At 31.9% G+C, this 57,671-nt stretch carries 56 protein-coding genes (1 of these 56 running past the window's edge); 10 read left to right on the top strand and 46 right to left on the bottom strand.

Features of this window, described 5'->3' with window-relative positions; genetic code table 11:
• Positions 1–486: 486 nt before the first annotated feature.
• Positions 487–1,170: a DUF4294 domain-containing protein gene (locus GFJ94_RS01220; protein ID WP_153199602.1), complete on the bottom strand. Its 684-nt coding sequence runs from the start codon at positions 1,168–1,170 to the stop codon at positions 487–489.
• A gap of 110 nt (positions 1,171–1,280) precedes the next feature.
• On the opposite strand from GFJ94_RS01220, the gene GFJ94_RS01225 reads away from it, so the two are divergent.
• From GFJ94_RS01225 to GFJ94_RS01240, 4 genes are all read left to right on the top strand, one after another.
• Positions 1,281–2,375, top strand: coding sequence for a M42 family metallopeptidase (locus GFJ94_RS01225; protein ID WP_153199604.1), 1,095 nt, complete (start codon positions 1,281–1,283; stop codon positions 2,373–2,375).
• A gap of 9 nt (positions 2,376–2,384) precedes the next feature.
• A complete protein-coding gene (locus GFJ94_RS01230) occupies positions 2,385–4,310 on the top strand; it encodes a histidine kinase dimerization/phosphoacceptor domain -containing protein (RefSeq protein WP_153199606.1) in 1,926 nt (641 codons plus the stop codon).
• A gap of 1 nt (position 4,311) precedes the next feature.
• Positions 4,312–5,010, top strand: coding sequence for a response regulator (locus GFJ94_RS01235; protein ID WP_153199608.1), 699 nt, complete (start codon positions 4,312–4,314; stop codon positions 5,008–5,010).
• Positions 5,011–5,106: 96 nt separating this feature from the next.
• A complete protein-coding gene (locus GFJ94_RS01240; protein ID WP_153199610.1) occupies positions 5,107–6,447 on the top strand; it encodes a hypothetical protein in 1,341 nt (446 codons plus the stop codon).
• Positions 6,448–6,614: 167 nt separating this feature from the next.
• Here the strand turns inward: GFJ94_RS01240 and fabV are convergent, their stop codons facing one another.
• From fabV to GFJ94_RS01280, 8 genes are all read right to left on the bottom strand, one after another.
• On the bottom strand, positions 6,615–7,808 hold the full coding sequence (gene fabV, locus GFJ94_RS01245; protein WP_153199612.1) for an enoyl-ACP reductase FabV: 1,194 nt from the start codon (positions 7,806–7,808) through the stop codon (positions 6,615–6,617).
• A gap of 64 nt (positions 7,809–7,872) precedes the next feature.
• Complete coding sequence (gene recN / locus GFJ94_RS01250) at positions 7,873–9,525, bottom strand: DNA repair protein RecN (protein WP_153199614.1); 1,653 nt, start codon at positions 9,523–9,525, stop codon at positions 7,873–7,875.
• 28 nt (positions 9,526–9,553) lie between these two features.
• Entirely contained in the window at positions 9,554–10,447 is an 894-nt protein-coding gene (locus tag GFJ94_RS01255; protein ID WP_153199616.1) for a DUF4835 family protein, read from the bottom strand.
• Entirely contained in the window at positions 10,437–11,648 is a 1,212-nt protein-coding gene (gene coaBC / locus GFJ94_RS01260) for a bifunctional phosphopantothenoylcysteine decarboxylase/phosphopantothenate--cysteine ligase CoaBC (RefSeq protein WP_153199619.1), read from the bottom strand. Before coaBC ends, GFJ94_RS01255 begins: the two co-directional genes overlap by 11 nt.
• Positions 11,649–11,654: 6 nt before the next feature.
• The gene (locus GFJ94_RS01265; protein WP_026726592.1) at positions 11,655–11,969 is read right to left on the bottom strand and encodes a DNA-directed RNA polymerase subunit omega; all 315 of its coding nucleotides are present in this window, start codon (positions 11,967–11,969) and stop codon (positions 11,655–11,657) included.
• A gap of 9 nt (positions 11,970–11,978) precedes the next feature.
• Positions 11,979–12,785: an outer membrane protein assembly factor BamD gene (locus tag GFJ94_RS01270; protein ID WP_153199620.1), complete on the bottom strand. Its 807-nt coding sequence runs from the start codon at positions 12,783–12,785 to the stop codon at positions 11,979–11,981.
• A gap of 97 nt (positions 12,786–12,882) precedes the next feature.
• Complete coding sequence (dapA, locus tag GFJ94_RS01275) at positions 12,883–13,761, bottom strand: 4-hydroxy-tetrahydrodipicolinate synthase (protein ID WP_153199623.1); 879 nt, start codon at positions 13,759–13,761, stop codon at positions 12,883–12,885.
• A 2-nt stretch (positions 13,762–13,763) separates the two neighbouring features.
• Positions 13,764–14,282, bottom strand: coding sequence for a hypothetical protein (locus GFJ94_RS01280; protein WP_153199624.1), 519 nt, complete (start codon positions 14,280–14,282; stop codon positions 13,764–13,766).
• 46 nt (positions 14,283–14,328) lie between these two features.
• On the opposite strand from GFJ94_RS01280, the gene GFJ94_RS01285 reads away from it, so the two are divergent.
• The gene (locus GFJ94_RS01285) at positions 14,329–15,117 is read left to right on the top strand and encodes a 5'-nucleotidase C-terminal domain-containing protein (RefSeq protein WP_153199626.1); all 789 of its coding nucleotides are present in this window, start codon (positions 14,329–14,331) and stop codon (positions 15,115–15,117) included.
• 9 nt (positions 15,118–15,126) lie between these two features.
• Positions 15,127–16,041, top strand: a complete 915-nt coding sequence (locus tag GFJ94_RS01290) for a bifunctional UDP-sugar hydrolase/5'-nucleotidase (RefSeq protein WP_153199628.1) — start codon at positions 15,127–15,129, stop codon at positions 16,039–16,041.
• Here GFJ94_RS01290 and GFJ94_RS01295 read toward each other — a convergent pair whose 3' ends face one another.
• From GFJ94_RS01295 to rpsF, 6 genes are all read right to left on the bottom strand, one after another.
• Positions 16,042–16,755, bottom strand: a complete 714-nt coding sequence (locus tag GFJ94_RS01295; RefSeq protein WP_153199630.1) for a hypothetical protein — start codon at positions 16,753–16,755, stop codon at positions 16,042–16,044.
• Between the two features lie 677 nt (positions 16,756–17,432).
• Positions 17,433–19,424: an NAD-dependent DNA ligase LigA gene (gene ligA, locus GFJ94_RS01300; protein ID WP_153199632.1), complete on the bottom strand. Its 1,992-nt coding sequence runs from the start codon at positions 19,422–19,424 to the stop codon at positions 17,433–17,435.
• Positions 19,425–19,426: 2 nt separating this feature from the next.
• Positions 19,427–19,900 (bottom strand): DUF6495 family protein, encoded by a 474-nt coding sequence (locus GFJ94_RS01305; protein WP_153199634.1) that lies wholly within the window; start codon positions 19,898–19,900, stop codon positions 19,427–19,429.
• 73 nt (positions 19,901–19,973) lie between these two features.
• Positions 19,974–20,417, bottom strand: coding sequence for a 50S ribosomal protein L9 (gene rplI, locus GFJ94_RS01310; RefSeq protein ID WP_153199636.1), 444 nt, complete (start codon positions 20,415–20,417; stop codon positions 19,974–19,976).
• Positions 20,418–20,480: 63 nt separating this feature from the next.
• Entirely contained in the window at positions 20,481–20,777 is a 297-nt protein-coding gene (rpsR, locus tag GFJ94_RS01315; protein ID WP_008253655.1) for a 30S ribosomal protein S18, read from the bottom strand.
• A 2-nt stretch (positions 20,778–20,779) separates the two neighbouring features.
• Positions 20,780–21,121, bottom strand: a complete 342-nt coding sequence (rpsF, locus tag GFJ94_RS01320; RefSeq protein ID WP_008253663.1) for a 30S ribosomal protein S6 — start codon at positions 21,119–21,121, stop codon at positions 20,780–20,782.
• Positions 21,122–21,271: 150 nt separating this feature from the next.
• Here rpsF and GFJ94_RS01325 point away from each other — a divergent pair, with 150 nt between their 5' ends.
• On the top strand, positions 21,272–21,967 hold the full coding sequence (locus tag GFJ94_RS01325) for a LytTR family DNA-binding domain-containing protein (RefSeq protein ID WP_153199638.1): 696 nt from the start codon (positions 21,272–21,274) through the stop codon (positions 21,965–21,967).
• Here the strand turns inward: GFJ94_RS01325 and priA are convergent.
• The 5 genes from priA to sucC all read right to left on the bottom strand — a co-directional run bounded on the left by priA (position 21,964) and on the right by sucC (position 28,279).
• Positions 21,964–24,414 carry a primosomal protein N' gene (gene priA / locus GFJ94_RS01330; RefSeq protein WP_153199640.1) on the bottom strand — a complete coding sequence of 817 codons (2,451 nt, stop codon included), beginning with the start codon at positions 24,412–24,414 and terminating at the stop codon, positions 21,964–21,966. The genes GFJ94_RS01325 and priA overlap by 4 nt on opposite strands.
• Positions 24,415–24,545: 131 nt before the next feature.
• On the bottom strand, positions 24,546–25,157 hold the full coding sequence (locus tag GFJ94_RS01335; protein ID WP_153199642.1) for a chalcone isomerase family protein: 612 nt from the start codon (positions 25,155–25,157) through the stop codon (positions 24,546–24,548).
• A 21-nt stretch (positions 25,158–25,178) separates the two neighbouring features.
• Positions 25,179–26,102: a YihY/virulence factor BrkB family protein gene (locus GFJ94_RS01340; RefSeq protein ID WP_153199644.1), complete on the bottom strand. Its 924-nt coding sequence runs from the start codon at positions 26,100–26,102 to the stop codon at positions 25,179–25,181.
• A gap of 2 nt (positions 26,103–26,104) precedes the next feature.
• Positions 26,105–26,962 (bottom strand): carboxylating nicotinate-nucleotide diphosphorylase, encoded by an 858-nt coding sequence (nadC, locus tag GFJ94_RS01345; RefSeq protein ID WP_153199646.1) that lies wholly within the window; start codon positions 26,960–26,962, stop codon positions 26,105–26,107.
• A gap of 123 nt (positions 26,963–27,085) precedes the next feature.
• On the bottom strand, positions 27,086–28,279 hold the full coding sequence (gene sucC / locus GFJ94_RS01350) for an ADP-forming succinate--CoA ligase subunit beta (RefSeq protein WP_153199648.1): 1,194 nt from the start codon (positions 28,277–28,279) through the stop codon (positions 27,086–27,088).
• 236 nt (positions 28,280–28,515) lie between these two features.
• Between sucC and lysA the strand changes: the two genes are divergently transcribed.
• A complete protein-coding gene (lysA, locus tag GFJ94_RS01355) occupies positions 28,516–29,721 on the top strand; it encodes a diaminopimelate decarboxylase (RefSeq protein ID WP_153199651.1) in 1,206 nt (401 codons plus the stop codon).
• 50 nt (positions 29,722–29,771) lie between these two features.
• Here the strand turns inward: lysA and GFJ94_RS01360 are convergent, their stop codons facing one another.
• From GFJ94_RS01360 to GFJ94_RS01400, 9 genes are all read right to left on the bottom strand, one after another.
• Positions 29,772–30,089 carry a hypothetical protein gene (locus GFJ94_RS01360; RefSeq protein ID WP_153199653.1) on the bottom strand — a complete coding sequence of 106 codons (318 nt, stop codon included), beginning with the start codon at positions 30,087–30,089 and terminating at the stop codon, positions 29,772–29,774.
• A 6-nt stretch (positions 30,090–30,095) separates the two neighbouring features.
• The gene (locus tag GFJ94_RS01365) at positions 30,096–30,389 is read right to left on the bottom strand and encodes a hypothetical protein (protein WP_153199655.1); all 294 of its coding nucleotides are present in this window, start codon (positions 30,387–30,389) and stop codon (positions 30,096–30,098) included.
• A gap of 3 nt (positions 30,390–30,392) precedes the next feature.
• Positions 30,393–32,003, bottom strand: a complete 1,611-nt coding sequence (pafA, locus tag GFJ94_RS01370) for an alkaline phosphatase PafA (RefSeq protein WP_153199657.1) — start codon at positions 32,001–32,003, stop codon at positions 30,393–30,395.
• 111 nt (positions 32,004–32,114) lie between these two features.
• Entirely contained in the window at positions 32,115–32,543 is a 429-nt protein-coding gene (locus tag GFJ94_RS01375) for a hypothetical protein (RefSeq protein ID WP_153199658.1), read from the bottom strand.
• Between the two features lie 14 nt (positions 32,544–32,557).
• Complete coding sequence (locus GFJ94_RS01380) at positions 32,558–33,502, bottom strand: nitronate monooxygenase family protein (protein ID WP_153199660.1); 945 nt, start codon at positions 33,500–33,502, stop codon at positions 32,558–32,560.
• Positions 33,502–35,118 (bottom strand): S8 family serine peptidase, encoded by a 1,617-nt coding sequence (locus tag GFJ94_RS01385; protein WP_153199662.1) that lies wholly within the window; start codon positions 35,116–35,118, stop codon positions 33,502–33,504. The genes GFJ94_RS01380 and GFJ94_RS01385 overlap by 1 nt, the downstream gene beginning before the upstream one ends.
• Positions 35,119–35,213: 95 nt before the next feature.
• Positions 35,214–36,158: a calcium/sodium antiporter gene (locus tag GFJ94_RS01390; RefSeq protein ID WP_153199664.1), complete on the bottom strand. Its 945-nt coding sequence runs from the start codon at positions 36,156–36,158 to the stop codon at positions 35,214–35,216.
• Between the two features lie 14 nt (positions 36,159–36,172).
• On the bottom strand, positions 36,173–37,360 hold the full coding sequence (gene mnmA, locus GFJ94_RS01395) for a tRNA 2-thiouridine(34) synthase MnmA (protein ID WP_153199666.1): 1,188 nt from the start codon (positions 37,358–37,360) through the stop codon (positions 36,173–36,175).
• Positions 37,361–38,125: a toxin-antitoxin system YwqK family antitoxin gene (locus tag GFJ94_RS01400; protein WP_153199668.1), complete on the bottom strand. Its 765-nt coding sequence runs from the start codon at positions 38,123–38,125 to the stop codon at positions 37,361–37,363.
• A 175-nt stretch (positions 38,126–38,300) separates the two neighbouring features.
• Here GFJ94_RS01400 and GFJ94_RS01405 point away from each other — a divergent pair, with 175 nt between their 5' ends.
• On the top strand, positions 38,301–39,245 hold the full coding sequence (locus GFJ94_RS01405; RefSeq protein WP_153199670.1) for a fasciclin domain-containing protein: 945 nt from the start codon (positions 38,301–38,303) through the stop codon (positions 39,243–39,245).
• Between the two features lie 61 nt (positions 39,246–39,306).
• Here GFJ94_RS01405 and proC read toward each other — a convergent pair whose 3' ends face one another.
• From proC to GFJ94_RS01490, 17 genes are all read right to left on the bottom strand, one after another.
• Positions 39,307–40,107, bottom strand: coding sequence for a pyrroline-5-carboxylate reductase (proC, locus tag GFJ94_RS01410; RefSeq protein ID WP_153199672.1), 801 nt, complete (start codon positions 40,105–40,107; stop codon positions 39,307–39,309).
• A 55-nt stretch (positions 40,108–40,162) separates the two neighbouring features.
• Complete coding sequence (yidC, locus tag GFJ94_RS01415) at positions 40,163–42,049, bottom strand: membrane protein insertase YidC (RefSeq protein ID WP_153199675.1); 1,887 nt, start codon at positions 42,047–42,049, stop codon at positions 40,163–40,165.
• A 39-nt stretch (positions 42,050–42,088) separates the two neighbouring features.
• On the bottom strand, positions 42,089–43,702 hold the full coding sequence (locus GFJ94_RS01420) for a CTP synthase (protein ID WP_153199677.1): 1,614 nt from the start codon (positions 43,700–43,702) through the stop codon (positions 42,089–42,091).
• Between the two features lie 128 nt (positions 43,703–43,830).
• The gene (locus GFJ94_RS01425) at positions 43,831–44,061 is read right to left on the bottom strand and encodes a DUF3820 family protein (protein WP_133607617.1); all 231 of its coding nucleotides are present in this window, start codon (positions 44,059–44,061) and stop codon (positions 43,831–43,833) included.
• A gap of 38 nt (positions 44,062–44,099) precedes the next feature.
• Entirely contained in the window at positions 44,100–44,858 is a 759-nt protein-coding gene (locus GFJ94_RS01430) for a hypothetical protein (RefSeq protein ID WP_153199678.1), read from the bottom strand.
• Between the two features lie 50 nt (positions 44,859–44,908).
• Entirely contained in the window at positions 44,909–45,313 is a 405-nt protein-coding gene (locus tag GFJ94_RS01435; RefSeq protein WP_153199680.1) for an OsmC family protein, read from the bottom strand.
• Positions 45,313–47,199 (bottom strand): LysM peptidoglycan-binding domain-containing protein, encoded by a 1,887-nt coding sequence (locus tag GFJ94_RS01440; RefSeq protein ID WP_153199682.1) that lies wholly within the window; start codon positions 47,197–47,199, stop codon positions 45,313–45,315. Before GFJ94_RS01440 ends, GFJ94_RS01435 begins: the two co-directional genes overlap by 1 nt.
• Before the next feature lie 113 nt (positions 47,200–47,312).
• Positions 47,313–48,845 (bottom strand): glutamine-hydrolyzing GMP synthase, encoded by a 1,533-nt coding sequence (gene guaA / locus GFJ94_RS01445; protein ID WP_153199684.1) that lies wholly within the window; start codon positions 48,843–48,845, stop codon positions 47,313–47,315.
• Between the two features lie 72 nt (positions 48,846–48,917).
• On the bottom strand, positions 48,918–50,096 hold the full coding sequence (locus GFJ94_RS01450) for an AIR synthase related protein (RefSeq protein WP_153199686.1): 1,179 nt from the start codon (positions 50,094–50,096) through the stop codon (positions 48,918–48,920).
• Positions 50,097–50,171: 75 nt separating this feature from the next.
• Positions 50,172–50,618 (bottom strand): hypothetical protein, encoded by a 447-nt coding sequence (locus GFJ94_RS01455; protein WP_153199688.1) that lies wholly within the window; start codon positions 50,616–50,618, stop codon positions 50,172–50,174.
• Positions 50,615–51,439, bottom strand: coding sequence for an OmpA family protein (locus GFJ94_RS01460; protein ID WP_153199689.1), 825 nt, complete (start codon positions 51,437–51,439; stop codon positions 50,615–50,617). Before GFJ94_RS01460 ends, GFJ94_RS01455 begins: the two co-directional genes overlap by 4 nt.
• A 23-nt stretch (positions 51,440–51,462) precedes the next feature.
• On the bottom strand, positions 51,463–52,152 hold the full coding sequence (locus GFJ94_RS01465; protein ID WP_238989420.1) for an OmpA family protein: 690 nt from the start codon (positions 52,150–52,152) through the stop codon (positions 51,463–51,465).
• 173 nt (positions 52,153–52,325) lie between these two features.
• Complete coding sequence (locus tag GFJ94_RS01470) at positions 52,326–53,228, bottom strand: OmpA family protein (RefSeq protein ID WP_153199693.1); 903 nt, start codon at positions 53,226–53,228, stop codon at positions 52,326–52,328.
• A gap of 127 nt (positions 53,229–53,355) precedes the next feature.
• Complete coding sequence (locus GFJ94_RS01475) at positions 53,356–54,129, bottom strand: OmpA family protein (RefSeq protein ID WP_162523769.1); 774 nt, start codon at positions 54,127–54,129, stop codon at positions 53,356–53,358.
• Between the two features lie 99 nt (positions 54,130–54,228).
• Positions 54,229–54,669 (bottom strand): DUF5362 family protein, encoded by a 441-nt coding sequence (locus tag GFJ94_RS01480; RefSeq protein ID WP_153199696.1) that lies wholly within the window; start codon positions 54,667–54,669, stop codon positions 54,229–54,231.
• Position 54,670: 1 nt separating this feature from the next.
• Positions 54,671–55,951, bottom strand: coding sequence for an ornithine--oxo-acid transaminase (gene rocD, locus GFJ94_RS01485; protein ID WP_153199697.1), 1,281 nt, complete (start codon positions 55,949–55,951; stop codon positions 54,671–54,673).
• Positions 55,952–56,102: 151 nt separating this feature from the next.
• Positions 56,103–56,639, bottom strand: a complete 537-nt coding sequence (locus tag GFJ94_RS01490; protein WP_153199699.1) for a DUF1697 domain-containing protein — start codon at positions 56,637–56,639, stop codon at positions 56,103–56,105.
• Between the two features lie 69 nt (positions 56,640–56,708).
• Between GFJ94_RS01490 and rlmD the strand changes: the two genes are divergently transcribed.
• A protein-coding gene (gene rlmD / locus GFJ94_RS01495) for a 23S rRNA (uracil(1939)-C(5))-methyltransferase RlmD (RefSeq protein WP_153199701.1) crosses the window boundary here: on the top strand, positions 56,709–57,671 show its 5' portion. Its footprint extends 450 nt past the window's final position; 963 of the gene's 1,413 nt are visible here — the first part of the coding sequence; the start codon lies at positions 56,709–56,711; the stop codon falls past the right edge of the window.

Consider the following 57,671-nt stretch of genomic DNA (forward strand, 5'->3'; position numbering starts at 1 on the left):
TTTTTTTAAAGTTTAACCACTAAGGACACAAGGAAAGTACTAAGCACACAAAAGGGGATTGTTTGAATGGTGAATAACGATTAACGAATATTGAATAGTGAAGTTTTTAAATACTGTGGCTACATCCCCCTAACCCCTTCGAAGAGGGAATTTCTTCTACAGAAGTATTGGTTTATTTTGAATGGAGAAGATTAATACTATATATAGAATGGTTTCAGGTTTCAGGTTGTGAGCTTAACTGCGTTAAGCTACAGCCTGCTGCGCAGGAGATTTAGCTTCGCTGAACTGACGTTTCTATTCTGCGGAATGACAATTGCTCGCGGCGCGAGGAAGGATTGCTCGCTTTGCGAGCTAATGAGATAGTTATCTGGAATGCAAAACGTCTTGTATAGCCCCGATGGGAACGGCATCCCACGCCTTAGCGTGAATATAGTGGACAGCGGGACCAGGAGTTTTATGGAATGCGGAACGCGTGCTTATAAAAAATTACTTGTTAGCCTCTGCAGTGGATTTGGTTTTGATTTTGTTGATCCAGTGGTTGTTCAACTTATCGAAGTCGATAGGTTTTGCTGGTTCTTGCTTGGTTAATTGCTTTTGATTGAAGGCCGCATTTAAGATTCCTTCAATTTGGTAATCTTCTTTTACGTCGTAAGGTTTGTATTGGGTTTTTAAATTGATGTCGAATAAATAAGCGGTGGAGTTTGCCCAAAAGGCTTTCCAACTGCTTTTGTATTCTTTAATTAAATCGAAAGTGGTACTTCCGGTTTGGCGGTAAATTAGTTTGACTAGGATTTGACCGTCTTTACGAGATAGCTTTTTTAAACGTGGTTCGAATTCTTCCTCTAAATACTTTTCTACGATTTTAAAGTATTTCTTTTTTTCGCGATTGGTTTTTAGTTTTGCCATCGTAGCGTTTAGCTGCGTTAATTTATCTGCCGTAATTTTTGCATACGGATACACTTTAAAGATTCTTCTCTTTAATATTAACTTGGCTTTTTTATCTTCATCCATAGAATAGACATTGTCTGGAGTGAAAATAATTTCCTTTAATTCGATAGAATATATAATAGACGAATCCTGTTGCGTCATTTTTAACGTATCGGTTTCGGTTTGAGCAAAAGATAAAGTAGTTATGAATAGCACGAAACTAATTAAAATTAACTTATACATGGTGTTTGTTTTTATACTTTTTAACTCATAGCAAAAAGCAAACCAAATTTATTGAAATTATATGAAACTCTAATTACTTATTTATATTTTAGCAAAAAATTATAGTTACTATGAGTACAAAATCGATATTAAAGAAGTCGTCGATGACTTTTTTGGAAAATTATTTGAATAATGCTTCTCCAACAGGATACGAATCGGAAGGGCAAAAACTTTGGATGGACTATTTAAAACCATATGTTGATACCTTTATTACCGATACCTACGGAAGTGCTGTGGGCGTTATTAATCCGGATGCGCCTTATAAAGTAGTTATTGAAGGTCATGCGGATGAAATTTCGTGGTATGTGAATTACATTACCGATGACGGATTAATCTACGTAATTAGAAACGGAGGTTCGGATCATCAGATTGCGCCATCGAAGCGTGTGAACATTCATACTAAGAAAGGTATTGTTCGTGGTGTTTTTGGTTGGCCAGCGATTCACACACGTGGAAGAAACGGAAAAGCAGAAGAAACCGCAAAAATTGAAAACATCTTTATCGATTGTGGTTGCTCTACGAAAGCTGAAGTAGAAGCTTTAGGCGTTCATGTAGGCTGTGTAATTACCTACCCTGATACTTTTGAGATTTTAAACAACGATAAATTTGTGTGTAGAGCCATTGATAACCGCATGGGTGGTTTTATGATTGCCGAAGTAGCGCGTTTATTAAAGGAGAACAAAAAGAAATTGCCTTTTGGATTGTACATCGTAAACTCGGTGCAGGAGGAAATTGGTTTGCGTGGTGCCGAAATGATTACCCAAAGCATTAAACCCAACGTTGCCATCGTAACCGATGTTTGCCACGACACGACTACGCCTATGATTGATAAAAAAATTGAAGGCGATTTAAAAATGGGACGCGGACCGGTTATTGCTTACGCTCCTGCGACACAAAACGTTTTACGTGAAATGATTGTTGACACAGCTGTAGCAAACAAAATACCTTTTCAACGCCATGCAACTTCTCGCGTTACCGGAACCGACACCGATGCTTTTGCGTACAGCAATGGCGGAGTTGCCTCGGCTTTGATTTCGTTACCGTTGCGTTACATGCATACCACCGTAGAAATGGTACACCGCGACGACGTAGAAAATGTAATTAAATTGATTTACGAAACACTATTGAAAATTGAGAATAACGAAACGTTTTCTTACTTTAAATAATTTATCATTATGCATAAACTAACCTTTTCTGTTTTAGTTTCATTGTTTTTATTTGTTCAGGTTTTTGCTAGCGATACCATAACAAGAGCATTCAAAAGTAAAAACGAAACAGAAAAGGTTTCTTATTTTAGAAATCTTAATTATGAAGCTAAAAGAGAACACCTGGCTTTTTTTAAAAGTTCGTTTGAAAATCTGATTGAAGAAAACACAAAGGCAAAAGAAAGAAACAAAGGTTTTTTATTTTGTTTAGCTTTAATAGAACAATTAAAAAAAAACAACATTGGTGCTATTTTAAATTTTAAAGCCTTACTTGAAGATGAAAAATACAATTTAACCAAAAGAGAACGCATTGATATTTATGTAGCCATGCAAGAATCGTATTTAAAGTTGAATTTGTATTCAAAAGTTTTTGATTGCAACAATCAAATCAATAGTCTTATAAAACATGGCGAAGATTATCCTTTATGGAGCTACAATATTCAAAGTAGATTGTATTTACAATTGCAACAATACTACAAAGCCATTCCACAATTAAAAAAAGAAATTTCCTTTTTACTCCAAAACAAAAAACGCGACTCTTTAATTATTCCATCTGCTTATAACGATTTAGGTTATTATTATTCGTTAGTAGATAAAAATGACTCTGCAATTTATTTTTTTAATCGATCGTTACAATTAACGAAGAAAAACAAAAAACACATTGATCCTGTGAGTTATACCAACCTATTAATTAATACGCAAGAAAATATTGCAAACGCCTATTTGCATCAAAAAGAATTTGACAAAGCCATCAATAAAATTATTGCTATTGATAATTTAAACCCTATAGATTTCAAAAATTCAACCTATTTAAGCAGACAAATTATGCTTGCCAATGCTTATTTAGGTAAAAACGATTATAAAAAAACAACTGAATTAATCTCTAAAATTGATTCGTATTGTTGCATGAACAATATATCATTAAAACTACTTTTTTTAAATTTAAAACATGCCTTTTACAAAAAAACAGGTAATTCTGATTTAGCTTATGACAATCTTTACCTTATCAAAAAAACAAACGATTCCATTTCTAATGTTCAGCAACAAAAACTTTTAAAAAGCACCGAACTTAACTATGTAATTGAACAAAGTGAAAGAGAAGTTCTTGAAAAGAATAAAATTATTAAGGAAAAAGAAAATACCCTTTTTACCACAATTATTGGCGCATTATCAATTTTATTAATCCTAAGTTTTCTTTTTGTTCGCATCAACAGAAAGAAGCGTTTTAAAATTGAAAAAATGAATTTGTCTATTGCACAAAAGAATACCCAAATTGAAGCCTCTTTAAAAGAGAAAGAAATTCTACTGAAAGAAATCCATCATCGAGTTAAAAACAACTTGCAAATTATTTCGGGAATTTTAGACATTCAAAACTTTAATATTAAAGATCCCGAAATTAAAACCATTATAAACGAAGGGCAAAACCGAATACAGTCAATTGCATTGTTACACAAAACCATGTATCAAAACAAAAACTTCAATGCGGTAAATTTTGATAAATACCTTGCCGAATTAATCTCGCACAGCAAGCAAGCCAACTACTCCTTAAAAAAACAAATTGAAATTGATTTCACAACCGACGATATTCAACTTGAAATTGACACCGCTGTTCCGCTTGGATTAATTCTAAACGAACTAATCAACAACGCCTACAAACATGCGTTCAGAGAAAAACAATCGGGTAATATTACCATTTCATTAAAAGAAATAGAAAATAAAAGTTACCAACTTATATTTAATGACAACGGAAATGGTTTTGCTTCCGAATTTGATGTTACCAAAGTGAATTCAGTAGGCTACGAATTAATAAATGGTCTTACGAAACAATTAAAAGGAAAACTAACCACACATAATGAAAAAGGTGCCGTAATCGTAATTAATTTCAACACCAATTAAAATGGAAACACCAATACAAATTCTTATAGTAGAAGACGAATTTATAACCCAAAGAACCATTGCCAATCAGCTAAAAGAAATAGGTTATGAAATTGCCGGACTTGCCATGAGCAGTGAAGAAGCCATTGAAGTTTTAAATTCTAAAAAAGTAAACTTTGCCATTTTAGACATTAATATTCAAGGCGAAAACGACGGAATTTGGCTTGCCAATTTTATTAAAGAAAAACACAACATTCCTTTTATTTACCTAACCGCTTATGCAGATGATGACACGATAAAACGTGCAATCTCCACTGAACCTTTTAGCTACTTGGTAAAACCGTTTCAAAAACACGATTTATTAACCGCAATCGAAATTAGTATTTTAAATTTCAACAGGTTACATCCTAAAAAAGAAGCTTCCATTTTATTAAAACACAACGAAATCTTTAAAAAAATTAGCATTGCCAATATCATTTACATTGAAAGCGACAAAAACTATCTAAAACTGTTTTGTGAAGACGAAGTATACCGCTATCGTTCAACCATTAGCGATTTTATGAAATTGTTGCCCAATTATTTTTACCAAACGCACAAAGGCTTCATTGTGAATTCCAATTTCATTACCGGTTTCAACCATTCGTTTGTAGAAATCAACGAAATTCAAATCCCAATATCCAAAACATATAAAGACAAAATATTGCAACTATTAGAGAATTAAAATAATTTATCCCTAAAAACATGCTTTCTTCCCTATAATTTTATAAATATAACATTTTGCCCAACTTTTGTGTTACACAAACAACATTAACACAAAATGAGAAAAATAGTATTTTTGCTTTTATTCCCCTTTATGCTGCAGGCGCAAGTGGGAATTAACACTACTACTCCAGATGCTAGCTCAATGCTTGACATTACTGCAACCAACAAAGGTCTTTTAGTACCAAGAATATCCATTCCTAACCTCAACGCTGCTGCTCCAGTTACTGCTCCTGCAACAAGTTTATTTGTTTACAACACAAACGCTACAACTGGCGTAGGATTTCATTACTGGGACGGAACAAAATGGACTCCTTTTACTAGTGGAATAAGCCATTGGACAAAAGTTGGAAATGATATCTACAACAACAACTCTGAAAATGTAGGTGTAGGAACCATGACTCCAACCACTAAATTTCATATAGAAAATATTGGAACTGCTGGTGTTTTACTCAATCAAACATTTGAGAGCAACACCATAGCGCCACTTACAACCGCCGGTAATTCAAACTGGACAACACAAACTACGCAAGTACAAGCTGGCACCTATGCTGCAAAATCGGGAGCCATTGGTGATAATCAGAGCACACGTATTGAGCATTCGTTAACCGTTCCTGCAGGAGGTGCAACTTTATCTTTTTATTACCGAGTTAGTAGTGAAAGTGGTTATGATTATTTCCGTTTTTATATCGATGGTGTGCAACAAAACCAATGGTCAGGAAATGTAGGTTGGACTCAATTAACCATTCCTTTAGCCGCAGGAGCACGAACATTGCGATGGCAATACAGCAAAGACGGCTCTAGTATTAGTGGCGACGATGCCGCATATTTAGACAATATTATTATTAGCACCGCAGCTCCGGCAGCATTACGAATTGTAGATGGAAACCAAGCCGTTGGTAAAGTATTAACATCAGACGCAAACGGAAATGCCTCATGGCAACAAATAACCAACAGCAGCATTGGCGACATACCGTTAATGGCATCTATTAATGGTCTTGAAATTCCAATATGTAATGATGTAACTGTTGGGTCTACAGGAAGTTTTTCTGTTACCGTAAAAGGAGTTCCTACTACAGTTAATTGGGAAGTTCTTGCAAGACAACAAAAAAGTGGTTCGCAATTAGTAAGTGGTAATCAACTTGCCCGAGCTGAAGTTCTTGCTGAAAGATTACAAGTACGTTATGATTTTAGTCCACAACTTCCTTTTAATCCTAATGGATTTATTTTTAGTGCGAACAATAATAGTGGACATCCTGATGTATTTGCCTTGAACTATGCAAACAAATCGCAATCTTCTGTAACCATTAATATTGCCCGATTAGATCGATTTGCAGATCAATCAGGAGCGCAATGTTGGCAGGGTCAATTTTACTTTGATGCTTTTATTACTAATTAAAAAAATCTGTTTACTTAAATTAATAAAAAAATTGAATTTTATTTTAAAATAATGTAAATAACTACCATAGACATATTATTAATTTCATTAGTCTATACAACAATTTTTTTTTAAAATATCACTAGTCCTAAAAAATGTTACTCATTTTTTGGGACTAGTGATAAAAATTATTTATTAATACTTGGCACCATCAACATTTCATTTGTATCTGCTTGGTAATCTACACCATCAAATCCAAAACCAAATAAATTTAAGAAATCTTGTTTATATCCAGCTAAATCACCTAATTCTACAAGAGTTTCTGTAGTAGATTCAACCCAAAGTTTTGCAATTTTTTCTTGAACATCAGTTCTCATTTCCCAATCATCAATTCGGATTCTTCCTTTTTCGTCTGTTGGAACTGCATTATCTGTATACAATCTTTCAGCAAATAAACGTTGGATTTGCTCAATACAACCTTCATGAATTCCTTCGGCTTTCATAATTTTGTATAACAATGAAATATATAATGGAATTACTGGGATTGCCGAACTAGCTTGAGTAACTAACGCTTTATTTACAGAAACATAACCTTTTCCGTTAATGTCTTTTAACTTCTCTGTAATTTCGAAAGCTGTAGCTTCTAAATGATCTTTTGCTCTTCCGATTGTTCCTTTTCTGTAAACCGCTTCGGTAACTTCTGGCCCAATATAAGAATAGGCAATTGTAGTTGCTCCTTCTGCTAATACTCCCGCATTTTTCATTTCATCTATCCACATTGCCCAATCTTCTCCACCCATAACCACAACAGTTTTATCAATATCTTCTTGATTAGCTGGTTCAATCGAAACTTGAGTTACATTTCCAGTATGAAAATCTACTGTTTTATTGGTAAAAGTATTTCCTATTGGTTTTAAAGTAGATCGGTGTAAAACACCAGTAACTGGATGTTGACGAACAGGAGATGCCAAACTGTAAATAATTAAATCTACCTGACCTAGATCAGCTTTAATCATATCAATTGTTTGTTGCTTTACTTCATTAGAAAACGCATCGCCATTTATACTTTTTGCATATAATCCTGCTTTTTGAGCTTCAACTTCAAAAGCTGCTGAATTGTACCAACCTGGAGAAGCTGTTTTACCTTCTGAAGGTTCTTTTTCAAAAAACACACCAATAGTAGCTGCATCAGAACCAAAAGCACTTGTAATTCTTGAAGCTAAACCAAATCCAGTAGAAGCACCAATAACTAATACTCTTTTAGGTCCGTTTATTTTTCCTTTAGATTTTACATATTCGATTTGATTTTTTACATTTTGTTCGCAACCTTTTGGATGAGCAGTCAAACAAATAAATCCTCGCATTCTTGGTTCTATAATCATGATGTTCTATTTTTATAATTGGTTTGTTGTCGTTTAAAATTAGAAGCAAAAGTACTTTAAAAAATTAATTCAGCAAAGCTTTTGCATGTTGTAAAGCTGAATCGGTGATATCTTTTCCTGATAACATTTCGGCTATTTGTTGGATTCTTTCTTCCTGGCTCAACAGATTTAATTCTGAAATTGTAGTTTCGCCAACATTCCGTTTCGAAACTTTATAATGCGAATTTCCTTTAGCAGCAATTTGAGGTAAATGAGTAATGGCGAACACTTGCATTGTGGTACTCATTTCTTTCATGATTTCACCCATCTTAATAGCAATTTCTCCTGAAACTCCTGTATCAATTTCGTCAAAAATGATAGTTGGAAGTTTAGAATAATTAGCTAATATAGCTTTTATTGCTAAAATGATGCGCGACATTTCTCCGCCTGAAGCTACTTTCTTTAATAATCCGAAACTAGTTCCTTTGTTTGCTGAAAATAACAAAACCACTTCGTCTTTTCCTTTTGGATAATAAGAATTGGTATGATTAATTTCAATTTGAAAATTAGCTTCAACCATTCCTAGTTGAGATAAAATTGCTTTGATTTTTTCAATTAAAATTGGAGCCGTTTTTTTTCTGTTTTCGAAAATTGATTTCGCTATTTCGTCAACTTTAGTTTGTTTTGAATTTAATTCGGATTGTAATTTATTGATGGCTCCATCTAAATCATCAACACGAACAACCTTTGCATCTAATTCGTTTTGGATTATTAGTAATTCTGCAATGGTTTGTACTTGGTGTTTTTTCTGTAAATTATAAATGGTTTGCAGTTTGGTGTTTACCAATTCTAATCGCTCAGGATCAGCTAAAATCTTTTCATTGTTTTGCTCACATTCCGAAATAATATCTTCAATCTCAAGTAAACTGCTTGTCAAACGTTCTAATAATTGTGCATTTTTATTTGAAAAAGCAGCAATTTTTTGAAGTGAAATTTTAATTTCTTTAATATTGACTAACGCGCCAACTTGTTCTTCATTGGCAATAGCTAAAACTCGTTCGAAATTTTCTTTTATGAATTCAACATTACTTAGTTGCTCTAATTCTTGCTCTAACTCTTCTTGCTCGCCACCAACTAAATTGGCTGCTAAAAGTTCGTTCAATAAATACGAATTATACTCGTATTCTTTCACCAAAGCTTCTTTTTCCGAAACTAATTGTTTCAACTCTTTTTGAGTCGATTTGAAATAAGTTAATGCGTTCGTATATGAAGTTACTAATTCTCCGTTTTTAGCAACGGCATCTAAAATATCAATTTGGTAATTTTCTTCGGTAAGTTCGCGTGTTTGATGCTGGGAATGAATATCTAACAACATTGCACCTAACTCTTGTAACTCCTGAAGATTCAAGGGACTATCGTTTACAAAAGCACGCGATTTTCCAGAAGGTAAAATTTCTCTTCTAATAATGGTTTTATCTTCATAATCCATATCATTATCCTCAAAAAAAAACTGAAGATTATAATTAGAAATGGCAAATTGTGCTTCAATAATGCATTTTTGCTCTTTATCTTTTAGCGAAGTCAAATCAGCTCTATTCCCTAAAACCAACCCCAAAGCGCCTAAAAGTATCGATTTTCCTGCTCCAGTTTCTCCTGTAATAACAGAAAAATGGTTTGAAAAATCAGTTTCAAGGGACTCGATTAACGCATAATTTTTTATAGTAAGTGAAAGTAACATAAGTTATATATTCATTAGATAAATTGAACTATCTTATTTTATTCCACTTTTGAGAATTAAGAGGAGAAATTCTATTTAAAGTTTCTACTAATTTTACAACATCATTTTGTGAACCCCCTGAAAAAACAGCTACTATTTCATCGCCTTTAGCGTCAAAAAATGTTCTTGCTAATAAAGAATTTGGACGTGTTTTATGAATTTCAGCTAAAGTTTCGATAGATTTTGTAATATTTATTTTTCCTTCTTTAATTTCGCTATTCATTATATCTAAACCTAACCTATGATATTCGTAAATGCTTTTTCTAAAAGGTGCAAAAGTTGAAGATAAAATGTCTGAAATTAAAAAATTACGGTTATTGTTATTCGCTTCTGATTGTGACCAACCTTTAAAACCGCTACTTTGTGAAACATTAACAATATTTGCAGCAGTTTCTAAATACTTTGTTCCTCCATTTAGTGCAAAAGAATCCATATCCATCCCAATAATTAAATTTGCATAAAATGCTAAAACGGATACTAAATTAGAACTAAATGCATTGGGATCATAAACCATAGTTTCAAACTCTATAAATCGAAAAGAAAAATTCTTATCACTTATATTTAAAATAGGAGAAAATAAAGTGGAATTGTATATGGGTCTAGAAGATTGAATTTGTAATGTTGCGTCAAAAACATTAGAACCATATGAAGTTACATTAATAAAAAAATTACAATCAACTTTTTCTACATCAGAATATTCGCTATTTGTCCATTTAGTGGTATTTAAAAACTCTTTAACCTGGGTTTCTAGGTTTTTAAAAAGTTGTGGATTTCCATTTGCAACTTGCTGAAAATTAACCGTAACTGTTGCATTAAGTTCTTGCGAAAATACATTAACAAATGAATAAAGGAATATAAAAATTATCAATATTTTACGCATCATAAAACTGTATTACTTTATTAATAATATCTTGAGCAACTACTTCTTTTGACTTTAATTCTTTAGGTTCAATTATAAAATCTTTTGAAATAAAAGTTACTTTATTTGTTGGTTTACCAAATCCAGCACCTTCATCATTTAAAGAATTTAAAACTATCAAATCTAAGTTTTTTTTCTGGATTTTTTTCTTTGCATGCTCAATTTCATTTTCAGTTTCCAAAGCAAATCCTATTAAGAACTGATTTTTCTTTTGTTCACCAAAAGATGCTAAAATATCTTTTGTCTTTTCAAGCTCTATTGAGAACGCAGAATCATCCTTTTTTATTTTCTGGTCTGCTACATTTTTTGGACGATAATCTGCAACAGCAGCTGCGGCAATAGCTACATCAACGTTTTCGTAATATTTATGACAAGCGTCATACATATCTTGTGCAGAAGTCACCCGAATCAATTTAACAGAAGCGTTTTGCACACTCAAATGAGATGGTCCTGAAACCAAAATAACTTCTGCTCCTTTATTTGCAGCTTCATTAGCAATATCAAATCCCATTTTTCCTGAAGAATGATTTCCTATAAAACGAACTGGATCTATCGCTTCGTATGTAGGTCCTGCAGTAATTAATATTTTTTTGCCTTTTAGAGGTAATTTATCTAATAAGTCATTTTCTAAGAAAGTGATAATGTTTTCAGGTTCTGCCATTCTTCCTTCTCCTGATAAACCGCTGGCTAATTCTCCACTTTCGGCAGGAATTATGATATTCCCAAAAGTTTTTAATTTATGAAAACCATCTAAAGTAGAAGGATGCTTATACATATCCAAATCCATTGCAGGAGCAAAATAAACGGGACATTTAGCTGAAAGGTAGGTAGCAATTAATAAATTATCGCAATTTCCATTTGCCATTTTAGAAAGGGTATTGGCAGTAGCTGGAGCAATTAGCATTAAATCAGCCCATAAACCTAGTTCTACGTGATTATTCCATTCACCTGTTGCTTCTTCTTCATTGTAGAAAGTAGAATAAACAGGGTTTTTAGAAAGTGTAGCTAAAGTTAGTGGCGTAACAAAATGCAAAGAAGCAGGCGACATTACAACTTGTACTTGTGCGCCTGCTTTTATGAATAGTCTAACCAAGTTGGCTGTTTTATAAGCAGCTATACCACCAGATACGCCTAGCAAGATTTTTTTACCGCTTAAAACAGACATATTGAATTATTTAGCTTCTCTGTAATAGATTTTACCTTCTTCCCACTCTTGTACTGCTAAAGCATGTGGTTTAGGTAATTTTTCATAGAATTTTGAAACTTCAATTTGTTCTTTGTTTTCAAAAACTTCTTCTAAACTATCGTTATATGTTGCAAACTCTTCTAATTTTTCAATCAATTCTTTTTTAATTTCAGTATTGATTTGATTAGCGCGTTTAGCCATGATAGTAATCGCTTCATAAATGTTTCCAGTAGGCTCTTCTAATTTACTTTTATTATAAGTAATAGTGTTTACAGGAGCATTTGTTTTTTTTAAATCCATGATTTAATTTTATTTAGAAAATTGTTTTAATTCTTGTTCAATAGATGCTAATAATTTATCAGCTTCTTCTTTATATTTTGTTGTTGGCTTAAATTTAATTAAATTATTATAAGCTATTTTAGCAGAAGCATAACGATCTGCTCTTTTTGCAACAATGCTGTTTTTTGCAAAATTATAGGCAGTATCAAACTTTAAAAACATTGCCTCTTCTTTGTAAGGAGTTCCAGGGTAATCTGAAATAAAATTGTCTAATGCTTTAAGAGCTGCATTATATTCTAAGCGATATTCAGCAATGGTGTGATATTGTTTAGCAATTTCAAAAGCTTTTTTTTCTTGTTTTTCTCTTAATTCTTTAACACAAATATTTGCTTTTGGCAAAAATTCTGAATTAGGATAATTATCGATAAACTTTTGCATTTTATCTAACGCTTTATTTGTATCTGTTTGATCTAAACTATATTCGGGAGATAATTTGTAAAAACATTCAGCTGAATAAAATGCTGCTTCTTCACGTTTTTCACTTTTTGGATAACTTGAAACAAAATTTTCCAATTGATAACCTGCTAAATAATATTCTTCAGACTTATACAATGACATTGAATAAAAATAAAACAATCGTTCAGCATTTGGTTTTCCTTTATAAGCCGGAGCTATTTGTTCATATAACCTAATTGCCTTTGCATATTTATTGACTTCGTATTTTTTATTTGCAACTTCTGCTTTAAACGCAACATCATCGGATTTTAATGCCTTTTGATATTCACCGCAAGATATCAATATTGTTGCAATTAAAAGAAAACTAATTATTTTATTCATTTATCTAAATTTAATCTTTTTTAAAATTCAATACACTAGAAGTCTAAAAAATCAACTGCAAATTTAGACATTATTTGTTTACTACAAAAATCTTTTTTTAACTTAATTTTCTAGTAAAATTCTGCAAACGATTAGCTAAATCTTCATTCACACTTACAAGAGGTAATCTAACTGTATTTTCAGACAAACCTAATGTTTTAAAAACTTCTTTAATTCCAGCAGGATTTCCTTGTTCGAAAATCATATCAATGCTATCAGCTAACAAGTAGTGCAACTTATATGCTTCATCTACATTTCTTTGCAATCCTAAACGCACCATTTCAGAGAATTCCTTTGGAAAACCTTCACCTATTACCGAAATCACTCCTGCTCCACCTGCTAAAACCATAGGTAAAGTAATCATATCATCTCCAGAAATGACTAAAAATCCTTCTGGTTTTGTTTGAATTAATTTCATTGCTTGTACAATATCTCCTGCTGCTTCTTTTATAGCTATCACATTTTTAAAATCTGTAGCAATTCTGATAACTGTAGCCGGCAACATATTACTTGCTGTTCTTCCCGGAACATTATATAAAATTACAGGAATTGGAGATGCTTCCGCAACTGCTTTAAAATGTTGGTAAATTCCTTCTTGCGTCGGTTTGTTATAATAAGGCGAAACCGATAAAATAGCTGAGAAATGAGAAAAATCTCTTGTTTTTAATTCTTCAACTACTTTGTGAGTATTATTTCCTCCAACACCTAAAACTAATGGCAATCTTCCTGCATTTGCTTTAATTATTGTATCGATAACCAATTCTTTTTCGTCTTGTGATAAAGTTGCCGATTCTGCAGTAGTTCCCAATACCACCAAGTAATCTACTCCACCATCAATTACATAATCTACAATTCTTTCTAAAGCTTTAACATCAACCGAAAAATCTTTTTTAAATGGCGTAACTAAAGCAACACCCGTACCAATAAATGATTGCATTATTATATTTTATTTAAAATTTTTAAATATTTAAAAAGTTCCAAAACAAATTCATTAAAATTTTCAACTAATGATTTTATTATAACGTGATTAACCCTCTTGTCAACTGTATCAAATCCTACTTTAAACTTAGCTTTTGATTTTGTTGATAAAAGCAATAAAGCACTTTTATTAACATCATAATAATTCACCAGCAAATCAAAAGGTGTTTCTATGAATTCATTAACTTCCTTTTTATTTATTTCTCCTGAAAGTGAAATATTTTTTAACGACAAAAAGGGCTCGTTTATTACTTCCTTCTTCTTGATTTTATCTTTATAAACCAAAACTGAAATTTTACCGGCCTCAATACCTTGTGAAATAATACTTTCGATCAACTGATTTGTTCCCGTAAAATAGCTTTCATCAACTAAAATTCCAACTGTTACTACTTTATCGTTAGAACTCAACAAATTTTTAGTTGCTAATCGTTTAGTAACATTTTTTTTAAGAAAAAAGTTCTTTATAATATTATAAAACATAGTATTTTTACCTATTCGACAAAATTAAAATTTTACCACCTTTGTTATGTTTGTAAATGTAAAAAAGAATACAATATCTTTTCGATTTTTTGTTATATTATTAACATTTAATCTCTTTATATCCTGTAAATCAACTTCTTTCTATCAAACCACCAAAATTGAAGGAAAAAAAATAGGAATTACGAATGAAAAAGGTGAAAACCAAGCAATTACTAATTATGTAAAACCTTACAGTGATAATATCAACAAAGATTTGAATAACGTTTTAGCTTATTGTCCTGAAACACAAGACAAAAGCAAAGGAACTTGGCAATCGAATATCGGAAATTTATTAGCCGAAATTACATTCGAACTTGGTAATCCGGTTTTTCAAAAAAGAGAAGATAAAAAGATTGATGTTTGTTTACTTAATCATGGCGGCATAAGGGCGCTTATTCCTAAAGGAGATGTTACAACGAGAACCGCTTTTGAAGTAATGCCTTTTGAAAATAGTTTAATCGTTGTTGGACTTACCGGAAAAGAAATCAAAACATTAGCCAAATACATTATTAAAGAAAAGAAACCGCATCCTTTATACGGAATGAAAATTTACATCAATAAATCAACCTTTACAGTTAATAAGATTGAAATCAACAATCAACCATTGGATGAAAATCGAATTTATTATGTAGGAACTTCCGATTATTTAGCGAATGGCGGAGACAATATGACGTTTTTTAAAGAAAGTAAAATCAAATTTGATATGGAATATAAGCTTAGAAATATGATGATTGATTATTTCAAAAAAGTAGATACGATTCCGAACATAACCACCGAAAAAATAATTTTAGAATAATACTTAGCTATGAAGAGAAGAGATTTTATCCAAAAAACAGCTGCGAGTTCGGCTTTACTTGGTTTATCAGGAGTGAGTTTAAGTAGTTTTTCTACTATAGACACAAAAAAGATTACCATTTTACATACAAATGATACGCACAGTCATATAGATCCATTTCCGGCTGATCATCCCAAAAATCCAAACATGGGTGGTGCTGCCAGAAGAGCTGCAATTATTGAAAGCATTAGAAAAGAAGAAAAAAATGTACTTTTATTAGATGCTGGTGATATTTTTCAAGGAACTCCTTATTTCAATTATTATGGAGGTGAATTGGAATTTAAATTAATGAGTATGATGCAATACGATTTAGCTACGATGGGAAATCATGATTTTGACAACGGAATTGATGGTTTTTACGCGCAATTACCACATGCGAAATTCGATTTTGTATCCGCTAATTATGACTTTAAAAACACGGTTTTGAATGATATCGTAAAACCTTATAAAATCATCATTAAAGACGGAATAAAGATTGGAATTTTCGGATTAGGAGTTCAATTGGACGGACTTGTTGATAAAAAACTTTACAAAGAAACGGAGTACAACAATCCAATTGATGTGGCACAAGATATGACTCGAATTCTGAAAGAAGATAAAAAATGTGATTTAGTAATTTGTTTGTCTCACTTAGGTTTCAAATACAAAGACGAACCAGAGAAATCAAGCGATATCCTATTGGCTCAAAAGACAAAAAACATCGATTTGATTATTGGTGGTCACACGCATACTTTTTTAGACAAACCCGTAATTGAAAAAAACAGTGAAGGAAAAGAAGTTTTGATTAATCAAGTAGGTTGCTTTGGTATAAATTTAGGCCGAATTGATTTTTATTTAACCAACGATAAATTACATCACAATCAAAAAAAGAATATTATTGTTTAGCTACTTTTCTCTGTGTAATAAATACTTCAGAAGAAAATAGTAGGTTGGTATTTCGATAATACAAGAAATGTAAATAAACAAGTCTTTCTTACTGTAATATTTATTCAATGTTATAAAAACATCCGAAAAGAACAAGCAAAGTATTGTTAATAATAAAAATCGTGATGCAATAGACTTAAATCGCAAAGCATTATAAATACTTAGAATAAATACCATTAAGAACATTATAACATAACCAATAACCACAAAAAACTCTTTAAATTCTATGTTTAAAGTCATGCTGGCAACTTTGTAAAGTATAACCAAAACTAAATACGCAATAATAAAATACTTAAAATTATTTTGTAAAAATTGGTTTCTATTAAAGAGTTTTGAATCGGTTAAAACGTAATTAAATAAAATTGAAATGGCAATTAAATACAAATAAGTTGAAAAAACTTTTAAATCTCTTTCTTCTAGTAAGATTAAATTATCTGCTAAAAAAATAACTAAAAACAAACCTAAATTAAGGTATAATTTTGTAGACTTTGTTATAAAAAAATAAGCAAAAGCTATGCTTGGCACTATAATAGGTTTAAATATCAAGGCAATATCTATGTCATTATAAATTCTAAAGAAAAACAAATAACACAAATATGCTATAAAGTAAACGTATAATACTGCACTTGCTCTTCCATCAATTTCTTTATCAGTTATGAATATTTTGTTTACCATAGAGCTTAAATTTAGTTCTGTAAATAAAATAGCTAATATAACAATAGAACGAAAGCTCTTGCGTGGTAACATTTATCATTTTCAAGGCAAGCAAGTCGGGAAATTTCTTATAAAAAACAAAAAACAAATCCGAAACAATAAAGCATGCTACCATTAATGCTGAAAATAATATTGTTCTGTTAGTGTAATTTAATTGCATTACAAAAACCAGAACCCCCATCAATAATAACGTTATACCATACAACGCATATACATAAAAATCAAAACTACTCTCCTCAATCATCATCATTAACACATTATAAAAGAGATAAACCAAAAGTATAACAACTATATAAAACGAAAATGTATTAAACTTAATTTTTTGTTTTTTTAAATAATAAATTAAATCTTGAATGATAAAATGTAAGATTATAAAATAGGGAAATAAAAGAAAAATAAGTCCCGATATATTAAAATCTTCTCGACTAATTAAATGAAGAATTTCGCCAATAAAAAAAAATAAAACAGATAAGGAAAATAAATAATTTATTTTTCCTCTTATGCTGATATAATAAAAATAGTAAATAGACGGAATGATAATAGGTTTACTAAAAAGTTCTAAATTATCACTACCTAATAACACCGCAATTATGTATAGCACAAATGCAGTAAAATATAGTATTAAAGCCGAATTTACTTTAACCATCTATCATATTTTTAAAATCTGTTTCCGAAATTATAGCAATTTTTAAATGATTCGCTTTTTCTAATTTTGATGGTCCCATATTGTCTCCAGCAATTACATAATCTGTTTTTGATGAAATGGAACTTCCTACTTTTCCACCATTATCCTCGATGGCTTTTTTGAGTTCGTCTCTCGAATAAATTTCAAAAACTCCTGAAACTACAAAAATCTTTCCTTTCAACTTTTCAGAAAGTAAAACATCATCTGCTCCAGATTCTAATTGGACACCAAAACTCTTAAGTCTATCAATAATACGAATATTTTCTTGATTTTCAAAGAATTGAACGACACTCTGTGCAATTTTATCGCCAATCTCATCAACTAAAATCAAATCCATGATACTCGCTTGAGCAATTGCATCAATAGACTTGTAGTGTTTAGCTAACTTTTTTGCCACGGTTTCACCCACATATCGAATTCCTAAAGCATACAAAACACGTTCAAAAGGAATCGTTTTCGATTTTTCAATTCCGTTAATTAAATTCTCAGCCGATTTTTCAGCCATTCTTTCTAACGGAATGATTTGCTCTTTTTTTAGCTCATACAAATCAGCATAATTGGTAACCAAACCTGCGTTGAACAACAAAGCAACCGTCTCACCACCTAAACCATCAATATCCATGGCTTTTCGGGTAATAAAATGCTGAACTCTTCCAATAATTTGTGGCGGACAACCATAGAAATTTGGACAAAAATGATTCGCTTCACCTTCGCTTCTAACCAATTCTGTTTGACATTCTGGACAATGCGTGATGTATTTTGTTGGCTCGGCTTGATTTCCTCTTTGCGCAACAGCAATAATTTTCGGAATAATTTCGCCTCCTTTCTCTACAAAAACTTCATCTCCTATTCTGATATCTAACTTTTCGATTTGGTCAGCATTATGCAATGAAGCACGTTTTACAATCGTTCCCGCCAATTGCACTGGTTCTAAATTAGCAACTGGAGTAATCGCACCTGTACGTCCAACTTGATATGAAATCGAATTTAATTTCGTAGTTACTTGTTCCGCTTTAAATTTATACGCCATCGCCCAACGTGGTGATTTTGCCGTATAACCTAATTCATCTTGATGCTGTAAATTATTGACTTTAATTACCACACCATCGGTTTCATAAGGTAAATCATGACGGTGTTTGTCCCAATAATTGATGTATTCGAAAACTTCGTTTAGATTTTTAGCTAATTTGGATTGCACGGGAACTTTAAAACCCCAATCTCTTGCTTTTTGCAAACCTTCAAATTGGGTTTTAAATGGTAAATTATTTCCAATTACGAAGTACAACAAACAATCTAAAGGACGTTTTGCTACTTCAGCACTGTCTTGTAATTTTAAACTTCCTGAAGCGGTATTTCTAGGATTTGAATAGGGAGTTTCACCAATTTCAATTAATTCTTGATTCATTTTTTCGAATCCGGCAAACGGAAGAATAATTTCTCCTCGAATGTCAAATTTATCAGGAAAATCACCTTTTAAATGAATTGGAACGGCTTTAATGGTTTTGATATTATTCGTAACATCATCGCCTTGAAAACCATCGCCACGCGTTACTGCACGAACTAAACGACCATTTTCATAACTGATACTAATTGATGCACCATCGTATTTTAATTCGCAAGTATATTCTAACGGAACATCACCTAAAACTTTCTGAATTCGGGTTTCCCAATCTTGTAAATCTTCGATTGAATAGGAATTATCCAACGAATACATGCGATATTCGTGCTTTATTGTCTCGAAATTTTTGGTCACCATTCCTCCTACTCTTTGAGTTGGCGAATTTTCATCAAAAAAATCGGGATGTTGCGCTTCTAAATCTTGTAATTGTTTTAGTTTTTGGTCAAATTCAAAATCAGAAATGGTGGGTTTATCCAACACATAATAGTTATAATTATGCTGATTTAATTCGTCTCTTAAATTATTAATAGTATCTAAAACGCTCATATTTACTGATTGATTAAGCTGTCTAATTTGGTAAACAATTCTCCTTTGCTGATGATTCCGCCTTGTTTGATGATTTCAAATAACGATTCATTTCTGTTTTCTGACAAGTCTTTCTTACCTCTTGTAATTTCTACATCATCGGAAAACAAATTTTCGGACAACCAATGAATTCCATCGGCAGAAACAAAATCAATTTGTGGGTTATTGGTTTTAATTACGAAAGAAAAAATCGCATTTTGCATACATTTAAAAAGAAAAATGTAATTTTTAGAAAAATGATCAATGTGCGTTACATTTGTTAGTGCTTTTTCCCAAATCATATCAGAAAAAACATCAATCTCTTGTTCGGCAATGTGTGGTTTATTTTGTTTGATTTCATCCCATTCCTTTTTATCTATCGATTGTGTAGCTAAAAAAGTAATAAATTCGGGATGTAATTCTTCTAATTGCTCTTTGGTTAATCTTGCGTACTTCATGTAGTAATTTTATAAAGTAAAGATAAAAAAAAAGCCCCGATAAAATCGGAGCTAATTTATATTTTAAGAAAAATTATGCTTTTTCACCTACGATTTCGTATGGTAATTCAACGATAACATCTCTGTGTAATCTTACGTTTGCAGTATATTTACCTACACGTTTTACTACACCACTTGTTATAAATTTTCTATCAATTGAGTGACCGTTAGCTTCTAAAGCTTCCACAATGTTAGCGTTAGTAACTGAACCAAACAATTTATCACCACCTGCTTTAGCAGTAATTTTGATATCTAAAGCTTTTAAAGCCTCAGCTAAAGTTTTTGCATCTGCAACGATTTTAGCTTCTTTGTGTGCTTTTTGCTTTAAGTTTTCAGCTAAAACTTTTTTAGCAGAAGGAGTTGCTAAAATAGCAGCACCTTGAGGAATTAAGAAGTTACGTCCGTATCCGTTTTTCACAGTTACTACATCATCTTTAAATCCTAAATTTTGAACGTCTTGTTTTAAGATAAGTTCCATGTTGTTGTCCTTTTAATTAGAAGTTAGCCCGCCAATGGCGAAGCAACAACTATTTGTTAAATATTATTTTAATAAATCGGCCACGTATGGCATTAAAGCTAAGTGACGAGCTCTTTTAACAGCTACAGAAACTTTTCTTTGGTATTTTAATGAAGTACCTGTTAAACGTCTTGGTAAAATTTTACCTTGCTCGTTAACAAATTTCAATAAAAAGTCAGCGTCTTTATAATCGATATATTTAATACCTGATTTTTTGAAACGACAATACTTTTTAGTTTTGTTTGTATCTATGTTTAAAGGCGTTAGATATCTGATATCTCCGTCTTTTTTCCCTTTTGCAGATTGCTCTAATGTAGACATGATTAGTTTGATTTAGCTTTTAATTTAACTCTTCTTCTTTCTGCCCAAGAAATTGCATGTTTGTCTAAAGACACAGTTAAGAAACGCATAACACGCTCGTCACGACGGAATTCAGTTTCAAATGCAATAATAATTTCAGCTGGCGCTTTGAATTCGAATAAGTGGTAAAATCCACTTTTCTTGTGTTGAATTTCGTAAGCTAATTTTTTTAAGCCCCAATCTTCTTTCGATACCATCTCAGACCCTTTAGAAGTAAGAAAATCTTCAAACTTGCTTACTGTTTCCTTTACCTGTTGTTCAGATAAAACGGGATTCAAGATGAAAACAGTTTCATAATGATTCATAATCTTTATATTTATTGTTATAAAATTGGGTGCAAAAATAATACTTTTATTTGAAATTACAAGCATAACCAATTATTAATTTTTACATAAAAAAACTTGTGTAGTTGTAATAATTATTCTACTTTTAACAAACTATAAAAATATATGCCCATGAAGTTGAATTGTATCGTTGTAGATGATAGTGCTATCCAAAGAATTACCATCACCAAATTAGTTAACGAATCAACATTATTAAACTTAGTAGGAGATTTCGCCAATGCTCTTGAGGCCAAGAATTGCATTAATAATAATACTATCGACCTTATCTTTTTAGACATTGAGATGCCATTAATTAACGGTTTCGATTTATTAGATGGACTAAAAACAAAACCACAAATTATATTCATTACTTCAAAAGCTGATTACGCTGTAAAGGCTTTTGATTATGAAGCAACCGATTTCCTTCAAAAACCAATTTCTAAAGAACGTTTCAATAAGGCTGTAAAAAAAGCCACTGAACTTCACTCTTTACGCTACGAAAACCATGAAGATCATGGAGAAAGTATCGTAATTAAAAGTAATTTAAAGAAACTTAAAGTATATGTTTCTAAAATTAAATGGATTGAAGCGTATGGCGATTATATAAAAGTAGTTACCGATGATGAAAGTCACTTGGTATTATCAACTATGAAAGGTTTTGAAAAAGAACTTCCAGAAGGTAAATTTATTCGTGTTCATAAATCGTATATTATTAATTTAGACCGAGTGGAAAAATTTAATAGTAAGTTTGCTGAAATTGGAAATACGAAAATTCCTTTGAGTCGAAATAAGAAAGAAGAAATTGTAAAAGCAATCGAAAACGCTTAATACACGTCGACATCAACTTTTACCTTAATAGAACGATATTGCGGAACTGCTTCAAAACTCATGAGCACTTTCGCAATATTTTTTTTGGTATTACCCAAATGCTTCTGAACAGGGATTTTAACCATAATCGTTCGAATGTATTCATTGCGAATTCTATTAATAGCTGGCTCTTCCGGACCCAAAACTGGCATATCTAAATTTTGAGACAACACGTTATAAATCCACATCGAACCTTCTTTCAATTTATCAAAATCGCGATGTTTTAATGTAAGTTTTACTAATCGGAAGAAAGGCGGATATTTAAAATTCTGACGTTCGTAAATTTGTTCTTTATACATTCCCATATAATCATTACCCAAAACTTGTTGGATAGTATTATGATACGGATTATACGTTTGAATTACCACTTTTCCTTTTTTCTCAGAACGTCCTGCCCTACCCGAAACTTGCATCATCATTTGATACGCTCTTTCGTAAGCTCTGAAATTAGGTTGATTCAATAAATTATCGGCATTTAAAATTCCAACTAAAGTCACATTATCAAAATCCAAACCTTTGGCAAGCATTTGCGTTCCTACTAAAACATCGATTTCTCTATTTTTGAACGAATCTATTATTTTCTCGAAGCCAAATTTTCCTCGAGTGGTATCTTGATCCATTCTTCCGATGTTTTTCTCTGGGAAAAGGGTTTTCAATTCCATTTCAATTTGTTCCGTTCCAAAACCTTTCGAAGTAACATCAACTGATTGACAACTATGACAATGCGTAGGATTTGCAATCGAATGACCACAATAATGACAACGCAATTGGTTTTTGAATTTATAATACGTCAAACTCACATCGCAACTTGGACAATGCGGCACATGACCACACGTCATGCATTCTACATAAGGCGAAAATCCTCTGCGGTTTTGAAATAAAATAACTTGTTCACCTTTTGATAACGTTTCAGTAATTTCTTCCAATAATTCATCTGAAAAATGCCCCGACATTTTCTTTCTGAAATATTTATCTTTCAAATCGACTAATTGAATTTCGGGTAAAACTACATTTCCGTAGCGCACTTTTAATTCGGTTAAACCGTACTTATTAGTTTGTACGTTATAATACGTTTCCAAAGATGGTGTAGCACTTCCCAAAACCACTTTTGCTCCGTGTTGCTTCGCTAAAACTATAGCCGCATCGCGAGCATGATATCTTGGTGCTGGATCGTGTTGTTTGAATGTTTGTTCGTGTTCTTCATCCACTATGATACATCCTAAATTGGAAAACGGAAGAAACAATGCACTTCGAACCCCAATAACCACTTTAGCTTTTGGTGAATTTTCTAAGACTTGATTCCAAACCTCAATTCGTTCGTTATTCGTATATTTTGAGTGAAAAACCGCTACTTCATTTCCGAAATAAGCTGTTAATCTTTGTACCAATTGTGTGGTTAAAGCAATTTCGGGTAATAAAAACAAAACCTGCTTTCCATCCTTAATATATTGTTCTAAAAGTTTGATGTAGATTTCGGTTTTACCTGAAGCCGTAACACCGTGTAATAAATTCACATCAAAGGTTTTGAAATTTTCTTGAATACTATCAAAAGCTGTTTGTTGCGCTTCACTTAACGTGAATTGACTATTCTCCTTTTTATCGAAAGCAACTCTATCTTGTGCGATGAAATATTCTTCGAAAATCGTTTTATCAACTAAGGACTTTACAATAGCTGTAGAACTTCCGGAAGTTTCAATTAGTTTTTTTACTGAAATGGGTGCTTTTTCACGAGCTTGTAATTGAAAATAATGCAGAACCAATTCACGTTGTTTTTTGGCTTTGGATAACACTTCTAATAGCTCAGCTAATTGTTCTTGTTGTAAAAAAGATTCGTGCAATTTTATATAGCGAACTAATTTCGGTTTGTATTGTTCCGAAATTTCTTCTTGTAAAACCAAAGCGCCTTTAGCTAATAATCGATTGATAATTGGAAAAACCGTTTTCTTCCCCAAAATTTTAATCACATCTTGAACCGTAATTGAAGATTGGCTTTTTAATGCTTCTAAAATTAGATACTCATCATCCTTTAAATCATCCGAATCTAATTCCGCATTTTCTTTAGCTGAAATAATCGTTTCACTTTCCAAGATATATCCAGAAGGCAATGCACTTCGAAAGACTTCACCAAGAGAACACATATAATAAGAAGCAATCCATTTCCAATGCTCGATTTGATGGAGATTCACCACAGATTTTTCATCTAAAATTTGATGAATTTCTTTTGCTTCGTATAATTGAGGTGGTGTGTTGGTTTTATCTAAAACTAATGCGGTATAAATTTTCGTTTTCCCAAAAGGAACCGCCACTTGCATTCCAATTTGAATGTAGTGAAATTCCGCTTCCGAAACCTGATACGTAAAGGTTTTGGAAACTGCTAACGGCAAAACGACTTCGATAAAATACAGCATAGAACAAATATAGTTGGAAAAAGAGAATAGAAAAAGAGAATAGAGTAAAGAAAATAGAAAAAAGACAAATTCTCGAATAAAAAAAGCGTCCTAAATTGAGAACGCTTCTGTTTGTATTTTTATAATTAGGATTATTTTCCTAACATTCCTGATTTTAAATCATCATCTGCTGGTTTATCCCCTAACCAAATTCCGAACAAAGCTTTTTTGAAATCGTGTCCTTCAATACTTCCTTTTTTTACTCCGTTTTTAAATACTACAATTCCTTCGTTTGGAACATTCATAATAATAAATACGTCGCCTTTTTTAATTTCTTCTTTAAAGAAACCTTTAAATTTATCAATTTTAGCTTTTAAAGGTGCTGTTTTTTTTCCTGTTGCGTTTTCAAAACCTTCGTTGATAGCTGAAATCATTTTATCAGAAGTAATCATTCCTGAAATGATGTTTAGCTTTATCGCCGCAGATTCTTTACTGTCCATAATGTCTTTTGAACTTGAACTTTTCTTTGGTAAATATAAAGAACCAACATACAAATCCATCCACATTTTTTCTCTTGTACCAGCTCCGTTTAAAACTAATGCTTGCCCTTCTAAAGACAATTTTTCATCAACTTTAACTCCTGACACTGTTTTTTGTGCATTAACCGTAAAAGTTGTTGCAATAAGCATTAAAAATGTAATAACTTGTTTTTTACTCACAATAATTAAATTGTTTTTTTTGAGTTCGTGAATCTTTGATTTCATAATTAGATTTTTTTAGTTTTGTTAAATATATAAATTTTTTCTTTTCAATTTTGAAATAGTTGCATTTAGTTCAAATCCTAGTAATAAAACCATGCAATTAATCCAGATGTAAAACATTAATACAAGAAGTGTACCAATTGAACCATACAACTCATTATACTTGGCAAATTTTGTTACGTAAATTCCAAAAACATAGGAAGAAATAATAATCAATATCGTGGTAAAAACCGCACCATAACTAATAAACGCCATACTTGAAGTTTCTTTTGTAGCAAACTTATATAATATTGAAGTTGTTATTAAAATCATTAAAAGGATGAATCCATATCTACTCCATTCAATAACTGAAACATCTGCAACATAACCACGAATATTAATTTTTTGAATCATTACCTCAGCAATCACAATCGCAGCAACTGTTATCAATAAAATCATCGATAATACTAAAGAAATTGCCAATGAAATAAAGTATTGTTTAAAAAAACCTCTTGTAATTGTAATATGAGCCGACATTTCAAATCCACCTAAAATAGCATTGATTCCGTTAGTCATTAATAAAATAGACAAAATAAAACCCGAGGAAAGTAAACCTTCATGACTGGTTCCCATAATATCTTTCAAAATAGCTTCAATAGCATCATAAGTATTGGGCGGAACACCATTTTCAACAAATTCTAAAAAATCGGCTTGAAAATTTTCTAATGGAATAAACGGAATTAAATTTAAAATAAATAAAGCAAAAGGGAATAACGCCATAAAGAAGCTAAACGCAATAGCACTAGCTCTGTACGAAAAAGCACCTTTGAAAATCCCCAAAACATACAATTCCAAAATATCATAAAGCGACAATCCTTCTAAAGATTTTAATTTTATGGCTTTGGTAATTGCAACCAATTGTTTTACTAAAGGAATTTTATTGAGTTTATTTTCTATTTCTTCCGACATATTTATATCGCTTTTAAACTTAAATCCATATTATAAACTGAATGGGTTAAAGCACCCGAAGAAATATAATTCACACCGCATTCTGCATAATTGCGAATGGTTTTTTCATTGATATTTCCTGAAGATTCTGTCAAACTTTGATCTCCAATCATAGCTACCGCTTTCTTAGTCGTTTCGTAATCGAAATTATCTAATAAAATTCGGTAAACGCCGCCAGCTTCTAATATTTGTTGTACTTCGTCTAAATTTCTGGCTTCAACAATTATTTTTAAATCTTTGCTATTATCAATCAAATATTGCTTTGTTTTTGCAATTGCTTGAGGAATACCACCTGCAAAATCGTTGTGATTGTCTTTCAACATTATCATATCGTACAACGCAAAGCGATGATTTTCACCTCCACCAATTTTAACTGCCCATTTTTCGATGGCACGAATTCCTGGTGTAGTCTTTCTGGTATCTAAAATTTTAGTTTTTGTACCTTCTAGTAAATCAACAAACATTTTGGTTTTTGTTGCGATGGCGCTCATTCGTTGCATCGAATTCAATACCAAACGCTCCGCTTTTAAAATCGATTGCGAACTTCCTGAAACATGAAAAATAACATCACCATATTTTACTCTTTCTCCATCATTCATAAACGTTTCCACTTTCATATCATTATCCACATAATGAAAAATCATTTTGGCAAATTCTACTCCAGCAATAATTCCTTCATCTTTAACTAATAACTTTGCTTTTCCTTGCGCAGAAGCTGGAATACAAGCTAACGAACTATGGTCGCCGTCTCCAACATCTTCACGGATGGAATTACTAATGATTAATTCTAATTCTTTTTGAAATTGCGCTTCTGTAATCATGGTTTGTAAATTGAATGGCTAATGTAAGAAATCCTTTGAAGTTTAAAAAATATTGAGCCTGTAAAAAACAAAAAACTCCCAGATAAATCTGAGAGTTTCTTTATGATTGAATTTAAAATTCGATTAAGATAAAGCAGCTTTTACTTGGTCAGCTGCTTCTTGGAATTGAACAGCAGATAATATAGGCATACCTGAATTATCGATTAATTCTTTAGCAATTTCTGCGTTAGTTCCTTGTAAACGAACAATGATTGGCACTGTAATAGCGTCACCCATATTTTTGTAAGCATCAACAACGCCTTGAGCAACACGGTCACAACGAACGATACCACCAAAAATGTTAATCAAAATAGCTTTTACGTTTGGATCTTTTAAGATAATACGGAAAGCAGTTTCAACACGTTTAGCATCAGCAGTTCCACCTACGTCTAAGAAGTTAGCTGGTTCAAAACCTGCATACTTAATTAAGTCCATAGTAGCCATTGCTAAACCAGCTCCGTTTACCATACAACCTACAGTTCCATCTAAGTCTACGTAGTTTAATCCTACTTCTTTAGCTTCTACTTCGATTGGATTTTCTTCTCTAACGTCTCTCATTTCAGCATACTTTTGTTGTCTGAATAAAGCGTTATCGTCGATATTTACTTTAGCATCAACTGCTAAGATTTTGTTATCAGATGTTTTTAATACAGGGTTGATTTCAAACATAGATGAATCAGAACCGATATAAGCTTTGTATAAAGCATCGATAAATTTAACCATTTCTTTGAAAGCATCACCAGACAAACCTAAATTGAAAGCAATTTTTCTAGCTTGGAAACCTTGTAATCCAACAGAAGGATCAATTTCTTCTGTAAAAATTAAATGTGGAGTATGCTCAGCCACTTCTTCAATGTCCATTCCACCTTCTGTAGAATACATAATCATATTACGTCCAGTAGCTCTGTTTAATAAAACAGAAACATAGAATTCAGAAGTTTCGCTTTCACCAGGATAATAAACATCTTCAGCGATTAATACTTTGTGAACTGTTTTTCCTTCTGGTGGAGTTTGTGGGGTAATTAACTGCATTCCGATTATTTGCTCAGAAATTTCAGTTACTTGGTCTAAGTTTTTAGCTAACTTAACTCCTCCACCTTTTCCTCTACCTCCAGCATGGATTTGTGCTTTTACTACGTACCAACTTGTACCTGTTTCTGTAGTTAATTGTTTTGCTGCAGCTACCGCCTCAACTGGATTGTTTGCAACAATACCACGTTGAACACGTACTCCATAACTAGCTAGGATTTCTTTACCCTGATATTCGTGTATGTTCATAATTGTTATGCGTTTATCTTGTTTAAAAAAGTGCCACAAAAATAGCAAAGTAATTTTTAATGGACTAACTTTTTTTCGTTTAATTTGGGAATTTGATATACATATTCTTATTAAAAGTGCAAGTTAAAAAATTTTCAAATGTTACAAATAAAACATTTTGTTATTTTTTGTTAATAATTGTTTTAAAAATTGCATTGAATTAATATTGATTTACTTTTGCATCAAATTAAATAACAATGAAACCAGAAGTATTACAACAATTAGCATCAGAATTTGGAAGTCCGTTATATGTATATGATGCGGAAAAAATTGCCTTTCAATACAACCGATTACAAAATGCATTTAGCAAAGTAGAACGTTTTAAGGTGCATTATGCCGTTAAAGCTTTATCGAATGTTTCTGTTTTGAAATACTTAAAAAGTTTAGGTTCTGGATTGGATACTGTTTCTTTACAAGAAGTGCAACTGGGATTACATGCAGGTGTTGACCCGAAAGATATCATTTACACTCCAAATGGTGTTTCGATGGAAGAAATTGAAGAAGTAGCGCAATTTGGTGTTCAAATTAACATTGATAATTTATCGATTTTAGAGCAATTTGGTACAAAACACCCAACAATTCCAGTTTGTATTCGAATTAATCCACATGTGATGGCGGGAGGAAATGCGAATATTTCTGTAGGACATATTGATAGTAAATTTGGAATTTCGATTCATCAATTGCCACATATTTTGAGAATTATTGAAAATACGAAAATGCATATCAATGGAATCCACATGCATACAGGTTCTGATATTTTAGATGTTGAAGTATTTTTATATGCAGCAGAAATCTTATTCGAAACAGCTAAAAATTTCCCAGCATTAGATTTTATTGATTTTGGAAGTGGATTCAAAGTACCTTACAAAAAAGGGGATATCGAGACGAATGTAGAAGAATTTGGAAGAAAATTAACGAAACGTTTTTTAGCTTTTGAAAAAGAATATGGTCGTCCATTGACTTTAGCTTTTGAGCCCGGAAAATTCTTGGTAAGCGAAGCTGGTTATTTCCTAGCAAAAGTAAATGTAGTAAAACAAACTACTTCAACAGTTTTTGCTGGAATTGATTCTGGATTCAACCATTTGATTCGTCCGATGTTATATGGTGCGCAACATCATATTGAAAATATATCTAACCCAAAAGGGAAAGAACGTTACTATTCGGTAGTAGGTTATATCTGCGAAACTGACACTTTTGCTAGCAACCGAAGAATAACAGAAATTCACGAAGGTGATATTTTATGTTTTAGAAACGCAGGCGCTTATTGCTTTTCAATGGCATCTAACTACAACTCACGACTAAAACCAGCTGAAGTACTATGGAAAGACGGAAAAGGTCACTTAATCAGAGAGCGCGAAACGTTTGATGATATTTTGAAAAATCAAGTAATGCTTGAAATTTAGTTTTTTTGGTTAAAAAAAGAAAAGCTCGGATTAGTTATTAATTCGGGTTTTTATTTTATAACAGTACAAGTTACTTCATAAGGTTCATTTGGAAATCCATAAAGAATCATAATTTCAGAATCAACATATTTAATTGGTATTTGAATATCTACATAAATATCATCATAAAATGAAAGAAATAGTGTTTCATTAAATCTCTCTAATAGAATTCTGCTTCCTATTCTATTCATGTCTTTATTGAGTTCTTGAATTACAAGTGAATCTAATATTTCATTAAAAACAATAATCTTTTTATTATTATTCCAGGAAAAATCGAATTTTAAAAGTTGTATTTCTTCTTCTGATAAATCAGTTTGAGTTGGAAACAATCTCTCTTAATCTAATTCAAATATGCATTCTGAAGAAATTGATGCTTCTTCAAAATTACTAACAGTTCTTTTAATACCTTTTCTAGATAATCTAATTCTGTTTGGGGTCAAAAATTCTAATTCCTCTACATTTAGTCTTTCATTCCAAAGCTGATTTCTCTCTTTATGAAGAAATGAATCATCACCTTTTTCTAATGTAAAATGAAGAATTTCATCATTATCAAATTCTAATAAATCTGTTTTGCCGTAATGGCCTCCAGTTTTAACAAACAACCAAGTTCCGTTTAAATTAAATTCCATAAATTACTTCCCTAAAACCTCCAACAAAACCTTACCATCAGAACTATTTGGCATAGTAATTTTAAGCAGTTGGGTAACCGTTGGAGCAATTTGTGTGATTTCTTTTCTATCGTGAGTTTGACCTTTTTTGATGTTCCAGCCAAAGAAAATTAACGGAACGTGTGTGTCATAAGAATAAGGCGAACCGTGTGTTGTTCCAGTTGAAGAATATTCTACATAACCTGGTTTGAAAATCATGATAAGTTCTCCGCTTTGTGTTGGGTCGTATCCTTTTGTAATGAAGTCTAAATAGTAATCACTTGGATTTCCGTTGGTGATTTCTTCTTCAGTGTAAACACGCTTGATGTAGTCTTGTTTGTGTAAATAATCTTTGAAGGTTTGTTTTACCTCTTGTAAATTCAAGCCTTTTGCTTTTACTTTTGTTTTATCAAAAAATAGGTTATAATTAGAATAATCCAATACTAAGTTTTCTCCAAAAGTAGTTTCTGAAAATTCCTTTAACTCTTTTTGAATGTTTTTATAATTGATGTTATCTACTTTGTATTTATTATCTTTCAAATACGTCACATTTTCCGCTCCAGCATGATCTGCTGTTAAGAAAACTAAGTAATTTCCTTTTCCAACGGTTTTGTCTAAGTAAGCTAAGAAATCAGCAATAGTTTCGTCTAAACGTAAATACGTATCTTGTAATTCAATTGAACGTGGACCTAAAACATGTCCGATGTAATCAGTTGAAGAAAAACTTACTGCTAGAAAATCGGTGATGTTATCTTTTCCTAAATTTTCGCTTTCAATGGCTTTTTTAGCAAAATCGGCTAATAAATTGTTTCCATAAGGCGTTGAACGTAGAATTCCAGCATCGTTTGCATCATACATATCTTTTAAATTATATGGCATAAACGGTGCTTTTTTATATAGTTTTCCTTCGTATGGATTGTTATCGGTTAAACTTTCGTTATAGGTTTCTTTTGGTTTAAGTAATTCCCAATTCTTACTCAAATATTTTAAATAATGCTTTTCTGAATTAAACTGTGTAGCCCAATCTGGTAATTTTTCACCATAATATGTACTCGAAATAAACGCTCCCGTTTTACTGTACCAAAAAGCCCAATCGGCAAAATGTCCCGCTGGTAAAATAGCACCTCTATCTTTAATACTCATGCCGATTACTTTTCCTTTGAAATTGGTTGAAAGCTTCAATTCATCTGTCATGGTAGAACTTTGTAAGTTTCTTGGCGACATTTTTCCTTCTTTTTCAGAATCATCACCTAAGGTTGAAACCGTTGCATCATCAGTACAATACATTTCTTTCCCAGTTGCTTTATTGAACCAATCGTTTCCTACAATTCCATGAACAGCAGGCGTAGTTCCTGTGTAAATAGAAGCATGACCTGGTGCCGTGTATGTTGGCATGTAATTGTAATGCGTGTTAAGAAACGTATAACCTTCTTTCATTAATCGTTTAAAACCGTTTTCGGAAAAATCATTTGAAAAACGGTATAAGTATTCCATTTTCATTTGGTCTACTACGATTCCTACAACTAATTTTGGTTTATCTTGAGCAGTTCCTAAAAAAGAAACTAGAATAACTAATGAGGCTAAGGCTTTTTTCATTTTAAAACTATTTTATACAAAAGTACATTTTTGATGTAAATGGAATGTTAAAAATAAAAAAATGACTTTTTATTGGATCCAATAAAAAGTCATTTTAATTATAATTTAAACTTATTTTTTCTTCGTAGGTTTATCTTCAAAAACCGTCATATTATAAGCAATAATCATATCTTGATAGGTGATATATAATTGATTTCTGCTTCCTTGTTTCTTTCTGGTGTATATGGTTAAAACACATTCTACTCCATTGTTATCAACGCAATTAAAGGTTACAACATCATCATCACCTTTTGTTTCTTGATTACCGTATTTCATTATAGAAAACAATTGAAGTACTTCTGAATAAACTACAATTCGGTGACTTTCCATGTCCAAAAGGACTGTCATTTCTGATTTTTGCAATTTTGACCAATCGCCCCAATTTCCTTTTTTGTCTTTCTGGCTTACCATATATCCAGAAGTTTTAAAATTAAATTTTTGAGCATAAGTAGTAACTGATGCAAAAAATAAAAACAATACTATGTATTTTAAACTCTTCATTATATTTTCTTTAATTAAAATTCAAAGGTAGTTACCTCTTTTTTAGCGATGATAAATTCGGCAATGATATTATCAACAATAGTTTCAACAGGTAAAATATCGTGAATTAATCCAGCAATTTGCCCTATTTCTAACTCGCCTTCGACTAAATCGCCTTCAAACATACCTCTTTTTGCTCTTCTTTTTCCTAACAATTCTACTAAATCTTCTTTTGATGGACATTTAGCATATAATTCCTGAACATCGTTATAGAATTTATTTTTGATTAGTCGAACAGGAGCTAATTCTTTTAATGTTAATTGCGTATCGCCTTCACCAGTTTCCACAATCGTTCTTTTGAATTCATCGTGAGCCGAACTTTCGGTTGAAGCAGCAAAACGACTTCCCATTTGAACGCCATCGGCACCTAAAGTCATAGCGGCTAACATTCCTCTACCTGTTGCAATTCCACCAGCAGCAATTAATGGAATTGAAATTTGTTCGCGCACCATTGGAATTAATGTCAATGTTGTCGTTTCTTCTCTTCCGTTGTGTCCGCCAGCTTCAAAACCTTCTGCAACAACAGCATCCACTCCTGCTTCTTGTGCTTTTAATGCGAATTTAGAACTACTTACTACATGTACAACAGTTATGCCATTTTCTTTTAAAAACGGTGTCCAAGTTTTTGGATTTCCAGCTGAAGTAAAAACGATTTTTACTTCTTCTTCTTTTAGAATTTGCATAATTTCTTCAATGTTTGGATATAACATTGGTACGTTTACTCCAAAAGGTTTATCTGTGGCTTTTTTACATTTTTGAATATGTTCTCTTAATACTTCTGGATACATTGAACCTGCACCAATTAAGCCTAAACCGCCAGCATTACTTACGGCACTTGCTAATTTGTAACCGCTGTTCCAAATCATTCCGCCTTGGATGATAGGATATTTTATATTGAAGAGTTGGGTAATTTTATTCATTATAATTTTAAAAGTTTTCCTTGAGCTACTTTATTAGCCGATTTTAATTGGTAAAAATACAAACCTGATGCCAAACTATCTAAAGATACAATTGGATTTGTTTCAGAAACAAAAAAGATTGCAACTTGTTGACCAATATTGTTATATAAAATTAATTCTCCTGATTTTTCAGATTCTGTAAATATTATATTCAACTCGTTTTGAACAGGATTTGGATACAAAATAACAGGATTGTTTTGGTATGAATTTAACGACAGAGCATTGGTTAAAGCCAATTGAAAATCGGGCACTCCATATCCTTTGTAGATTGTTGGATTTGCATAAATATCTGCAGATTCTTTTACAAATTGCATAATTTCAGCATTTGTCATATTGGGAACAGCCGACCAAAAGGTAGTTACCATTCCTGCTAAAATAGGACTTGAAAACGAAGTTCCATTAGCTGTTGTTATACCTCCAGAAGAATTACTAATAGTAGCACTTGCTCCTTTAGCGCAAACATCGGGTTTAACCCTTCCATCAAATGATGGTCCGATAGAACTAAAAGCAACATAATTTTCAGTTGTATCTACAGCACCAACCGTTAATGTTGTAATTGCGTCAGCTGGTGTTGCTATATGTGGATTTGCAGAATTTCCAGAATTTCCAGCGCTTGTTACACAAATCATTCCTTTTGAAAACGCTTTGTCAGCTCCTCTTGCTGCGAATGATTTAATTCCATTCATATCCGAATAAGAGTAACTGTAATTTGGATTATCATATGCAAAATATCCTAAAGAAGTATTGATTACATCAACTCCTAAACTATCTGCCATTTCCGTTGCTTCTACCCAATACGATTCTTCTACTGGATTTTCAGAATTTGTATCTTCTGTAATAAAAAGATAATATTGAGCATCTGGTGCTGTTCCAACCAATTGATTATCTACAAATCCTGCCATACAAGATAAAACAGAGGTTCCGTGAGAACTTCTGGTATAAATTGAAGTATTTCTATCTGGAAAATTATAACCTCCTAAAATAAGATTATTATCTCGTAATCTTTGAAAAGAACTTGCAGTATTTACACCTGGAAAACCAGCATCCATAATCGCAACCATTTTGCCTTGTCCGGTGAAATTTTGTTGGTGCAATAAATGTCCGTTTAACATTTCAATTTGGTTAGATGAACCTCCGTAATTGAAATTAGCTAAAATTTCTAATTGTTTATTAACTGGTTTTAATTCATTTGATTTTCCACTTGAATACCTTGAATTTAAATTTGAATCCGCAAACTGTATCTGACTGACAAATGATAAATTAGTAAGTGACTCAATATTTACCTGAGTTCCCCTAACATGAAGTGCATTTAACCATTTTGACTTAGCCATGACCGTAATTCCTGTTGAAGCCGTTACTTGGTCAATATAAGTTTGAGCAATAGGAACATCGGAGTTAGCTAAAGAGATTCCTTGTGCTGCTCTTCTGTCTAATGCTCTTTGAGTTAACATTTGTAAAGGATTAGCTAAATAATAAGCGGAGTCAGGTTTGTCATTAAAATACACCCAAGCGTCCTCTTGTGCTTGTGCTACAAAAGTGTATAAAAAGACAAAAAGTAAAAGTATTTTTTTTATCATAATCGAGCATCAAGATTTACTTAAAAAGTTAAAAAATGCTTACGCAAGCTTTTTATTAATGGCGATTTCAAATATAATAAAAATGATAGAATATTTTAAGAAATCGTGTAATAAAGAAATGCACAATACATTAATAATAAAATAATTCCTTCCTTAAAACTTAAACTATTACGAGTAGGCAAAAACACTAATGGAAGTAAAACAAATACAAATCCTAACATCCAGTAAATATCCTGATCTAAAATTCGAATGTCAATTTTGTCTATTGGTTTGATTAAAACGGTTAATCCTAAAACACTTAAAATATTAAAAATATTAGATCCAATGATGTTCCCAATTGAAATAGCACTCTCTTTTTTTAAAGAAGCTATTACCGAAGAAGCTAACTCTGGAATACTTGTACCAATAGAAACCACAGTAATTGCTATTATTCGTTTACTTACCCCAAGATTTTCAGCTAAATTAACTGCTCCATTTACTAATAATTCTGAACCTAACCATAAACCAAATCCACCTAAAATCAAGAATAAAAAAATCATTTTATAGGACAAATTTTCTACCCTTTCCAAATCTGGATGAATTTCATCAACTTCAATTTTTGTGTTTGTCTTTATTAAGTAAAGCAAATAAAGAATTAAAATTATAACAAAAATAAATCCTTCAGTTCTACTTAAAACGCCATCAATAATTAAAAAGAAAAACAACAAAATAGTTGCAATCATTGCTACCGGCCAATCGGATTTTAAGAACGAGTTTTCCAAATTAATTGCATTTATAAGTAAAACTACGCCTAAGACTAATCCTATGTTTGCAATATTTGAACCTACAATATTTCCTAAAGCAATATCAGAAAATCCCGACAAGGCAGCTTTAACACTCACAATCATCTCTGGAGCTGATGTTGCAAATGAAACAACTGTTAAACCTACAATAATTTTTGAAATATTGAATTTTAAAGATAATCCAATAGCTGATTTTAACAACCAATTCCCACCTAAAACCAATAAAACTAAACCAATAACTATATATAAGAAATTCATGAAGTTTAAATTAATTAAGCAATTACACCACTTCCTAAAACTTCTTCATTCAAATGCCAAGCTACGAATTGTCCTTCTGTAATAGCCGATTGTGGATTTTCAAACACTACATACATTCCGTCTTTAAATTGATGCAAAATAGCTTTTTGTAAGGGTTGACGGTAACGAATTCTTGCCATTACCTCCATTTTATCACCATCTTTCAAAGCTAAATCTTCTCTTATCCAATGCACTTCATCATTTGCAATAAACAATGCTTTTTTGAATAATCCAGGATGTTGATTGCCTTGACCAGTGTACACAATATTCTTTTCAACATCAGTTTCTATAATGAATAGAGGCTCTTTTGTTCCACCTACATTTAAACCTTTGCGCTGTCCTTTTGTAAAATAATGAGCCCCTTGATGTTTACCCATTACTTTTCCTGGTACTTTTAAATAATCAATTCTTTTAGATTCGAAAGCAAAAGCTTCTTCTTCTGAATTGAATTGTGGTTTTTCTTGATGATATATTTCGGCTTCCGCTGGAATTTCTATAATTACGCCTTCTTTAGGTTGTAATTTTTGTTGTAAAAACTCAGGCAAGCGCACTTTACCGATGAAACAAAGTCCTTGCGAATCTTTCTTTTCGGCGGTAATTAAATCTAACTTCGATGCAATTTCACGAACTTCTGGTTTGGTTAATTCACCAATAGGAAATAATGCTTTTGAAAGTTGCTCTTGTGATAATTGACAAAGAAAGTAAGATTGGTCTTTATTATCGTCTTTACCAGCTAATAATTGAAAAACTTCAGTTCCATCTTTTTCAATGGTTCCTTTACGGCAATAATGTCCTGTTGCTACATAGTCTGCACCTAGAGACATGGCAATTTTCATAAAAACGTCAAACTTGATTTCTCTGTTGCACAATACATCAGGATTTGGTGTTCTCCCTTTTTCGTATTCGTTAAACATATAATCAACGATTTTCTCTTTGTATTGTTCGGATAAATCTACCGTTTGAAAAGGAATTCCAAGTTTCTCAGCTACTAGCAAAGCATCGTTACTATCTTCTAACCATGGACATTCATTGGAAATAGTTACAGAATCATCGTGCCAATTCTTCATAAAAAGACCAATAACTTCATATCCTTGTTCTTTTAATAAATATGCTGCAACACTCGAGTCTACTCCACCCGAAAGTCCTACTACAACTCTTTTCATTTATTCTTGTCCTCCTTTTTCTTGCTTTAATTGTTCTAGCGTTTTTGATGCTTCTTGTGCATTTCTTTGCTCGTACTTTATCAATTCTTGACTAAATTTAGCCGCTTTTACTTGTTTAATTACCTTATTTTTTTCGAAAAATTTCCAAGTTCCCACACGTTTTCCATTGACGTAATTCCCTTCATACAATTTGTTACCTAAACCATCATAGTATGAAGCTACGCCATCATATTGTCCATTTTTGTTTATATGAGCTTCTAACAATTGTCCTTTTTCCGAATATGTTTTAGAGTGACCTTCTTTTATTCCGTGCTTATAATGTGTATCTTCTGCTAAAGTACCATCTTTATAAAAAACTTTACGATGTCCTTTTAATTTACCTTGTTTATAATGTTCATGAGACATTATTTGTTTTGATTCAAAATGATAATATTTCCATTCGCCATCAGGAAGTTTGTTTACTAATTTTCCCTCACTTACTTTATTCCCTTTTTGATCATAAAAAACAGCATAACAAGAACCATCTCCTTTAGAAAAATCTCGAGTTGCTATAACAGTTCCAGCTTTTGTATCATCAAAATATTTAAAAATACCTGTTTCCTTTCCATGATTAAAAGTTCCTTCATAACGAATACGATTTGATTCTTTATGAGTACCTCTCCACAATCCATGACGATTCCCTTTATCGTCTAATTGATTGACTTTGTCTTGAGCATTTGCTAAAAAAGCACTGAAAAGTAAAAACAGAAAAAATATTTGTTTCATTTTTTTAAATATTGTTTAATTTTTTGATAACTAATTAAATATAAAATCAATTTCCATACCAAATACTGGTTAAACAAAAAATAAATATAAGTTAAATTTACTATTTAACACTACTGATTAATTTTTTATTTGTTTAATCTTTTTTAAATTTGTTAAAACAAAAAATAATTATCCCATGAAAAACTATGCAAAATTAATCAAATTAACTTTAATTGTAGTAACTTCTACTATTATGTTTTCTTGTTCAGATGACGACAACTCTTCTGACGGCGGAAATACTATTGCTGCCATTGCTTCTCAAAACTCAAATCTGTCAATTTTAGTTGATGCTCTAGAAAGAGCAGACCTAACTTTAGACAGAAATGGATCTTTTACAGTCTTTGCTCCTACAAATGATGCTTTTATTCAATTTTTAGCTGACAACAATTTTGAAACCTTAGAAGATGTCCCTGTGTCAGTATTAAGACAAGTACTTTTAAACCACATGGTAACTGGGGTAAACATGTCTACTGATCTTTCAACAGGATATATTAAAACTCTTGCTAAAGGAAGCGCTTCATCAACAAATACATTAAGCATGTTTGTTAATACAACTTCAGGTGTTCGTTTAAATGGAGTTGCAGACGTAATTACTGCTGATGTTATGGCTTCTAATGGTGTAGTACACGTTGTAGATGCTGTTATTGGCTTACCAACAATTGTAACACATGCTACAGCAAACCCAAACTTTTCTACCTTGGTTGGTGCATTAACTGCTGATGGTCAACCTAACTTCGTTGGAATTTTGTCTGGTACTGCTAATTCTCCTTTTACTGTTTTTGCCCCATCAAATACAGCTTTTGAAACTTTCGAATCACAAAATCCAGGTACAATTGCAAGTTTAACAAGTGCTCAATTAACAGCTGTATTAAGTTACCACGTAGTAGCTGGTGCAAATGTATTGTCAACAGGTATTCCAACAGGACCTATTACTACTTTTGAAACTGGAACTTTCACGATTTCCGGTACAACAATTACAGATGAAGCTGCAAGACAAACTAATATTGTTGCGGTAGATGTACAAGCAACTAATGGTGTAATTCACGTTATCGATAACGTAATTTTACCAAACTTAAACTAATTCGTTTCTTAAATAAAATTGCTATGAACAAAAAACGCTTTCCTATGGAAAGCGTTTTTTTTTATGATCCTAGTTCAACGGCTCTTGCATTGGCAGATTCAATTCCTTCTATTACAATTTCTTGAAGTTCTTTTTGATTGAAAACAGACAAAGCAGCTTCGGTTGTTCCTCCTTTTGAAGCAACTCGTTGAATCCAAGCTTTATTAGACAATTTACTTCTATTTTGCAATTGAACTGAACCTGAAAATGTTTGACTTACCAAAAACTCTGCTTCTGAAGGTGAAAAACCTAATTTAACAGCAGATTCAATCATGGCTTGCATGAAATAAAACACATAAGCGGGTCCACTTCCTGAAACGGCTGTTGCTGCATTTAGCATTTCTTCTTTTTCGATATAAATGGATTTTCCAGTCGTATTGATTAAATTCTGAACAATGAAAAGTTCTTTTCTATCCACCGCGTTTGAAGCGCAAAAAACAGTCATTCCCTCGCCTATTTGGGTTGGAATATTTGGCATTGAACGTACTATTTTAGTAACATTTAAATCCCTTTGCATCATTTCAATTGAAATTCCTGCCATTACAGACAAAACCACGTGTTCTGGATTTAGAAATATTTGTATCTCAGAAGCTAATTGTTTAAAATCTTGAGGTTTTACTGCCAAAATTAAAATATCCGACTCGAAGATTTTAGGATTCGGTTTCGTGTAAAAATTAGAAATATCAATTCCAAAACTATTCTTTTCCTCAATTTTTGTTTTGTTCAAAATTAAAATATCTGAAGCTCCTACAAAGCCAGAGCTCATAAAACTATTGGCATAGGTTTGTCCCATATTACCAAATCCGATAATTGCTATTTTCATGATGTGATATAAAAAAACCCTGTCGGTGCAGACAGGGTTTGTATTAAAATAAAACTTATTTTTTCTTTTGTGCGGCTTTTTGAGCTTCTGCTTGCTCCATCATTTCGCGCATTTTTTTCTGGAATTTACTTTCCTTTTTCTCTTTAGTTTTATTCTCTTGAATTTGAGCGTGAATTTTATCTTCTTTCACGATGTAGTTTTTAATAACCAACATAATTCCAATCGTAATTAAGTTAGAAATGAAGTAATACAAACTCAATCCTGATGCATAATTATTAAAGAAGAATAACATCATTACAGGCGAAATGTAAATCATAATTTTCATGATTTTACCCATATCTGGCATACCTTCTTGTGGTGGTGTGCTCATTGCTTGGTCACCCGTTGTCATTTTCATATAGAAGAAAATAGCGATAGAAGCTAAGATTGGGAATAAACTCACGTGACTTCCATAAAATGGAATATGGAAAGGCAATTGAAGTACAGCATCAAATGAAGATAAATCATCTGCCCAAAGGAAAGACTTTTGTCTTAAATCAAACATCGATGGGAAGAACTGAAACAACGCATAGAAAATCGGCATTTGCATCAAGGCTGGTAAACATCCTGCCATAGGGTTTACACCGGCTTTAGAATACAACTTCATTGTTTCTTGTTGTTTCTTCATTGGATTGTCTTTGAATTTTTCATTCAATTCCGCAATTTCAGGACGTAAAACCTTCATTTTTGCTTGAGACAAATAAGACTTGTATGTTACTGGCGACATTACAATACGAACTAAAATCGTAAATAATACAATCGCAATTCCGTAACCTACTCCTAATGCTGAAATAAATCCGAAAACTGGAATAAAAATATAACGGTTAATCCATCCGAAAATTCCCCAACCTAACGGCATGATTTCGTCTAGATTTCTTTCGTAATCATTTAAAATTTCATATTTCGCTGGACCATAATACCAATTCATATTATAGTTTAAAGCTCCATTTTTAAATTCTAATGGCACTTGAGCTGTGAAATTTTTAGTAAAAACAGTATCAATTTCTTCATCATCAACTAAATTATCTGATTTGAATTTAGCTGTTTTGAATTTCGTATCTGTTAATAAAATAGAAGTAAACAAATGTTGTTTGAAAGCGATGTATGAAACGTCATTTGCTTCATCTTCAGAATCTTTCGCCGCGTTTAAATAATCGTCTTTTCCATCTTCATATTCGAAAACTAACTCAGTATAACGATTTTCATACGAAACACTTTTCTCGTTTCTGTATGATTTTAATTGCCATTCTAAATCTAATGGTTTTGAAGTATTGACAACTTTTTCTAAACCTTGAGAACGGATAGCAAAATCTAACATGTACTCGTTAGGTTTTAAAACATAACGGTATTCTAAAAACTGATCTGGACCTGCTTTTAATTGTAACGTTAAGACTTGATTTTTACCTTCGGTAGTCAACTTAGGTTCAAAATACATGTCTTTTGTATGCAACGTTCTGTTATCAGTCGTATTTAACGCGATGTCTAAAGAAGCGTTTTTGTCTTTGATAATTTGAACTGCTTTTTTCGAATTTTTCTCAAATTGATCAAAACCTAAAACAGTTGCATCAACGATATAACCACCTTTATTAGAAATTTTAAGTGATAAAACTTCATTTTTGATCTCAGTAACAGCATCTGTAGCCGATGGAAGTGTTGCAGAATATCCAAAAGAACCTAATTGTGCTTGCGCTTCTACATTTTTAGTAGAGTCTGCTACTGGCGTTGCTGCAACGGTTGAAGATACTGTTTTAACTTCTTTAGCTTGTTTGTCTAATTGCTCTTTTTTCTCTTTTTCCTTTATTTCTTCTGGTGTTGGAGCATTTGAATATAACATCCAAATTAAAATTCCAGAAATCAATACAAATCCGATAATCGAATTAAGGTCTAATTTTTTTTCTTCCATCTACTTAGTAATGTTCAATGTTCAGTCTTACGTGAACGTTTATTTAGTTTTATGTTGTACAGCTGCGGCTACAAAACTCACAAAAAGTGGGTGCGGATTAGCGACTGTACTCTTATATTCAGGATGGTATTGAACGCCGATAAAGAAAGGATGTGTAGGAATTTCAACAATTTCTACCAACTTCGTATCTGGATTTACTCCAGAAGCTACTAATCCTGCTTGTCCTAATTCGTTTAAATACGCACCATTGAATTCGTAACGGTGACGATGACGCTCCATAATCTCAGTTTTACCATAGATTTTTTGTGCCAACGTGTTTTCTTTTATGCTGCATTTCCATGCACCTAAACGCATAGTTCCTCCTTTGTTTTCAATATTTTTTTGCTCTTCCATTAAGTTAATTACTGGATGAGTTGTATTTTCTTTCATTTCAGTTGAATTGGCATCAGTATAACCTAAAACATTACGCGAATATTCAATTACTGCCATTTGCATTCCCAAACAAATTCCAAAAAACGGAATATTATTTTCTCTCGCGTAACGAACCGTTTCGATTTTACCTTCAATTCCACGACCACCAAAACCAGGTGCAACAAGTATACCATCTAAATCTTTCAACTGACTATCTGCCGAATTGGCATCTAAATACTCAGAATGAACAGAAATTACGTTTACTTTTGTCTCATTTGCAGCTCCAGCATGAATAAACGCTTCTAAAATTGATTTGTACGAATCTTGTAATTCTACATATTTTCCAACCAAACCAATGTTTACTTCGTGCTTTGGATTTTTCAATCTAAATAAGAACTCGTTCCAGTTGGTTAAATCTGGCGTATTTTTTTCTGGTAAATCTAATTTTTTCAACGCTACTCTATCTAATCCTTCTTCCAACATTAAATTTGGAACTTCATAAATAGTGGAAGCATCAATAGATTGAATTACCGCTTCTTTTTTCACATTACAAAATAACGCTAATTTTTGACGTAAATCTTGCGAAATTTCATGTTCGGTTCTACAAACTAAAATATCAGCTTTGATTCCGCTTTCCATTAAAGTTTTTACCGAGTGTTGTGTTGGTTTCGTTTTTAATTCTCCGGCAGCAGCCAAATAAGGCACTAACGTTAAATGAATTACGATTCCGTTATTTTCACCTAATTCCCAAATCAATTGACGTACTGACTCTATATAAGGTAATGATTCAATATCTCCAACAGTTCCACCAATCTCAGTAATTACAATATCAAAATCACCCGATTTTCCAAGCAACTGCATGCGTTCCTTGATTTCGTTTGTGATATGAGGTACTACCTGAACCGTTTTTCCTAAAAATTCTCCTCTACGCTCTTTTTCAATAACTGAAAGATAGACTCTTCCTGTAGTTACGTTGTTCGCTTGAGAAGTAGGAACGTTTAAAAAACGCTCGTAGTGACCTAAATCCAAATCTGTTTCTGCTCCATCGTCTGTTACATAGCATTCTCCGTGTTCGTAAGGATTTAATGTTCCTGGATCCACGTTGATGTATGGATCAAACTTTTGAATGGTCGTTCGGTATCCTCTGGCTTGCAATAATTTGGCTAACGAAGCTGCGATGATTCCTTTTCCTAAAGAAGAAGTCACACCTCCGGTAACAAAAATGTACTTAGTTTGGTTCATTGTATTGTTGTTGTGTTGTTGTTGCGATAAATATCTTTTATCTGTAATAAAATCGTGCAAAGATAACACTAATTAGTCAATGTGCCAATTAGTCGATGTATCAATTTTGTAATTAAATTGTAAACAATTTATTTTTGTTTTGGAAAGTTTCGGCGGATGTTTCGAACCAGTTCTTCTAAGCCGTTTAGCTTGAGTTCGTGGACCAATTTTAATTGTTCGCCTAATTGACCTTTTGGAAAACCTTTATTGGCATACCAAACCACATAATACTCCGGAAGGTCGATTAAGTAATAGCCTTCGTATTTACCAAACGGCATTTTAGTGTGTGCGAGTTTTACGAGAAGTTCTTGGTTGGTCATTTTTTTGAGAGGATAGAAAAAAGAGAAAAGATGAAAGACTAATTCACTATTTTGTAAAATTTGAATCTTTCAGAATCTTTGTTGATTTTTTTCAACTCTTTATCTTCAATATGTTTTGGGATTTCGAAATAAGATATCGGAATTTCTTTTTGTTCTATTTTTGACAGTTCGATATCAACAATCATATAGCCTAACAAGGTTGTTGTCATCGTATATTTTAAAATTAAATTAGAACCTATTAAATCTTCCACTTCTTTATCATAAATCTGATTATCTTCACTAATCAAAATATTTCTTTTTACAGGAAGTTTTAAAAAATCATGAGAAATTAAATAGATTTCCTTTGAGTATTTTTTCTTAACAGTTATCCTATTGGCTTTAATTTCAGTATTGTTGAATTTTATGATTGTATCATTTTGCGTCAACTCAATGATTTCATTATGACTATAATCTGCACCTAATTGTCTATTGTAGATATTTCTAAAATTCAAATCATCAACAGTAAGTTCATTTTCGGTAATTATGTATTTCTTTTTTTTATTGAAATTTAAAATTACAGTTTCGTTTTTACCATTGTTGATTTTTTTGACATAACCCAAATCATTAATCTTAATATTGAGAGAATCAAAATACTCCCCTTTTTGAATCATTTTATCTTTTAAATCTTTAAATTTCAATGTATCCGATTTATAAATCACATAACCATCCATCTTTGCAGTATAGATCAATTCACCTTCAAAATTTTGAGACTGAATTGAATTAAAAGCAAATAATAAGATTATTGAAAATAACTTCATAAAAAGAGATTCCTTCGGAATGACAAGATTGTGGATAAAATTCTGTTTAATTATTTCCAATTAAAAATAATCTCTTTTTTAATATCAGGATGTAAACTATAAAAAACTGGGCAAGTCATAGCCGTTCTTTCTAGGATAGTTTTTGTTTTTTCGTCGGGATGGATATAGAAATGGAAAGTTACGTGAATTTCAGTGATTCTTCTTGGTTCGGTTCCCATGATTTTGGTTACTTCTGCGGTGGAACCTGAAAAATCTACGTCTAAATCACGTGCTTTGATTCCCATAACGGTGAACATGCAACTAGCTAATCCGTTAGCAACAGTGTCGGTTGGAGAAAAGGCTTCTCCTTTTCCGTTGTTGTCTAGTGGTGCATCCGAAATAATTTCTGAACCTGATTGTAAATGTATGGAAGAGGTGCGTAAATCACCTAAATAAGTCACTTTTGAAGTTGCCATTATTGCGCTTGTTTAATCGTTAAATCAGTGTCGTAATACAATAAATACGTCGCGTTATTTGAAATTAATCCGTTACTAGAATTGTAATCAAATGAGTTTTCTATGTATTCTGTCCTAGTTGTTGAAACTGATTTTACAAAACCTTCTGGTTGACAAATTCGTAACAAGGAATCAAAAATAACATCAAATCCTTTTTTAGCAGCTGCATTAGGATAAATGTTATTTATTTTTTTGAACTCTTTTTCAAATTGTACTTCTTCTAGTGTTGAAGCCACTTTTGTAGCCGATGGGAATAACATTTTCAATTCTGCTAGATTTTTCATTGGAATTTCTTCAAAATTTAAAGCATCGTACAATTCAAAAACTGCCAATTGAATGTCGTATTCTTTTTGCAATACTTTTAAAATGTTGGTAATATTTAAAATAGAACTTGCTTTTTCGATGTCCATTAACACAAAATTCTTTTGTCCTTTTACTAATTGAGATTTTAAAAGCGCCACATCTAATGCACCTTTATCATTAAAAAGAGCATGTTTTACTTCAGGATAATTTGCGATTATAAAATCTTTTGAAGTTGTTTTCTTGGAACTTATTACCGCTACAACATTTCCATTTTTAGATTTAAAATAGTTAAACATTGAATCTTTTAACAAGTCTTCAGAAGGAACTGAATAGTATAAATTATTCATTGGTAAACCTCTCTCTTTTGAAAGTGGCGAAATAACCGGAACATTATATTTTGAAAGCAATTGCGCTGTAGTTTCCACAACTGAATTTTGGAAAGGACCAACTACTACATCAACATTTTCAAAATTATTTTTAGAAATAATCGATGCAACATTTGATGAATACTTAGTACTTTCTACATCATAAACTTTTACATTAACTGGCAACCCAAGTGTTTTTGCCGAATCGATTGCCATAAGTGCACCAGCATAAAAATCTAATGTAAGATTTAAAAATTTGTTGGTTTTTAATTGTTCCGTTTTAGTTTTTAAGGAATCCGTTGCAATTTTGTTCATATTGAACGGTAAAAGTAAAACTAGACTTCTTTGATTTGACTTATCTACTGAATTTATAAGGTTGATTTTCTTCTTTGCAACTAAAACAGAATCTTTTGTTTTTGCAAATACAACCCCTCCGTTTGATGGGACTTTTAAAATCATTCCGATTTTGACCCCATCTTGTAAATCAGGATTTAAAGTAATTAATTCACCTTGAGAAATATCAAACTTTTTAGACAAACTATACATTGTTTCTTTAGGTTGTACTTCATAATCAACTAATGTAACCGAAGATATTTTTTTAGAAACAACACCAGGTTTTAAAATTACTGTTTCACCAATATTTAAACCACCAATGATTTGAGGATTTAGTTGTTCTAATTCGGTAACGGTTAATCCGTAACGACTTGCTATTCCATATTTTGTCTCCTTTGCCTCAACAACATGAGTTGTTGCATTTGATATAACTTTGGGTCTCGCAAGATTTGATAAAGCCATACTTAATTCAGCAGAAGAAGGTTTTGATACAAAAATTTCTTGTCCAATTTTTAAACCATTTTCCAAAACTATCTTGTTCCAGGTTTCGATATCAGAAACTGAAACATTATATTTTTTGCTTATTCCAAAAAGTGTTTCTTTCGGTTCAACAGTATGTTTTACAGCTTTATTTACTGTACCATTGGGAATTAATAGTGTAGTATTTTCCTTAACACCATTTTTCGCATCTGGATTTAATCGATAAATATCAAAAGGTGTTACCTCATATTTTTTTGCGATTTGAAAAACGGTTTCCCCTTTTGCTACTACATGCTTAATCTGAGATTGAACAGGTAACGCGAAAAGAAAAATCAAACTGAAAAGAAAAACAACTCTTTTTATCATAATCTTAATTTAAAAACAATACTAAACAAAAATTTCAATAGCAATTTATATCGTAAAAATAGAATAAAAATAATTGCTATTGAAATTTATATGTCGAATTTGAAAAATTTATTTTATTCCCATTCAATCGTTGCAGGTGGTTTCGAACTGATGTCATACACCACTCGGTTTACTCCTCTAACGTTATTTATAATTTCATTAGAAATTTTCATTAAAAACTCATACGGCAAATGTACCCAATCTGCTGTCATTCCATCAGTAGATTCAACTGCGCGTAAAGCTACTACTTTTTCGTATGTACGCTCATCGCCCATTACTCCTACACTATTTACGGGCAACAAGATTGCTCCCGCTTGCCATACTTTATCGTATAATCCGTGTTCTTTTAATCCGTTGATAAAAACCGCGTCTACTTCTTGTAAAATAGCTACTTTTTCCGCTGTAATATCACCTAAAATACGAATCGCTAATCCTGGTCCTGGAAATGGATGACGACCTAATAATTCTTCGTCGATTCCTAAACTTCTTCCTACTCTACGCACTTCATCTTTGAATAACATTCGTAAAGGTTCTACCACTTGCAATTTCATAAAATCAGGCAATCCACCTACGTTATGATGCGATTTAATCGTTGCTGAAGGTCCGCCAGTTGCTGAAACTGATTCGATAACATCAGGATAAATTGTACCTTGACCTAACCATTTTACATCAGTTAATTGGTGTGCTTCATCATCAAAAACTTCAATGAACGCTTTTCCAATGGCTTTACGTTTTGCTTCTGGATCATCTAACCCAGCTAACGCATCCAAAAAGCGTACCGAAGCATCAACTCCTTTTACATTTAATCCCATTCCTTTGTACTGATTTAGTACATTTTGGAATTCATTTTTACGTAATAATCCATTGTTTACGAATATACAATATAAGTTTTCTCCAATTGCTTTGTTCAATAAAACTGCCGCTACTGTTGAATCTACACCACCAGAAAGTCCTAAAACTACTTTATCGTTTCCGATTTTAGTTTTCATTTCTGCAACTACTTCCTCTACGAAAGCGTTTGGCGTGAAATTTTGAGGTACTTGTGCAATTTTCACTAAGAAGTTTTCCAACATTTGTTTTCCATCGGTTGAATGGTATACTTCTGGGTGAAACTGAATCGCATAAGTAGTTTCTCCTTCAATTTTATAAGCTGCGTTTTCTACATCTTTTGTACTAGCAATCATTACGCCATTAGTAGGCAATTTCTTGATTGAATCAGAATGACTCATCCAAACTTGGCTATTTTCAGAAACACCTTCTAAAAACACTTCGTTTTCTTTGATATACGAAAGATTAGCTCTTCCGTATTCTCTTGTATTTGAAGCCGCAACTTCTCCACCAGAAAAATGGGCTAAATATTGTGCTCCATAACAAACGGCTAATAATGGCATTTTACCTCTAATTTGAGATAAATCTGGATGTAATGCTTCTTCAGAACGAACTGAACATGGACTTCCTCCTAAGATTACGGCTTTGTATGATGATAAATCTGCTGGAATTTTATCGAATGGAAAAATCTCGCAGAAAATGTTTAATTCTCTAACTCTTCGGGCAATTAATTGGGTGTATTGCGAACCGAAATCTAAAATTAATACGTTGTGTTGCATTTTATTGTTGTTGTGTTGTAAATTTTAATTTCATTAAAAACAGAAAGACAAGTCATGACTTGTCTCTACAAATTAATATTCAAATTTTCCGTATTCGGATGTAATTGTTAATTTCTTACTATCTGATTTTTCTACTCTTCCTACGATTTGTGCGTCGATGTTTAATGATTTTGAAATTTCGATAATATCTTGTGCTACTTCGGCTGGAACGTATACTTCCATTCTGTGACCACAATTGAATACCTGATACATTTCTTTCCAATCCGTTTTAGAATTTTCTTGAATCAATTTAAATAATGGTGGCACTGGAAATAAATTATCTTTAATCACGTGAACGTTTTCTACAAAGTGAAGCACTTTTGTTTGCGCACCACCAGAACAATGAACCATTCCGTGAATTTGATTGGAATTGTATTTTGATAAAATCTTTTTGATTACTGGCGCATACGTTCTCGTAGGAGAAAGCACTAATTTTCCAGCGTCAATTGGACTATTTTCAACAGCATCTGTCAATTTAGTTTGACCTGAATACACTAATTCATTTGGAACTGAAGCATCAAAACTTTCTGGATATTTCTCCGCTAAATATTTGGCAAAAACATCATGACGAGCTGAAGTTAATCCATTGCTTCCCATTCCGCCATTGTATTCTTTTTCGTAAGTAGCTTGTCCGAAAGAAGCCAATCCTACAATAACATCTCCTGCTTGAATATTTGCGTTATCAATTACATCAGCACGTTTCATGCGAGCTGTTACGGTTGAATCTACAATAATCGTTCGAACTAAATCGCCTACATCTGCAGTTTCACCTCCAGTAGAATGAATCGTAACGCCGTGATTTTTTAAATCTGAAATTAATTCTTCTGTTCCGTTGATAATAGCTGAAATGACTTCGCCTGGAATTAGATTTTTATTTCTTCCAATGGTTGATGAAAGTAGAATATTATCGGTTGCTCCGACACATAATAAATCATCTATATTCATGATTAAAGCGTCTTGAGCAATTCCTTTCCAAACCGAAATATCGCCTGTTTCTTTCCAATACATATAGGCCAAGGAAGATTTTGTTCCTGCTCCGTCAGCATGCATAATGATGCAATAATGGTCGTCGTTTGTTAAATAATCAGGGATGATTTTACAAAATGCTTGTGGAAATAAGCCTTTGTCGATGTTTTTGATAGCTTGGTGCACATCTTCTTTAGAAGCCGAAACTCCTCTTAAATTGTAGCGTTTGCTCGTATCAGAACTCATGAATGTAGTGTGTTGTTGTTGTGGCGCAAAGATAGTTCTAAAATTTAGAATTTAGAAGTATGAATTTAGAATTTGTTAAATTTTTATAACATGAACAGCTTCAACCAATTCCGAATCGTTATTTGGAAACAAAATATTTTCAATTTTAAAAGTGGTAAAGCATTCTTCTTTTTTAGATGAAACATCGTAGTTTACATTGATTTCATTCATTTGCATTGTAGTTTCGTTATTCAATTTAATGAGAAACGAATTTCCTATAGGATTTACAACGGGTGGAAATATTTGAATAAGATTTGTATTTTCTATAAATTCAAACGGAATTGAAACTTCATCTAAATCTTCAACAGTAATTTGTTGCATGGTATAGGTTTCGTTTTCAAACACATTTTCACCAGAAGTTTCGTCTACAATCTCAACAAAAAAAGAAGCAGGAGTTGGTTTATTTCCTTCATCACAATCATCATTACAACTTACAAAAGAAGCTACTAGTAGCAGTGCAAATAAACTTATTACTTTTTTCATCTTGTTTTACTTAAAATTTCAATTTCTACTCTTCGATTGGCTGCAGCTTGTTCAGGGGTTGCTTCTGGAATGGGATAAATCGGTTGCGAAACTCCAAATCCTTTTGTTTTTACGCGATATTCCTGAATACCATTATAAACGAGAAAACGCTTAATTTGTTTTGCTCTATCGGTAGATAAATTTCGGTAATCTTTATCAATACAACAAATGTGTCCCTGAATTTCGATTTTTAACTCGGGATTGTTTTGCATTACAAAAAGCAAATCATACAAAGTTCCTTGCGATTCGGGCATTGTAGCAAAGGTATTTTGGTAAAAATTAATATTTTTCAAGGTAATTTTCGTCCCCACTTTTGCTAACTTCACTTTTTCAGCTAACGGTGCATCATCTGGAATTATAACTTCTGGTTCGGCTTCTTTGATTCCTAAAACCTCATCTTCTTTTTCTAAATCCTTTTCTAATAAATAGTGAATAATGGCTTTACGATTATCTGCTTTACTGGTTGAAGTTGCTCCTTTTTCTCCTAATGATATACTTTTAAAATCAGGTCTGATGTTTACTTTTCCTTTAATTTGATTGAAAACATAACTTACCCTTTTTTGAGACAGAGTATCGTTAAAACCAGTACTTCCAACTTCATCCGTTGAACCCGTTATCGATAAAATTTTTGAAGTTGCATTTTCAGCAATCCATTTTTGGAATTTAGCCAATTCTGTTTTGTTTAATTCAAACTTATTATTATCGAAAAAGAAAACAACTTTTTCTTGAGAGAAAATTATAAGAGAAAACAAAAAAAATATTGAAGTAAGTAAAAATTTCATAGTAGTCTATTAATTCAATGGATTTATTTATCTACAATAATTATCTCTACACGACGATTTAATTTAGCTTCAATTCCATTTCTTTCAGGAATATGATAAATAGGCCTCGTAGGCCCAAATCCGATATATTTCATTCTGTCAATTTCTATACCATTATCATGAAAAAACTTTGTTACTTCTTTAGCTCTTCTTGTTGATAAATAATAATCATCTCTAGGCACGCAACAAATATGACCTTGTATAATAATTTTAATTTTTGGATTTAGTTTTAACACTTCAATCCATTTTTTTAATTCCGTTTTAGATTCTGGTATTAATTTTTCTGAATCAACTTCAAAATGAATTAAATCTAATCTAAACTGTGTATTAATTGGGTTAGCGTTGATAGAATCTAATAAAGAAGCTGCAGATATATGAGATTTAAATTCAATTGATTTATCTACTTTAACTTTATCTAGATCAGTCTCAACATTAATATTATTAACAATTAAATCTTCGTATCTCGCAAATTTATGATCTATGTAATATAAATCAACTCTTCGGTTTTCATAATCTACATGTGATGATAAAAATTTTTCTCCTAAATTAATCTTGTTAAAATATTTACTGTAATTAACTTTATTATGTATTAATTTAGAAATTTCATCTACCCTTTTTAATGACAACTCATCGTTATATGATATTGATCCTTTTTCATCGGCTCTTCCAATCATAAATAAAATCAAAGACTCTGAATGATATTTTAACCAATGTTCTAATTTTTCATGTTGATCATTATTGAGAGTATACTTATTAAAATCAAAATAAAATGAAACTTTATCTTGAGAGTAAGAATTGAGTCCTAAAAACAAAAAAAACAGTAAAAAAAAACGCATATATTATTATATTAATTCTCTAAAATTAAAATTTCAACTCTTCTATTCTCATTTCTTTCCTTTTCATTTTTTTCAGGAATTTTATGAATAGGTTGTGTACTTCCAAAACTCTTATACAATAATCTTTCATCATCAATATCATTTGCAACCAAATAATTATGAACAGCAATTGCTCTCACAAGGGCAATATCTTCAGGATCATCACCTATTTGACAGCATATATGACCTTGAATTTCGATTTTTACTTTTGGATGCGTTATCATAAATTGCAATAACTCTTCCATAACTGGTAATGATTCAGGAACGAAAATACCAGAACGATCATAAAAATACAAATTGTTCATTACTAATTTATCACCAACTTTAGCTTTATCATAAGGTGTATTATAAAGTCCTACTGGTTCTATCAATTCATCAGCATCAGGAACTCTTGCCTCTTCAAACTGATAACTATTATCCTCAGGTTTTTTTTCAACAAATTGATTCGTGTAAACCTCAGAATCATGAACCACAATAGGAGTGTTATCTTCTACAATAATTTTATTAGGAATTACATTATAAAAAACATCTACTCTTCTATTATAACGTCGTTCTTTTTTCGTTTGAACTCTTTCTCCATATCCCTTAATCACTAATTTATCACTATAAAATATGGTAGAATTTTCATTGATTTTAAGTCCCTTTTGAACACTATTTATTCTTTTATAAGCTAGAGTATCGTTATAATCAAAGGTTCCGTACCAATCACAATACCCATTTATTACTAGAATTTCGCGGTTTTCATCTTTGTTCAACCAAGTCATAAACAATTCGTTCTGCTTTGGGTTAAACACATCTTGATCAAAATCAAAATAAAAACTCGCCTTTTCTTGTGCTGAAAGTAAGAATCCAAACAGCAGTAATACGTATTTCATTTGGGGTATTTTAATGTAACGAATATAAAAAATAAAACGTATTAAAAAAACTTATTATTAAAAAGAACTTTTTAAATTTAAATAACAAATTCATTTACAAACACTTAAAAGCAAATCATTTTACACCTTAATTGGCAACAATTTGAATTTCCACTCTTCTATTTTCATTTCGTTCATCTTCGTTATTTTCGGGAATAGTATGAATAGGTCGTGTACTTCCAAAACTTTTATAACTCAATCTATTTTTATTAATCCCGTTGTTTATTAGATAATTATAGACTGCCAAAGCACGAACTTTAGCCGTATCCTCCACATCGGTTCCTTTTTGACAACAAATGTGACCTTGAATTTCAATTTTTAAATTAGGAGTAGCCATCATAATTTTTAATAATTCCTCTAGAATGGGACGCGATTCAGGTACAAAAACTCCAGATCGATTGTAAAAATGTAAGCTTTTCAACACTAACTTATCACCTACTTTTGCAGTTGAAACTTGATTGAATAAATTAGGTTTTGAAGATTCAACTTCAACTACTATTGGGATATATTCTTGGTAATAAATCTCTACTTTTCTGTTCAGTTTTAAATCGGAATTTTGTTTGAAATTTTCTCCTTTACTTTCGATTTCAATTTGTTTTTGATCGGCAACTTTTTCAATAATATGAGATACAAATTTAGCTCTATTGAACGCCAAAGTATCGTTATAACCATTTGAAGCACGATAATCGCAATGACCAATAAGTTTAGTGAATTTGACTTTTTTATTTCTAAAAAAATCATCAAAACGAATCAATTCAGAAAGTTTTAATTGATCAGAATCGGTATCAAAGTATACCGTGAATTTTTCTTGTGAAAAAGTAACTGAAGAAATCAAAAAACAGCAAAATAAAAATCGAAGCATAAAAATCATTTTTGTATACAACGCATAAAATAACAAATAAGTATGTAAAATAAAAAATCCCGATTTTCATCAGGATTTTTATATAATTTTAAAAACATATTAAAATATTGATGATCCAATAACGGTGAATAACAACCCAACAAGAATTAACAAATAAAGTGATATAAATATTATAATTCCAATTCCTAAAAATTTATGATGCGATTTTAAATTCACAAAAGCATCAGCCAATAAATTACTATTATTAAACTGAAGTGCTGTTTTTAAATTGGTAGAATACTTATATAAATAATAAACTGGAAAGAAATAAATTACTGCCATTAAAAAATAAATTAATGACATAAAACCTCTCATGGCTCCAAGCATTCCATAACCATTCAATTCACTTGGCATTGCCGAAAAGGTAATGGTCATAAAAATAGCAACAACTAACATAAACCCTATTCCAATAAATCCAAGAATAGATAAGAAAAACGTCCATTTAGCACCTTCTCTTAAAGCATCTTTTGCTAATTGATTTAATTCTAAATTTTGTTCCATTTTATTTTTCAAACTCTTTTAAAGTATTAATGATAATCCCAACACAATCTCTCAATTGTTCTTCTGTCATTACTAATGGTGGCGCAAAACGAATAATATTTCCATGTGTTGGTTTTGCTAATAAACCGTTTTCTGCTAAACGTACACAAATGTTCCAAGCCGTATCGCTTTCTTCAGTATCGTTAATTACAACGGCATTCAACAAACCTTTTCCTCTTACTAAAGTAGCTATGTTTGAAGTCTCGATGAATTTTGCTAATTCCTTACGGAAGATGTTTCCTAATTTTCTAGCATTTTGAGATAAGCTTTCTTCTGACACTACTTCTAAAGCCGCCATAGCAACCGCAGCCGCAACCGGATTTCCTCCAAAAGTAGAACCGTGTTGTCCTGGTTTAATGACATTCATAATGCTATCATTTGCTAAAACCGCCGAAACCGGATAAGCGCCACCTGATAACGCTTTTCCTAAAATTAAAATATCGGGTTGTGTATAAGTTGCTTGTTTTTCACATTTTGCTTCACAAGTACAATTCCCACAAACAGCTAACAATGAACCTGTTCTTGCAATTCCTGTTTGTACTTCGTCGGCAATGAATAAAACGTTATTGGATTCACAAATTGTTTTTGCTTTTTTAAGGAAATCTTCTGATGGAGTATAAACACCCGCTTCGCCTTGAATAGGTTCTACTAAGAATCCTGCAATATTTTTTGAAGAATTCACCGCTTTTTCTAAAGCTTCAATATCATCATAAGGAATGCTAATGAATCCTGCTGTATAAGGTCCGAAGTTTTTACGAGCGTTTTCATCGTTTGAAAATGAAATGATTGTAGTAGTTCTTCCGTGGAAGTTACCATCACAAACGATAATTTGAGCTTCGTTTTCGTTAATTCCTTTTTTCTCGTATGCCCATTTTCTACACAATTTTAAAGCGGTTTCTACTGCTTCAGCTCCTGTATTCATTGGTAATACTTTATCAAATCCGAAATAGTTCGTTACAAATTGTTCGTAAACCCCTAATTTATCGTTGTAAAATGCTCTTGATGTTAACGTTAAAGTTTGGGCTTGTTGCACCATTGCTCCTACAATTTTTGGATGACAATGTCCTTGATTTACTGCAGAATAAGCTGAAAGAAAATCGTAATATTTCTTTCCTTCTACATCCCAAACATAAACTCCTTCTCCTCTACTCAAAACTACTGGTAGTGGATGATAATTGTGTGCACCATACTTGTCTTCTAATGCAATAGCTTCAGCCGAACTCATTTTTTCTAAAACTGACATAAAATGTTTTTTATTGATTGTTACATCGCAATTCCTTCTTAGTGGTGAGAAATCAACCGATTACAAAAGTAGTAAATTTTGTTGAAAGATGGAAGTTGGATGCTGGAAGAAAAAAACTTCAAACTCCCTACTTCCAACTTCCATCTCTCAACTAAAACATTTCCAACAACGTCGTAACAGTATTCCAATTTCGTATGGTGGCAGTTACATTTAGTTTCTTCTCAATATATTTTTGATCTAGTCTTGTTTTTCCTGCTCCTACAGCGTATTTGATGTAAATTCTACTTTTATCAATAGCGGCTTCATCAGGTTTGAATTGACTTATTTTTAAATCATTTAAAGCACCACTCGATAATTCTTTCGAAATGAAAGCTACATATAGTTTCTTTGTATCGCACTCTTTTTCTTTTAGATACGGATTGTTCTTTAAACACGCTTCCAAATCTTCTTTACCAATAACCACCACAGGAACTTCCAAACCTAATTCCTTGAAAATTTCTTGCTTGATTTTAAACCCAACACTTGCGCCATGTTCTTCTTCCGAATCCACAAAAACATTTCCCGATTGAATATATGTTTGTACATTTTGAAATCCTGCATTTTCTAAAACAGTTTTCAATACATCCATTTTAATCATATTATGACCGGAAACATTTATTCCGCGAAGTAAAGCCAAGTGCGTTTTCATATTTATTGAAATTTGCTATAAAAGTAAAATATATTATCAAATCAGCATAACAATTCTTATTTTTGCTGCATGGGAAAAAAGAGAACAGAAAAAATCGTATTCGAAAACGTAAAAATCCTTGATGCAGGTGCAAAAGGTGTATCGGTAGCTAAAGCTCCTGATGGCAAAGTAATATTTCTTCCAAATGTAGTGCCAGGCGATGTGGTAGACGTACAAACCATGAAGAAAAGAAAAGCCTACTACGAAGGTAAAGCAATTAAAATCCATGAATTTTCAGAACATAGAATTGAACCAGTTTGTGAGCATTTTGGGGCTTGTGGTGGTTGTAAATGGCAAAACATGAAGTACAGCCAACAATTGTTTTATAAAAATCAGGAAGTTTATAATAATTTAAAACGAATTGGTAAAATTGAATTACCAGAATTCGAGCCAATTTTAGGATCGGAAAAGCAATTATTCTACCGAAATAAAATGGAATTTGGTTTCTCGAATGCGCGTTGGATGACCGATGCTGAAATTCAATCAGGAACTGAATTCGACAATAAAAATGCGTTAGGATTTCATATTCCAAGAATGTGGGATAAGATTTTAGATATTGAAAAATGTCATTTACAAGAAGATCCATCAAACGAAATTCGTAACGAAATCAAACGATTTGCAAACGAAAACAACTTAACGTTCTTCAATGCAAGAGCTGTTGAAGGTTTATTGCGAACATTGATGATTCGTACTGCTTCAACGGGAGAACTTATGGTGTTGATTCAGTTTTATGAAAACGATAAAAACGGAATCGAATTGATGATGAATTTCTTGGCTGAACGTTTTCCACAAATAACTTCTTTACAATATGTTATCAATCAAAAATTGAATGACACGTTATATGACCAAGACATTATTTTATTCAATGGTCGCGATTATATTTTGGAAGAAATGGAAGGCTTGCATTTTAGCATTAATGCGAAATCGTTCTATCAAACCAATTCCGACCAAGCGTATGAATTGTACAAAATCACTAGAGAATTTGCAGGTTTA

The sequence above is a fragment of the Flavobacterium sp. LMO8 genome (assembly GCF_009495755.1).
Lineage (GTDB): Bacteria > Bacteroidota > Bacteroidia > Flavobacteriales > Flavobacteriaceae > Flavobacterium.

Coding starts and splice junctions, on each gene's coding strand:
- GFJ94_RS01425 (WP_133607617.1), bottom strand. CDS start 44,061: ATGACCAACCAAGAACTTCTCGTAAAACTCGCACACACTAAAATGCCG.
- GFJ94_RS01240 (WP_153199610.1), top strand. CDS start 5,107: ATGAGAAAAATAGTATTTTTGCTTTTATTCCCCTTTATGCTGCAGGCG.
- GFJ94_RS01375 (WP_153199658.1), bottom strand. CDS start 32,543: ATGAAGAGTTTAAAATACATAGTATTGTTTTTATTTTTTGCATCAGTT.
- rplI (WP_153199636.1), bottom strand. CDS start 20,417: ATGGAACTTATCTTAAAACAAGACGTTCAAAATTTAGGATTTAAAGAT.
- yidC (WP_153199675.1), bottom strand. CDS start 42,049: ATGGAAGAAAAAAAATTAGACCTTAATTCGATTATCGGATTTGTATTG.
- GFJ94_RS01490 (WP_153199699.1), bottom strand. CDS start 56,639: ATGAAAACGCACTTGGCTTTACTTCGCGGAATAAATGTTTCCGGTCAT.
- GFJ94_RS01220 (WP_153199602.1), bottom strand. CDS start 1,170: ATGTATAAGTTAATTTTAATTAGTTTCGTGCTATTCATAACTACTTTA.
- GFJ94_RS01230 (WP_153199606.1), top strand. CDS start 2,385: ATGCATAAACTAACCTTTTCTGTTTTAGTTTCATTGTTTTTATTTGTT.
- GFJ94_RS01430 (WP_153199678.1), bottom strand. CDS start 44,858: ATGAAGTTATTTTCAATAATCTTATTATTTGCTTTTAATTCAATTCAG.
- GFJ94_RS01390 (WP_153199664.1), bottom strand. CDS start 36,158: ATGAATTTCTTATATATAGTTATTGGTTTAGTTTTATTGGTTTTAGGT.
- priA (WP_153199640.1), bottom strand. CDS start 24,414: ATGCTGTATTTTATCGAAGTCGTTTTGCCGTTAGCAGTTTCCAAAACC.
- GFJ94_RS01270 (WP_153199620.1), bottom strand. CDS start 12,785: ATGAATAAAATAATTAGTTTTCTTTTAATTGCAACAATATTGATATCT.
- GFJ94_RS01265 (WP_026726592.1), bottom strand. CDS start 11,969: ATGGATTTAAAAAAAACAAATGCTCCTGTAAACACTATTACTTATAAT.
- mnmA (WP_153199666.1), bottom strand. CDS start 37,360: ATGAAAAGAGTTGTAGTAGGACTTTCGGGTGGAGTAGACTCGAGTGTT.
- ligA (WP_153199632.1), bottom strand. CDS start 19,424: ATGAGCGTTTTAGATACTATTAATAATTTAAGAGACGAATTAAATCAG.
- GFJ94_RS01305 (WP_153199634.1), bottom strand. CDS start 19,900: ATGAAGTACGCAAGATTAACCAAAGAGCAATTAGAAGAATTACATCCC.
- GFJ94_RS01450 (WP_153199686.1), bottom strand. CDS start 50,096: ATGAGTTCTGATACGAGCAAACGCTACAATTTAAGAGGAGTTTCGGCT.
- guaA (WP_153199684.1), bottom strand. CDS start 48,845: ATGCAACACAACGTATTAATTTTAGATTTCGGTTCGCAATACACCCAA.
- pafA (WP_153199657.1), bottom strand. CDS start 32,003: ATGAAAAAAGCCTTAGCCTCATTAGTTATTCTAGTTTCTTTTTTAGGA.
- GFJ94_RS01435 (WP_153199680.1), bottom strand. CDS start 45,313: ATGGCAACTTCAAAAGTGACTTATTTAGGTGATTTACGCACCTCTTCC.
- GFJ94_RS01335 (WP_153199642.1), bottom strand. CDS start 25,157: ATGAAATCAAAGATTCACGAACTCAAAAAAAACAATTTAATTATTGTG.
- GFJ94_RS01475 (WP_162523769.1), bottom strand. CDS start 54,129: ATGCTTCGATTTTTATTTTGCTGTTTTTTGATTTCTTCAGTTACTTTT.
- GFJ94_RS01285 (WP_153199626.1), top strand. CDS start 14,329: ATGTTTGTAAATGTAAAAAAGAATACAATATCTTTTCGATTTTTTGTT.
- GFJ94_RS01405 (WP_153199670.1), top strand. CDS start 38,301: ATGAAAAACTATGCAAAATTAATCAAATTAACTTTAATTGTAGTAACT.
- GFJ94_RS01325 (WP_153199638.1), top strand. CDS start 21,272: ATGAAGTTGAATTGTATCGTTGTAGATGATAGTGCTATCCAAAGAATT.
- GFJ94_RS01365 (WP_153199655.1), bottom strand. CDS start 30,389: ATGGAATTTAATTTAAACGGAACTTGGTTGTTTGTTAAAACTGGAGGC.
- GFJ94_RS01255 (WP_153199616.1), bottom strand. CDS start 10,447: ATGATGCGTAAAATATTGATAATTTTTATATTCCTTTATTCATTTGTT.
- recN (WP_153199614.1), bottom strand. CDS start 9,525: ATGTTACTTTCACTTACTATAAAAAATTATGCGTTAATCGAGTCCCTT.
- GFJ94_RS01420 (WP_153199677.1), bottom strand. CDS start 43,702: ATGAACCAAACTAAGTACATTTTTGTTACCGGAGGTGTGACTTCTTCT.
- GFJ94_RS01455 (WP_153199688.1), bottom strand. CDS start 50,618: ATGAAAAAAGTAATAAGTTTATTTGCACTGCTACTAGTAGCTTCTTTT.
- GFJ94_RS01385 (WP_153199662.1), bottom strand. CDS start 35,118: ATGATAAAAAAAATACTTTTACTTTTTGTCTTTTTATACACTTTTGTA.
- GFJ94_RS01280 (WP_153199624.1), bottom strand. CDS start 14,282: ATGTTTTATAATATTATAAAGAACTTTTTTCTTAAAAAAAATGTTACT.
- GFJ94_RS01225 (WP_153199604.1), top strand. CDS start 1,281: ATGAGTACAAAATCGATATTAAAGAAGTCGTCGATGACTTTTTTGGAA.
- rpsR (WP_008253655.1), bottom strand. CDS start 20,777: ATGTCTACATTAGAGCAATCTGCAAAAGGGAAAAAAGACGGAGATATC.
- GFJ94_RS01295 (WP_153199630.1), bottom strand. CDS start 16,755: ATGGTAAACAAAATATTCATAACTGATAAAGAAATTGATGGAAGAGCA.
- GFJ94_RS01440 (WP_153199682.1), bottom strand. CDS start 47,199: ATGATAAAAAGAGTTGTTTTTCTTTTCAGTTTGATTTTTCTTTTCGCG.
- GFJ94_RS01235 (WP_153199608.1), top strand. CDS start 4,312: ATGGAAACACCAATACAAATTCTTATAGTAGAAGACGAATTTATAACC.
- proC (WP_153199672.1), bottom strand. CDS start 40,107: ATGAAAATAGCAATTATCGGATTTGGTAATATGGGACAAACCTATGCC.
- GFJ94_RS01400 (WP_153199668.1), bottom strand. CDS start 38,125: ATGAAACAAATATTTTTTCTGTTTTTACTTTTCAGTGCTTTTTTAGCA.
- GFJ94_RS01290 (WP_153199628.1), top strand. CDS start 15,127: ATGAAGAGAAGAGATTTTATCCAAAAAACAGCTGCGAGTTCGGCTTTA.
- GFJ94_RS01340 (WP_153199644.1), bottom strand. CDS start 26,102: ATGTCGGAAGAAATAGAAAATAAACTCAATAAAATTCCTTTAGTAAAA.
- GFJ94_RS01460 (WP_153199689.1), bottom strand. CDS start 51,439: ATGAAATTTTTACTTACTTCAATATTTTTTTTGTTTTCTCTTATAATT.
- sucC (WP_153199648.1), bottom strand. CDS start 28,279: ATGAACATACACGAATATCAGGGTAAAGAAATCCTAGCTAGTTATGGA.
- GFJ94_RS01470 (WP_153199693.1), bottom strand. CDS start 53,228: ATGAAATACGTATTACTGCTGTTTGGATTCTTACTTTCAGCACAAGAA.
- lysA (WP_153199651.1), top strand. CDS start 28,516: ATGAAACCAGAAGTATTACAACAATTAGCATCAGAATTTGGAAGTCCG.
- coaBC (WP_153199619.1), bottom strand. CDS start 11,648: ATGTCTGTTTTAAGCGGTAAAAAAATCTTGCTAGGCGTATCTGGTGGT.
- GFJ94_RS01380 (WP_153199660.1), bottom strand. CDS start 33,502: ATGAATAAAATTACCCAACTCTTCAATATAAAATATCCTATCATCCAA.
- rocD (WP_153199697.1), bottom strand. CDS start 55,951: ATGTCAGTTTTAGAAAAAATGAGTTCGGCTGAAGCTATTGCATTAGAA.
- GFJ94_RS01465 (WP_238989420.1), bottom strand. CDS start 52,152: ATGATTGGAAGAGCCGATGAAAAAGGATCAATATCATATAACGATGAG.
- dapA (WP_153199623.1), bottom strand. CDS start 13,761: ATGCAATCATTTATTGGTACGGGTGTTGCTTTAGTTACGCCATTTAAA.
- rpsF (WP_008253663.1), bottom strand. CDS start 21,121: ATGAATCATTATGAAACTGTTTTCATCTTGAATCCCGTTTTATCTGAA.
- nadC (WP_153199646.1), bottom strand. CDS start 26,962: ATGATTACAGAAGCGCAATTTCAAAAAGAATTAGAATTAATCATTAGT.
- fabV (WP_153199612.1), bottom strand. CDS start 7,808: ATGATTATAGAACCAAGAATGCGAGGATTTATTTGTTTGACTGCTCAT.
- GFJ94_RS01480 (WP_153199696.1), bottom strand. CDS start 54,669: ATGGAACAAAATTTAGAATTAAATCAATTAGCAAAAGATGCTTTAAGA.